General features: G+C 47.9%; 44 protein-coding genes and 1 pseudogene (1 of these 45 running past the window's edge). 23 read left to right on the top strand and 22 right to left on the bottom strand.

Features of this window, described 5'->3' with window-relative positions:
- The 4 genes from ACR6Z4_RS15095 to ACR6Z4_RS15080 form a co-directional block, all read right to left on the bottom strand.
- Positions 1-2,873, bottom strand: partial view of a diguanylate cyclase domain-containing protein gene (locus ACR6Z4_RS15095; RefSeq protein WP_479718118.1) — the 5' portion only. 574 nt of this gene lie to the left of the window's left edge; 2,873 of the gene's 3,447 nt are visible here — the first part of the coding sequence; the start codon lies at positions 2,871-2,873; its stop codon lies beyond the left edge, outside the window.
- Positions 2,874-3,424: 551 nt separating this feature from the next.
- A complete protein-coding gene (locus tag ACR6Z4_RS15090; RefSeq protein WP_479718117.1) occupies positions 3,425-4,096 on the bottom strand; it encodes a hypothetical protein in 672 nt (223 codons plus the stop codon).
- 107 nt (positions 4,097-4,203) lie between these two features.
- Positions 4,204-7,086, bottom strand: a complete 2,883-nt coding sequence (locus tag ACR6Z4_RS15085) for a 2Fe-2S iron-sulfur cluster-binding protein (RefSeq protein WP_479718116.1) — start codon at positions 7,084-7,086, stop codon at positions 4,204-4,206.
- A 3-nt stretch (positions 7,087-7,089) separates the two neighbouring features.
- Entirely contained in the window at positions 7,090-7,368 is a 279-nt protein-coding gene (locus ACR6Z4_RS15080) for a sarcosine oxidase subunit delta (RefSeq protein ID WP_479718115.1), read from the bottom strand.
- A 337-nt stretch (positions 7,369-7,705) separates the two neighbouring features.
- Between ACR6Z4_RS15080 and glnT the strand changes: the two genes are divergently transcribed.
- Positions 7,706-9,025: a type III glutamate--ammonia ligase gene (gene glnT / locus ACR6Z4_RS15075; protein WP_479718114.1), complete on the top strand. Its 1,320-nt coding sequence runs from the start codon at positions 7,706-7,708 to the stop codon at positions 9,023-9,025.
- Positions 9,026-9,190: 165 nt separating this feature from the next.
- On the opposite strand, the gene ACR6Z4_RS15070 is transcribed toward glnT, so the two are convergent.
- From ACR6Z4_RS15070 to ACR6Z4_RS15060, 3 genes are all read right to left on the bottom strand, one after another.
- Positions 9,191-10,798 (bottom strand): NAD(P)H-quinone oxidoreductase subunit 4, encoded by a 1,608-nt coding sequence (locus ACR6Z4_RS15070; protein ID WP_479718113.1) that lies wholly within the window; start codon positions 10,796-10,798, stop codon positions 9,191-9,193.
- Positions 10,799-11,641: 843 nt separating this feature from the next.
- Positions 11,642-12,532, bottom strand: a complete 891-nt coding sequence (locus ACR6Z4_RS15065) for an SDR family oxidoreductase (RefSeq protein ID WP_479718112.1) — start codon at positions 12,530-12,532, stop codon at positions 11,642-11,644.
- Between the two features lie 223 nt (positions 12,533-12,755).
- Positions 12,756-13,361: a Uma2 family endonuclease gene (locus ACR6Z4_RS15060; protein WP_479718172.1), complete on the bottom strand. Its 606-nt coding sequence runs from the start codon at positions 13,359-13,361 to the stop codon at positions 12,756-12,758.
- A gap of 397 nt (positions 13,362-13,758) precedes the next feature.
- Here ACR6Z4_RS15060 and ACR6Z4_RS15055 point away from each other — a divergent pair, with 397 nt between their 5' ends.
- From ACR6Z4_RS15055 to ACR6Z4_RS15025, 7 genes are all read left to right on the top strand, one after another.
- Entirely contained in the window at positions 13,759-14,454 is a 696-nt protein-coding gene (locus ACR6Z4_RS15055) for a bifunctional sterol desaturase/short chain dehydrogenase (RefSeq protein WP_479718111.1), read from the top strand.
- A gap of 267 nt (positions 14,455-14,721) precedes the next feature.
- Positions 14,722-16,395: a transglutaminase domain-containing protein gene (locus ACR6Z4_RS15050; RefSeq protein ID WP_479718171.1), complete on the top strand. Its 1,674-nt coding sequence runs from the start codon at positions 14,722-14,724 to the stop codon at positions 16,393-16,395.
- Between the two features lie 137 nt (positions 16,396-16,532).
- The gene (locus ACR6Z4_RS15045) at positions 16,533-16,745 is read left to right on the top strand and encodes a DUF2997 domain-containing protein (RefSeq protein WP_479718110.1); all 213 of its coding nucleotides are present in this window, start codon (positions 16,533-16,535) and stop codon (positions 16,743-16,745) included.
- Positions 16,746-16,859: 114 nt separating this feature from the next.
- Positions 16,860-17,492 (top strand): nucleotide exchange factor GrpE, encoded by a 633-nt coding sequence (locus tag ACR6Z4_RS15040; RefSeq protein ID WP_479718109.1) that lies wholly within the window; start codon positions 16,860-16,862, stop codon positions 17,490-17,492.
- 56 nt (positions 17,493-17,548) lie between these two features.
- Positions 17,549-18,052 (top strand): single-stranded DNA-binding protein, encoded by a 504-nt coding sequence (locus ACR6Z4_RS15035; RefSeq protein WP_479718108.1) that lies wholly within the window; start codon positions 17,549-17,551, stop codon positions 18,050-18,052.
- A 297-nt stretch (positions 18,053-18,349) separates the two neighbouring features.
- On the top strand, positions 18,350-19,072 hold the full coding sequence (tsaB, locus tag ACR6Z4_RS15030; protein WP_479718107.1) for a tRNA (adenosine(37)-N6)-threonylcarbamoyltransferase complex dimerization subunit type 1 TsaB: 723 nt from the start codon (positions 18,350-18,352) through the stop codon (positions 19,070-19,072).
- A gap of 827 nt (positions 19,073-19,899) precedes the next feature.
- Positions 19,900-24,087: a GAF domain-containing protein gene (locus tag ACR6Z4_RS15025; RefSeq protein WP_479718106.1), complete on the top strand. Its 4,188-nt coding sequence runs from the start codon at positions 19,900-19,902 to the stop codon at positions 24,085-24,087.
- Between the two features lie 187 nt (positions 24,088-24,274).
- On the opposite strand, the gene ACR6Z4_RS15020 is transcribed toward ACR6Z4_RS15025, so the two are convergent.
- From ACR6Z4_RS15020 to ACR6Z4_RS15005, 4 genes are all read right to left on the bottom strand, one after another.
- Entirely contained in the window at positions 24,275-24,937 is a 663-nt protein-coding gene (locus ACR6Z4_RS15020) for a hypothetical protein (RefSeq protein ID WP_479718105.1), read from the bottom strand.
- A 434-nt stretch (positions 24,938-25,371) separates the two neighbouring features.
- Positions 25,372-29,358, bottom strand: a complete 3,987-nt coding sequence (locus tag ACR6Z4_RS15015; protein ID WP_479718104.1) for a magnesium chelatase subunit H — start codon at positions 29,356-29,358, stop codon at positions 25,372-25,374.
- Positions 29,359-29,843: 485 nt separating this feature from the next.
- The gene (locus ACR6Z4_RS15010; RefSeq protein ID WP_479718103.1) at positions 29,844-30,500 is read right to left on the bottom strand and encodes a ribosomal protein L7/L12; all 657 of its coding nucleotides are present in this window, start codon (positions 30,498-30,500) and stop codon (positions 29,844-29,846) included.
- Positions 30,497-30,946, bottom strand: a complete 450-nt coding sequence (locus tag ACR6Z4_RS15005; protein WP_479718102.1) for an SRPBCC domain-containing protein — start codon at positions 30,944-30,946, stop codon at positions 30,497-30,499. The genes ACR6Z4_RS15010 and ACR6Z4_RS15005 overlap by 4 nt, the downstream gene beginning before the upstream one ends.
- Before the next feature lie 306 nt (positions 30,947-31,252).
- Here ACR6Z4_RS15005 and ACR6Z4_RS15000 point away from each other — a divergent pair, with 306 nt between their 5' ends.
- Positions 31,253-32,803 (top strand): TolB-like translocation protein, encoded by a 1,551-nt coding sequence (locus ACR6Z4_RS15000; protein WP_479718101.1) that lies wholly within the window; start codon positions 31,253-31,255, stop codon positions 32,801-32,803.
- A 215-nt stretch (positions 32,804-33,018) separates the two neighbouring features.
- On the opposite strand, the gene ACR6Z4_RS14995 is transcribed toward ACR6Z4_RS15000, so the two are convergent.
- Positions 33,019-34,002, bottom strand: coding sequence for a pyruvate dehydrogenase complex E1 component subunit beta (locus tag ACR6Z4_RS14995; RefSeq protein ID WP_479718100.1), 984 nt, complete (start codon positions 34,000-34,002; stop codon positions 33,019-33,021).
- A gap of 325 nt (positions 34,003-34,327) precedes the next feature.
- Here ACR6Z4_RS14995 and ACR6Z4_RS14990 point away from each other — a divergent pair, with 325 nt between their 5' ends.
- From ACR6Z4_RS14990 to ACR6Z4_RS14980, 3 genes are all read left to right on the top strand, one after another.
- Entirely contained in the window at positions 34,328-35,164 is an 837-nt protein-coding gene (locus ACR6Z4_RS14990) for a peptidoglycan recognition protein family protein (protein ID WP_479718099.1), read from the top strand.
- A gap of 361 nt (positions 35,165-35,525) precedes the next feature.
- Positions 35,526-36,188: a hypothetical protein gene (locus ACR6Z4_RS14985; RefSeq protein ID WP_479718098.1), complete on the top strand. Its 663-nt coding sequence runs from the start codon at positions 35,526-35,528 to the stop codon at positions 36,186-36,188.
- Positions 36,189-36,481: 293 nt separating this feature from the next.
- Positions 36,482-36,871, top strand: a complete 390-nt coding sequence (locus ACR6Z4_RS14980) for a hypothetical protein (protein WP_479718097.1) — start codon at positions 36,482-36,484, stop codon at positions 36,869-36,871.
- 167 nt (positions 36,872-37,038) lie between these two features.
- Here ACR6Z4_RS14980 and ACR6Z4_RS14975 read toward each other — a convergent pair whose 3' ends face one another.
- The 7 genes from ACR6Z4_RS14975 to ACR6Z4_RS14945 form a co-directional block, all read right to left on the bottom strand.
- Positions 37,039-37,230 (bottom strand): DUF2949 domain-containing protein, encoded by a 192-nt coding sequence (locus ACR6Z4_RS14975; protein ID WP_479718096.1) that lies wholly within the window; start codon positions 37,228-37,230, stop codon positions 37,039-37,041.
- 811 nt (positions 37,231-38,041) lie between these two features.
- Positions 38,042-38,644: a DUF192 domain-containing protein gene (locus tag ACR6Z4_RS14970; RefSeq protein ID WP_479718095.1), complete on the bottom strand. Its 603-nt coding sequence runs from the start codon at positions 38,642-38,644 to the stop codon at positions 38,042-38,044.
- Positions 38,645-38,681: 37 nt separating this feature from the next.
- A complete protein-coding gene (locus ACR6Z4_RS14965) occupies positions 38,682-38,858 on the bottom strand; it encodes a hypothetical protein (RefSeq protein ID WP_479718094.1) in 177 nt (58 codons plus the stop codon).
- 706 nt (positions 38,859-39,564) lie between these two features.
- Positions 39,565-39,693 carry a hypothetical protein gene (locus tag ACR6Z4_RS14960; protein WP_479718093.1) on the bottom strand — a complete coding sequence of 43 codons (129 nt, stop codon included), beginning with the start codon at positions 39,691-39,693 and terminating at the stop codon, positions 39,565-39,567.
- 448 nt (positions 39,694-40,141) lie between these two features.
- Positions 40,142-40,516 (bottom strand): rhodanese-like domain-containing protein, encoded by a 375-nt coding sequence (locus ACR6Z4_RS14955; RefSeq protein WP_479718092.1) that lies wholly within the window; start codon positions 40,514-40,516, stop codon positions 40,142-40,144.
- 116 nt (positions 40,517-40,632) lie between these two features.
- Entirely contained in the window at positions 40,633-41,418 is a 786-nt protein-coding gene (locus tag ACR6Z4_RS14950) for a PD-(D/E)XK nuclease family protein (RefSeq protein ID WP_479718091.1), read from the bottom strand.
- Positions 41,419-41,424: 6 nt separating this feature from the next.
- Positions 41,425-42,009 (bottom strand): PAP/fibrillin family protein, encoded by a 585-nt coding sequence (locus ACR6Z4_RS14945; RefSeq protein ID WP_479718090.1) that lies wholly within the window; start codon positions 42,007-42,009, stop codon positions 41,425-41,427.
- A gap of 453 nt (positions 42,010-42,462) precedes the next feature.
- Here ACR6Z4_RS14945 and ACR6Z4_RS14940 point away from each other — a divergent pair, with 453 nt between their 5' ends.
- From ACR6Z4_RS14940 to ACR6Z4_RS14930, 3 genes are all read left to right on the top strand, one after another.
- Positions 42,463-42,699, top strand: a complete 237-nt coding sequence (locus ACR6Z4_RS14940; protein WP_479718089.1) for a DUF3134 domain-containing protein — start codon at positions 42,463-42,465, stop codon at positions 42,697-42,699.
- A 149-nt stretch (positions 42,700-42,848) separates the two neighbouring features.
- The gene (gene mraY / locus ACR6Z4_RS14935) at positions 42,849-43,946 is read left to right on the top strand and encodes a phospho-N-acetylmuramoyl-pentapeptide-transferase (RefSeq protein WP_479718088.1); all 1,098 of its coding nucleotides are present in this window, start codon (positions 42,849-42,851) and stop codon (positions 43,944-43,946) included.
- A 29-nt stretch (positions 43,947-43,975) separates the two neighbouring features.
- The gene (locus ACR6Z4_RS14930; RefSeq protein ID WP_479718087.1) at positions 43,976-44,200 is read left to right on the top strand and encodes a hypothetical protein; all 225 of its coding nucleotides are present in this window, start codon (positions 43,976-43,978) and stop codon (positions 44,198-44,200) included.
- A 161-nt stretch (positions 44,201-44,361) separates the two neighbouring features.
- Here ACR6Z4_RS14930 and ACR6Z4_RS14925 read toward each other — a convergent pair whose 3' ends face one another.
- The 3 genes from ACR6Z4_RS14925 to ACR6Z4_RS14915 all read right to left on the bottom strand — a co-directional run bounded on the left by ACR6Z4_RS14925 (position 44,362) and on the right by ACR6Z4_RS14915 (position 46,372).
- The gene (locus tag ACR6Z4_RS14925) at positions 44,362-44,727 is read right to left on the bottom strand and encodes a carbon dioxide-concentrating mechanism protein CcmK (protein WP_479718086.1); all 366 of its coding nucleotides are present in this window, start codon (positions 44,725-44,727) and stop codon (positions 44,362-44,364) included.
- A 294-nt stretch (positions 44,728-45,021) separates the two neighbouring features.
- A complete protein-coding gene (locus ACR6Z4_RS14920) occupies positions 45,022-45,327 on the bottom strand; it encodes a carbon dioxide-concentrating mechanism protein CcmK (protein ID WP_479718085.1) in 306 nt (101 codons plus the stop codon).
- A gap of 151 nt (positions 45,328-45,478) precedes the next feature.
- On the bottom strand, positions 45,479-46,372 hold the full coding sequence (locus ACR6Z4_RS14915; RefSeq protein WP_479718084.1) for an alpha/beta fold hydrolase: 894 nt from the start codon (positions 46,370-46,372) through the stop codon (positions 45,479-45,481).
- 398 nt (positions 46,373-46,770) lie between these two features.
- Between ACR6Z4_RS14915 and ACR6Z4_RS14910 the strand changes: the two genes are divergently transcribed.
- The 8 genes and pseudogenes from ACR6Z4_RS14910 (at position 46,771) to ACR6Z4_RS14875 (ending at position 57,505) form a co-directional block, all read left to right on the top strand.
- Positions 46,771-48,273, top strand: coding sequence for a M16 family metallopeptidase (locus ACR6Z4_RS14910; RefSeq protein ID WP_479718083.1), 1,503 nt, complete (start codon positions 46,771-46,773; stop codon positions 48,271-48,273).
- Between the two features lie 132 nt (positions 48,274-48,405).
- Complete coding sequence (locus ACR6Z4_RS14905) at positions 48,406-48,672, top strand: hypothetical protein (RefSeq protein WP_479718082.1); 267 nt, start codon at positions 48,406-48,408, stop codon at positions 48,670-48,672.
- 516 nt (positions 48,673-49,188) lie between these two features.
- Positions 49,189-49,512, top strand: a complete 324-nt coding sequence (locus ACR6Z4_RS14900) for a PEP-CTERM sorting domain-containing protein (RefSeq protein ID WP_479718081.1) — start codon at positions 49,189-49,191, stop codon at positions 49,510-49,512.
- Positions 49,513-49,846: 334 nt separating this feature from the next.
- Entirely contained in the window at positions 49,847-53,818 is a 3,972-nt protein-coding gene (gene bchH / locus ACR6Z4_RS14895) for a magnesium chelatase subunit H (RefSeq protein ID WP_479718080.1), read from the top strand.
- Between the two features lie 50 nt (positions 53,819-53,868).
- Positions 53,869-54,060: pseudogene (locus ACR6Z4_RS14890) on the top strand (hypothetical protein); the annotation flags it as partial.
- A gap of 714 nt (positions 54,061-54,774) precedes the next feature.
- Positions 54,775-55,620 carry a ricin-type beta-trefoil lectin domain protein gene (locus tag ACR6Z4_RS14885; protein ID WP_479718079.1) on the top strand — a complete coding sequence of 282 codons (846 nt, stop codon included), beginning with the start codon at positions 54,775-54,777 and terminating at the stop codon, positions 55,618-55,620.
- A 467-nt stretch (positions 55,621-56,087) separates the two neighbouring features.
- Positions 56,088-56,678, top strand: a complete 591-nt coding sequence (locus ACR6Z4_RS14880; RefSeq protein ID WP_479718078.1) for a GNAT family N-acetyltransferase — start codon at positions 56,088-56,090, stop codon at positions 56,676-56,678.
- A gap of 284 nt (positions 56,679-56,962) precedes the next feature.
- Positions 56,963-57,505: a hypothetical protein gene (locus tag ACR6Z4_RS14875; RefSeq protein ID WP_479718077.1), complete on the top strand. Its 543-nt coding sequence runs from the start codon at positions 56,963-56,965 to the stop codon at positions 57,503-57,505.
- The last annotated feature ends 166 nt before the right edge of the window (positions 57,506-57,671 follow it).

The raw sequence follows: 57,671 nt of genomic DNA, 5'->3' as shown, positions 1-57,671 counted from the left end.
ATTGACACACCGATAATGCCCTGAACGTCTCCTTCGGCATTGGTAAATAGGCTAATGATGGTTTGATACCAGCGGGTTTTGCCATACTTGTCGGTGATTTTTTGTGGATCGCAAGTCTTGGTCTGACGAGTTGCCATCGTTTCTTGATTTTCAGCTAAAAATTGCTGAGCTTGTTCCTGATCTCGATTGAAGTCTTGATCGGCTTTGCCAATCAGATCTTCGACAGTGACTCCATAAATACGAGCAGTAGCTTGATTGGCAACCATAAATTTGCCGTCCCGATCTTTGACAAAGATGGCATTGGGACAGACATCCAGAACATTTCGTAAAAATTGACGTTGTGCTTCAATATTGGCTTCAGCTTGCTTGCGCGCCGTGATATCTCGGACAATCACTAATACTTCATCAGCTTTGGTTTTAACAATCCGGGCTTCCTCATCCAGCCATTCTCCATTAACTTCTAGCTGATATTCATAAATTTGCCGTTCTCCGGTTTGTAACGCTCGCTGGATATAGTCCATTCGCTGAGCAGCTAGATGATAGGGCAACAGTGTATAGATGTTATGTCCGGTAGCTTTATGCGTACCCTGTAATAGCTTAATTTCGCCGCCACTGAGAAAGTCCAGATAAAGACCATCGCCTCTAACCCGAATCAACAGATCAGGAATGGCACTAATAATGGCACGGTTAGTTGCTTCACTTTGTTGTAAAGCGGCAGTGCGCTCGGCAACTTGGGCTTCCAGGGTGCGATTGTAATCGGCTAAAAGCTGTTCTGCTTCTTTTCGCGTCGTAATATCGGTTATGACGCTGGTGATATGCCAGTAATCATGACGGTCATCTTTTTTAGAAATCAGCGTTTGTGACAGCCACCGTAATGAACCATCTTTATGTTGAAAGCGATGCTCTACTTCAAAAATACCTTCGACAAATATTTTTTTAAAGGTGGTTCTTAAGACTGCTTGATCGGCTTGAGGAATACGAGAGAGCCAAAGATTGGGGCTGTCTGATAATTCTTCAGGGGTGAAGCCAACAATCGCAACTGCATGGGGAGAAATGTATTCATAATTCCAGGTGCGATCGCGATAAAGCTGCACACTAAAAATTAGAGCAGCCGAATTTTCTAAAACGGCTTTAAGTCGTGCTTCATTTGCTCGTAAGCTGGCTTCTGCACGAATGCGATCGCTAATATCTTGCAAAACGGCGATCGCATATTCTACGGTTCCACTGGCATCAAAAATGGGGGTGGTGTGAATTTCTAGCGGTATAGGCTGTTCATGTTGATGAACTTCTAAATCATCTGCCCAGGCTGGTTCACCCGCTAGTGATCGAAATAAAGGGAGATCTTGGGTGGGATATAAACGCCCTGTTTTCGCTCGATAAATGCCGTAAACAGCAGACAAATCTGATGCATCTGTTGCGACCGGGGTTTGCATTTGAAGCAATTGTCGAGATACTTGATTGACATAGACAATTTGTCCCGTGCGATCGTGAACCGAGATACCCACTGGAATGGCTTCTAAAAACTGTTTCCACCGTTGTTCACTGGCAGATAGCGCTTGATTTAATGCCTGCATTTCAGCCAACGACGTTTGCAGTTGTGTTGCCATCTGGTTAAAGGAGGTTGCCAATTCTCCGACTTCATTGGCTCGTTCTACCCTAACGGGTTTATCCCATTTACCCTGAGCAATTTCTCTGGCAGCTACATTTAATCGCAAGATGGGTTCTATCACCCAACGGGTCGTCAAAATGGCGATCGCTGTGGCAATCAGTAAAGCAAAGAAGCAGGTTGCAATAGTGGTTTGAGCATTGGTAGTGATTTGTTGAGCAAAATCTGACGTAGGAATCACCGTAACAATCAGCCAATTCAGCCCAAACGCATCTCTCCAGGGTGTAATCTGAACAAATTGGGATTCTCCCTGGAGAGTAAAGGTAAAAACTTGGGTTTGACGAATTTTGCCCAGGTTAGCGAATTGATGGGCGATTTGTTGAGCTGTGATCCGAATTAACGGATCGTCGCTGGCAGAGGCTAACAATCGATTGAATTGCCCACGTTCAGTGGCATAAATGGGCTGGCGACTCGAACTGGCAACTAATAAACCACTGGGCTCCAGGATAAAGACTTGCCCGGAGTGGTTAATGCTTAAACGAGCTAACGCAATACTGATGTCATCCAATGAGAGGTTGGCAGTGATCACTCCGGTAAGTTGCCCGGTCAAATCATAAATGGGCTTGGCGGCACTAATGGTGAATTTAGCATTTGAGCTTTCGATATTGGTGTAGATCTTGCTCCAGGTGGGTTTTCCTGCTTTGTTGGCAGCTACATACCAGGGACGCTGACGGGGATCATATCCAAACGTATTGCTGAGTTGCAGTGAGCGATCGCCATTCTCATGCATGCTATAGATGGCTAAATTTTGCCTTGATCCACTGGCACGGGTCGCGAGGCGATACGACAAATGTTTGCTGCGCTGTAACAAGCTGACGTTGGCAAATCTGCCCTGTTCATCGGCGATGCCAATCGAACTAATGGAGCTAAACGTTTGCAACCGTTGCAGTAAATAGCGATCTAATGCCTGTGGATTTGTGGCATTAAGGCTGATGCTGCCCGATGCTAAATCATCGGCAATCAACTGAACAATTTTTTGCGGCAGATCGGTATAAAACTCAAGCTGTGCCTGCGTGCGATCGCTGATATCACGCATGGATTGGTAGGCTAAATTTTCAACCGTTTTCTGTCCGTTTTGAAAAGAGAGATAGCCGATGACACTAACGGTTCCCACAATTTGTAAGACAAACGGAACGACCAGAATCGTTCTGAGTGGAATTCTGCCAAATACTCTAGGAAGAAAACGTTGGGGTATTTGAGCAGGCATGAATGCACCTTTCATCTACAGTAGAATGCGCCCAGAGTACCTAAAAATGGGGTAGCGACATTCATTCATCTCATGATTATTTGACTATGGGTTGCCCGATTATCACCCGCGTCATCAAAACTCATTCCGTTTCAGGACTACCAAGAATGGTAGACGAGGGCATCTACAGGGCTTCACGCTTAGATCGTTATAGGTATTGTGTGAGAGCCTCGCGGAACGAGGCTCTCACACAATACCTTGTATGTCATGCCCTTGAGAATCGCTATAAATATCCATTTAGGTTGCCATTTAGGTCGCATATACAGGGGCAGGAGACACGGCTCTACACCCTTTACTATCGTAATTGTCAGAACATTACCACCTATTTCAGAATGCCCCAAGCCCGAAAGAAATAATCATTTTCATGTATAAAAATAAACCTGACGGTTTATTTTTATAGCGGTGTACACGTTCGTCCAGTACAGAAACGGTGTTGTGGGGCGCTCCTCGCCCCACAACACCGTACTGCATCAACCCACACAGCACTATAGATGTAAAAATATGCGGCATATTCAAAATAGATTGGACTGCACGGGCAAAATAGCCAGCCCTGTCGGCACTAACCCCAAGCCGATGCCGACATCCAGAAGGGCGTCGAACAAGGACTCTGATAGACTGCGAGGATGCAGGAGAATCTCCAGGTCATGGGTGCGATAGAGCGTACAACGGATGGTGTGAACGGTAGTCTGAAGCACAGACCCCGGATGAATGCGATCGCGACGCAAATTTAGTGCCGTCGATCGCTCTAATACTGCATCTCGTCGGGCACCCCCTAAGGCAAAACAACCCATTGCCCCGGTTTGGTTGATCAAGGTAACAGCCGTGCCGTTTAATTGCATCATCAGGGTGGCTTCTTCCCCAGATGGACAGAGGAGAAGGTAATCATTGGGGGTGAGGCGTAGCAGGGCTAAATTGGGGGTCTGGTAGCTGGTTAAAGGGGCGATCGCTCCGGCTCCAGGGCAGAAGGTTTCAACCTCTTCAGCAGCAGTTTTTCCAGAAATCGATAGTTTCCCCACATGCGACCAATCGGCTAATACACAGCCGCTTTGCAGCTGTTGGCGTTCTAACTCTGGATTGCCAAAGTGCTCTGCCATCTGCCATCCAGCAATATCTCTAAGTTGCACCGGGTAGTTGCGGTAGACCCCTGAAAGGGGGCTAGTTTTCACAAGAGCGCTAGATGTCATAGCTACTGTTCCATTAAGCCTGTAATCGATGATGTTCTAGATGTGTTGTGAATGGTTTGTCAAGGCTCGTTCCGTGCGCTTTGACAAATCACAACGCCTTTGAAACACTACCCCTTTAATCGGATGCCATCGGGGTCGTAAGCGGCGTGGGCGAGTACCGTGGCAACGATGTCTTGCCCATTGGCACATCGAATTATAAAGGCATGACCCGGTGCAGAACAATCTAGCGTCACCCAGGCAAGCCCAATACCTCGCTTTAGCATGGGACTGTGACGAACGCTGGTAACTCGCCCAATCAACTGCCCCTTGTAGAATGCTGCCACACCATCGGTGGGCAACGGTGCATCTGGCTCTAGCTGAAATGGAACCAGTTTTTGATCTAACCCCCTGGTTTTGAACTGGTCTAGAAAGGCTTTACCGACAAAATCGGGTTTGTCAGCTTTGATGGCAAACCCAACACCCGCTTCATAGGGATGAGTCAGGGCATCGGTATCGACACCCGGAATCAAGTGTCCTTTTTCCAGGCGCAAAATTCGCTGGGTTTCTACGCCAAAGGGTTTTAAGTCAAAGGCTTGACCTTTTTCTAACAGATAATTCCACAGCGCTTCACCGTACTCTGCCGGAAAGTGAAGTTCGTAACCCAGTTCGCCAGTAAAACCAATGCGAAAGAGTAAAACAGGAATATCTGTGATCGCACCTGTCCGACATCCCATATACGGAAAAGCAGCATTCGATAGATCCGTATCTACAAGCGGTTGCAGAAACGATCGAGCCGTTTGCCCTGTGACGTTGATAGCAGCGTAAACCGCACTCAAATTTTTGAATTGGATAGTATAGGGTGCGATCGTTAGCCACCACTGAAACAGGGCGTTAATAGCATCCTGGTTACCCGTCGTCGTCGTGATGTAATAGTGACCTGGGGCGATGTGAGAAATAGTACCATCTTCAAACAAAATGCCATCGTCCCCCACCATAATGGAATAGCGGGTTTTACCAACCGCCAGCGTGTCATACCGTCCCGGCAAGATGAAGTGAAGAAACTCTAAGGCATCTGCACCGCTGATCTCGATTTTACCCAGGGTGCTGATGTCAATCATGCCCAGGTGGTGGCGTACGTGCAAAGATTCTTGTTGCGGATCCCGGTAAGAATGAGGTCGGTGCCATTGCCCCGCATCCAGAAATGTTGCTCCCTCATCTACATGACAGAGATGCATGGGGGTACGACGAATCGGCTGGAGATGGGGCGATCGCCCTGCCAGAACCCCAAAGGATACGGGTGAGAAGGGTGGACGCATGGTCGTTGGCAGTGCCGCACTGGCGGGCAGTCCGGTATCCTGGGCAACGAGACGGGCGATCGCTTCGTGACATAACTTTCCCTGACAGGGACCCATGCCCATACTGGTATAGCGTTTCAGCGTTTCTACTGCATCAAATCCTTCCCCAATCGAGGCACAGACCTCCCGGCGAGTCACATCCATACACTTACAAATGAAATGATTTCGTCCTCCCGCTTCAATGTCCGCAGGCAATGCCTCGATATAATCCGTCGGGTCGCGCCGTGATGGGGGCTGGGGTTGACCCAAAACAGCAGCTCTACCTGCGGCATAACCCTCGGCATAGAGACGCGCAAACGTGGCACTGCCGTTCACTTCCCCGGCAGCATACAGACCAGGGGGCAGGGTGGAAACTCGGAGAATTTGCCGCTGACTATCCCACATCGGACAGAGACGCCCCATGGATAAGAGCTGGAGTTGGGGTTTGAAGCCCACCGCCATGACCACCAGATCACAGCTAAAACTCCGCAGGGTCGTGCCTCCCGTCACATCACCAATTTCGATCCAGGAGAGGGTTTTGTCACCGTGGGCGGCGTGGATGGTTTGACCGTAGTAAATGGGAATGCCCAGGTTTCGCGCCTGGTATTCAAACGCTCCGGGCGTTCCTTCAGGTCGAGCATCCACGATCGCTTGAACGTAGGTGCCTGCCCCCTGCAACATCACAGCCGTGTGATAGCCGCCGTCATGACAGGTAATAACAACGGCATTCTCTCCGGGGGCGATCGTATGGCAGGCAATCAATCGTTCGACCCCACGAGCCGTCAAAATTCCCGGTTTATCGTTGTTTTCGAATACCAAATGGCGATCGCTGGCTCCGGGTGCGAGAACCACCGATTCCGCCCGAATTTTAAATAAATCATTGCCCTGTTGAGCGGCAATCAAGTTATCTTCGTAAACACCAGATACACTGGTTTGGGTGAGAATTTCCAGATTGGCATGGGAGGTAAGGGAGTCGATCAACTGTGCGATCGCTTCATAAGCCGCTAAGCCATTTAAACTTGCCTCCTGGCAGTCGCTCACCCGTTCTATGGAATGCACTGCATGACCACCCAGTTGCGCTTGATCGTCGATTAATAGCACCTGTTTATGGTCGGCTAAAGCGGCTTTAGCCGCCGCCAGTCCAGCAATGCCGCCACCGACAATACAGACATCTGGAAACCGATACCGTTTTTCATAACGTTGCTCGTTTGTCTCGCCCTTGCGATCGATCTGCCCTAAACCAGCCGCTCGGCGAATCCATGGTTCAACAATGCGCCACAGACCTTTTGGTTTGTGAAACATCTTGTAGTAAAAGATATTGGGCAAGAGCGGAATAATTACGTCATTAATCGCGAAGACATCCCATTCGGGTGAAGGAAATGCATTTTGGCTTTCAACACGCATTCCGGCTCGAATTAAGGTGCGATCGCCTAAGACATTGGGTTCGCCATCCACCGTGAATAGAGTTTCGGGGCCTTGTCCGTGAGCATCGTAGACACTTCGAGGACGATGAAACTTAAAACTGCGCGAAAAAATGGATACCCCGGCTACCATTAGTGCAGTAGTAATCGTATCTCCTGTTTGCGCTGTAATGGGCTGACCGTTGTAGGTAAATTTGACGACTTCTCCAGGTTCAGGCAAACGTAAATAATTATGGTGAGTAATGCGCTTAACCATCGCTTATTCTTCTGCCAGGTATGCGTTCAGATCTGGGAACCTAAAACTGGTATGGTCGGTGTTATGGGTTGTGTCGCGTTCTACTAAAAACCAACTCTGGCAACCGCTACGGTGATACCACCATTCCACCTGTTTGCCTTTGCGATTGTGGCGCAGATAAACATAGGCTGCCCAGTCAGCAAAGTCAGCCGTTGCAACCGGACGGGGCAGATATTCACTCTTAAAGGCAAACTCATTGACAGGTCGCTTACCGCAATTGGGACAGGTTAGTTGAAAACTCATGGGTTCTGAAATTCCCTGGTTCAAGGGGAGAGGATGTTCACTAGTCGATCGGATTTAATACCACAATCCTCAGGGGATCTGAAAGATTTTGATACCATTTGATGCCAATAACAGGACGTTCCCAACATCCTCTTAGGATCACAAATTAAATATCCTGTAATTCTTTTTGAGAGAGCGACGGCTCCGCCGTCGCTCTCTCAAAAAGAATTGGGTTTTATTCAATTCACGATCCTTAGACGGAACTTAACAAAGTCTATTTCTGATAAGCGTATCTCCCGATACAAACTCGTCAGAACAAGGCTGATGTATTTATAGGTGAATGTCGTGAGGGCTTGACATGGTGACGACGATGTCGCAAGAGCGATCGCTAGTTGAACTCGCTGATGAGCTAAATTTAGAGTTTTTTTTGGTGTCCTATACCGATTTGTTAGGGGGAACCCGTGCCAAATTAGTCCCTGCGTCTCAGATTGCACCCGTAGAAAAAAGTGGGGCTTGTTTTGCGCCGTTTGCATCCAATTTAGGGCTGGGACCCGATGCCCACGATATTGCGGCGATTCCTGATCCAAATTCGTTGATTGTTTTGCCCTGGCAACCTAATGTGGGGTGGCTTGCCAGCGATGCTTATCTGGATGGTGAACCCTATGCCGCCGCCCCCAGAGTCATCTTCAAAAAGATTTTGAATCAGTGCGAAAGCCTGGGCTACAGCTATAAGACCGGGGTGGAAGCCGAATTTTTCTTGTTGAAACAAACAGCCACGGGGTATGAAATTGCCGATGCCAAAGATACCGCCTCTCGCCCCTGTTATGACCAATTGAATCTGATGCGGCAGTTTGACTTTATTTCAACGGTCGTGAGTTACCTTGAAGGGTTGGGCTGGGGACCCTATCAATGCGATCACGAAGATGCCAACGGTCAGTTTGAGATTAATTGGACGTATAGTGACGCCCTGACCACTGCCGATCGCCATGTTTTCTTCAAATACATGATCAAAACCCTGGCAGAACAACGCGGCTTGACGGCTACGTTTATGCCCAAACCTTTTTCCCATCTCACGGGAAATGGGGCACACATCCACATGAGTCTGTGGAATAACGGGGACAATGCGTTTGCCGATGAGAAAGATGAAATGGGGTTATCGGCGATCGCCTATGAATTTTTAGCCGGAGTGCTGAGCCACGCACGCGGCTTATCTGCCCTATGTAGCCCCACCGTGACGTCTTACAAACGGCTCTCAGCAGCAAATAGTGTTTCGGGAAGTTGTTGGGCACCTCACTATGTTTCCTATGGAGGCAACAACCGCACCCATATGATTCGGATTCCTGAAGGGGGACGGTTTGAATGTCGTCTCGTCGATGGTGCTGCCAATCTCTATCTGGCGCAAGCAGCCCTGCTGGCATCGGGTTTAGAGGGCTTGAATCAACACCTGAAACCAGGCGATCGCCTGGATGAAAATATGTTTGTCCGAGGCGCAGAATTTGACCTGCCAACGCTACCAGCCAATTTATTAGAGGGATTGCAATGTCTGGAACAAGATGCTTTGATGATGTCGATCTTGGGCGAGGTTGCCCCTTTGTTTTTAGACTTTAAGTACAAAGAATGGAATGCTTACAACGCGGCAATTACACCGTGGGAAGTAGAGCACTATATCGGTTGTTAAAGCGCTCAACCTGATGAAACACAAAAAGGGATTGCCACCACCCTCTGGGTGGTGGCAATCCCTTTTCAGGACAGCATTGCTGATTTAGTCTATGAAATATAGTAGGAGTGCCGCACTCCATGCGGCACTCCTACTATATTTCATAGCTGGATTAAGCAGTGTCGTTTATTCCACAAAACCAACTAACTCTTTCGCCTCTATTCCTAAAATCGTAGGGGCGATAAAGGGTGGATTGAAGTTGTGCAAGGGTTGCTCAGCAATCACAGGCAACACCTGACGAATTTGAGCTGCCACCTCTACCGTTTTGACATCATAGGTTTGGGTTGCCAATTTGGGATAAAGTCCAATCCCAATAATCGGCACCAACAAGCAGACTGCAATAAAAGCTTCACGCGGCTTGGCATCAGACAGATGGAACTGTGCCGCTAAATCAACATTCTCTTTGCCGTAAAATACTTCGCGCAGCATCGATAGCAAGTAGATGGGCGACAAAATCACACCAAACGCCGCTAGCAAAACAATCACCACTTTGAAACTGGTGCTGTAAACATCACTGCTGCTAAAGCCCAGGAAAATCGAAAGTTCGCCAATAAATCCACTCATCCCCGGTAGCGCCAGCGATGCCATTGACCCTGCGGTAAACAGGGCAAAAGTAGTTGGCATTTGCTTACCCAAACCGCCCATCTCATCCATCGTCAGGGTATGCGTCCGTTCATAGGCAACACCTGTTAAGAAGAAAAGTGCGGCTGCAATCAAGCCATGGGACACCATTTGCAACAGTGCGCCACTGATTCCTAAGGTGGTGTAAGAAGCGATGCCAATTAAGACAAACCCCATGTGGGCGATCGACGAGTAAGCCAGCCGACGCTTGAGATTGCGTTGTCCAAAGGCTGTCAGAGAGGCATAGATAATATTGACCACACCCAACACTGCCAGGACGGGAGCGAAGTAAACATGGGCATTGGGCAACATTTCCAGGTTGAAGCGGATCAACGCATAGCCCGCCATTTTCAGCAGCACCCCTGCCAAAATCATCGACACTGGAGCAGGTGCTTCACTGTGGGCATCGGGCAACCAGGTATGAAACGGAAAAATGGGCAACTTCACCCCAAAAGCAAGCAGCAACGCTGCATACATCGACAATTCAAACGGCAAGGAATAGTGCTTTAGCCCCAGCTCATGCATATCCAGGGTAAATGTATCGCCATAGAATGCCATTGCCAGCGTTGCTACCAGGATGAAAATCGAAGCGGCAGCTGTGTAGAGAATAAACTTGGTGGCCGCGTACTGACGTTTTGTTCCTCCCCAGGTGGCAATGAGCAAATAGACTGGAACCAGTTCCAATTCCCACATCAGGAAAAATAGCAGCATATCCTGAGCCACGAATACGCCAATCTGAGCGCTGTACATCACCAGCATCAGGACGTAAAACAAGCGGGATTTATGCTCAATTTTCCAGGCGGCAAAAATGGCTAATGTCGTGATCAGCCCGGTTAAAATCACCAGAGGCATCGATAGTCCATCGACCGCTAACGACCAATTCAAGCCAATTTGGGGAATCCAGGAATAGCGTTCAACCAGTTGAAACCCAGAATTTTGAAAATCGTAATCTTTCCAGAAGGCGTAGAGGATGAGCGTAAACTCTGACAGCGCTGCACCCAGGGTATACCATCTGACCGTCTTACCGTACTTATCGGGCAGGAATGGAATGGGCAGAGCTGCCAGAATCGGAAACAAAATAATAGCGGTTAACCAGGGAAAATCAGTACTCATCGTGAGAGCCTACCCAGAATTTTTCAGGATAAATGGGACGAAGGTTGCACAGTTGATGGGTAAATTTGCAACCTGCGCTCAGTCTGCAAAGAAGCGCGACGAATCCAAATGGGGAGGCGAGAAGATGACAGAGGCTCTTGATGTCGGGCTAGATGATGGATGTGAGTCAGGTAGAGCACAACGTTGAAAATCAGTCTGATGACCAAGAGACTGTGACCTTGGGGACTCCCAGAAAATTTTTCTCGACAGACTAAGCAAACGCTTAAGCAGAGATTTGGCGAGGATTTTTACCTACGTATCCAGCGTACCCCAATCGTTAAGTTAGGTAAACTTTGATGTCCTATAAAAATCAAAACTTTAACAATTGTTTCTTTTGATAAAGGCAAGATGATTATCGCTTCGCTTGGGAACTTGATTTTGCAGGACTGTGAGCTGTTGAAAGAGCGATCGCAATCCCTCACTAAAATCTTAACATTACTTTACACAATCCTACTCGTTCCCAATCGGACGGGCAACGGGTTGAACCACTATGCTCCGTGACGGGTTCCAATCCATCACCCGTCCCAATGCGATCGCGTCAGGCGATCGCTTAATCGCCACATAAATCACCGCATAAAAAAGCAGACGGTTAGACTCAATCCACCCGTCTGCGTTCGTTCTATTCCGTTTTCTCCCTTGGGGGATGGAGGTTTTGCCGTCAGCAAGGCTTCCACCGACCCAAAAGCTGGGGTTAATGCAAACCTTGGGATCGTGGATTTAATAAACCCGGACGTTTATATTTGGCAGCGCGGCTCCGCCGCGCTGCCAAATATAAACGTCCGGGTTTTCATTAATCTGTGATCCTTAGATATTGCCCATATACCGCTTGATAAAGCTTTCCAGCGACTCCATTTGGATGTCGAAGCAAGTTTCCAGCGTCTCTATTTCACTACGAGAGCAATAAAATTCATTAGCTAACAAGGTTCGAAACGTGCCCAGTGCTTTTCCTGCCGGTGGGTTTAACAGGGCGATCGCCGCTCGAATGCCATCGACTGCCAGCAACGGAGGATTGATCACCATCGGTTCGCGGTTAAACACACGCCCAAAGATTTCAGGGATTTCTCTGCGCTCTAAAATTTCGGGACCACCTACCGGGAAGATGCGATCGCGGGCAGATTCCTGACTAACCGATTGCACGGCAATTTTGGCAAGATCATCTGTACTCACAATCGAAGACCTGATTTTGGCATCGCCAACTAAAAGATAGATGCCCGTCTGCCGGAACCGCTCAGCCAACGGTAACAGATTCGATGCAAACCCAGACGGTCGCAGAATCGTATACGTTAGACCACTGGCAGCTAAATATTTTTCGACCGCTCGTTTTGCCTTAAAGATGGGTGCATCTTCATAACCGCGATCGGCACCTAGCACTGAAATAAAGACAAAATGCTGTACTCCCGCTGCCTTTGCCGCATCAATCAGGTCAATATTGGCGCGGTAGTCTAGCGTTTGGGCATCGCCGCCATTACCGTCATTGGATCCATGCGCACTGATGACATATTGAACGCCCTGACAGGCTTTTTCGATATCTCGCTGTTGCAACAGATCGCCAATGAAGATGTCAGCCCCCCGGTTTTCTAACTCTGCATACCGCGAGGTCAGCCGGACAAACGCTCTGACACTCTGGTTTTGCTCACAGATCAGTCGAACAATGCGACGACCCAACCCTCCAGTGGCTCCGGTGACTAGGAACATGACGGTTTTTCCTCAAGATCGTTTGAAATCTACACATCACGTTACACGATCGATCGGGTGACCGACACCCTCCGGAGAGGGGTTCTTAGACAGGGAATGGCGATCGCATCCTCCACTCCCTTATGTCTCTGAGAATCTCAGATACCTATCCTGTCACTCGTTTTGAGCGCGATCGCGAAGCCGTCGCGCTCAAAGCAAATCGGGTTGATTAAATTCACGATCCTTAAGGTGTTGCAAATTCAATATTTTCGTAGAGATCTGCAATTTTGATGTGAAATTCAAAGGTATCAAACGAGAGTGTGATGTTGGGATCATCGTATTCAGACAGCAGCCATTGATGGGCAGATGTTTTGACGTAGTGTTCCACATGAATTTGGTATTGATCGATGAGGAGATAGTCTTTCAAGCTCTCGATAGTTCGATAAGCAACAAACTTTTCACCCCGGTCATAATCTTGAGTGGATTTGGATAACACTTCGGCAATAAAGCAAGGATTAATCACCGTATCCGTGCGCCCAGGCTGAAGTTGCAGCGGCTTTTCTAAAACCATGACATCAGGATAGGTATAGAAATTGCGATTAGTTTGCAGATCCGCTGTGGCAAGTGGAATCCAAAGGCGCTGATCGGCAATGAACACTCGGTAGGGTTTACCTTTTAAGGCGGGTTTAAGGGCAACGACAAGATTGCTGGCAATGTCGTTATGATCGGGAGTCCCTCCTGTCATCGGAATAATGGCTCCATCGCGGTATTCATTGCGCGTTTCAGACGCAATCTCAAGTTCAAGATATTCTTCGGTTGTATAGTTTCTCTTCTCAAGCTGAATAATCATCTGGAAGAACAAAAGATGAAGGATGATGACGAACTTGTATAAGCCGATTTCTGAAAAAGATGTGACTTCTGTAAGGACGAAGCATTCGGTAGATAGTCTTTGGTCAATGGCGAAAATCATCGTCCGAATGCTTCGCCCCTAAGATTTGCTGGGATGACCTTTTCTAGAAATCGCCATACGTCCTATTCTGGTCTAGAAATGGGCTGAGCGATCGCATTTTTGGTGCTGCCGAAAATCTGGTTGGGTTTTACTACTAGATAATGGTCTTTATTAAGACAAAGGTTGTGTGAGAACCCGCGCGAAGCGCGGGTTCTCACACAACCCATTTGAGATGGCTGTACATTTGTTGACGATGGGTTCAAATCCATCATCATTTCACTGAGAACACAATCGGCTGATGGGGGGCAACGATCGCATGCTCAAAGGTAAAGTGGTGGCAGTGACGGGCGCTTCCGGAGCCATGGGGCGATCGCTGATCACAGAATTGCTCAAGCAAGGGGCAACGGTGGTGGCGTTAACCACATCGGCAGCTACGTTTGAGTCATCGGTGGAGGTGGTGCCCTGGCGGATGGGTGCAGAAGCAGACTTAAGCGATCGCTTGAAAACGGTTGATATTTTGATTTTGAATCATGGGGTCAATGTGTATGGCGATCGCACGCCGGAGGCAATTCTCAAATCCTACGAAGTCAATGCCTTTTCCAGTTGGCGCTGGGCAGAATTATTTTTTGACACGATAACGGCAGCGGGGCAGCCCACGTCTAAGGAACTGTGGGTCAATACGTCAGAAGCAGAAGTGAGTCCTGCCTTCAGTCCGCTCTATGAGTTATCCAAGCGGACGATCGGTGATCTGATAACCCTGCGGCGATTGGATGCCCCCTGTGTCATTCGTAAACTGATTTTGGGTCCCTTTAAAAGTAAGCTAAATCCGTTTGGTGTCCTGTCGTCGGATTGGGTTGCCTGGGCAGTGATTGAGCTGGCGAAACTGGGGGTAACCGATATTATCGTGACGGTTAACCCATTAACTTACCTTGCATTTCCGATGAAAGAGATAGGGCGATCGCTTTATTTTCGTTTATTTTCTCGGAAACCATAACCACCCACGCAGAGGTAGGGTGGCTGCGGAACGTTAGACCTCCGAGGTTTTAAAACCTCGGAGGTCTCAGAAACATAGGTAGAGACTGGCGATCCTAAACTTTAACGCTGACCAAGGGGTGAGGATCTTTACGCGAGAATCTATCAAGAAGTTGAACCAGCAGATCCCCACGATACATTAGACAAATCACCGTTTTGCCTATGATGATCGGCAAAGACGATTTTGCATCAACCCCATCTCCTGTCGCTTATGTTGCTCGAATCCAGTATGTCAACGCTACCCACGATCGATTCAGCGGTTTCTCAGCCCAATTTGCGGCAACGCACCCTTCGACCCATCGGCGTTTATGCCTTATATGGGTTGATTTCGACTGGAGATCAGTTAATCGCCATTGACACGATTCGGGGATATTTGGTGCAGATTGATCCGGCGACAGACAATACGACCGTGCTGAATCCTTACCATGCGCCCGATTTTGTTGATGTTACGGGAATCGCATTGGCAGGCGATCGCCTCTGGTTCACCAAAGGGCAGGGGGTCTACTGGTGTACGTTACAAGATTTCCAGCCGCATCAGTTTGCTAACTTACCCTATGCTGCTGATGGCATTGCAGTATGGCAATCGACGGTTTATATTTCTTGCCAAAAGTCAGGCTATATTCATATTTTTGATGCGGTTACAGCTCGACCGATCACGCGATTTCCGGCACCTGGGGTTGGCATTGAAAATCTCACCGTTCGGGAAGAGGAATTGTGGGTTTGCGACCAGATGGAACAGACGGTCTATTGTTTAGATCGCGCCACGGGAGAGGTGTTATTTAACATCCTGACGCCGTTTTCTACACCCACGGGTCTGACATTTCATCCCGATCCCTCAGGTCAAGATTTGCTCTACATTGCCTATGCCGAAGAAGAGGCATATATCCGCGATAACCCCAATGCAGACCCATCCTATGAGCTAACCTATCGCGATCGCACGTTTATTCAACCGCTGCACTTTCACTATGATGCTAAGGCACACTGCACCTTATCCAACGGCTATTACGTTGAGATGTCCTATGTAGAAGAAATTTCGCCCCTGGAAGCCTTAGAAATTCCCCAGTTGGAATGGCGAATTGCCTTGCCTGCGGAAACGGTTCGACAACAGGTGCTAAAGGTAGAAGCGGTGGGAATGCCGTTTGTCGAAGAAATCAAGGATGGACAGCGGGTTGCGCTGTTTAAGTTTGACAAGCTAACCCCCCACGAAGGTCGCATTTTTGGCTGGAAAGCGTTGTTAGCGATGCGGGGAATGAAATATAACCTCACATTCCAGAATGTCGAGAAATTGTCGCCCTTATCCGTTGAGTTTCAGAATCGTTATCTGGTTGATGATGATGATCTGGCGATGGAAACACCGATGATTCGGCAGGCAGCGCGAGAGGCGATCGGTACGGAAACCAATTTGCTGCGAAAAGTGTTGAAAATTCGCAACTATGTTTACGATCGCCTGTCCTATGGCATCAAGCCTCATATCGATCCCCCCGATGTAGCACTCGACCGGGGAACGGGGTCTTGCGGCGAATATGTGGGTATTTTGTTGGCACTGATGCGGCTCAATGGCATCGCTTGCCGCACCGTTGGACGCTATAAATGCCCCGCCTTTGGCGATCGCCAGGGTGTTCCGCTGGAACCCGACTTTAACCACGTCTGGATTGAATTTTATATTCCCGATTTTGGTTGGGTGCCAATGGAATCGAATGTGGATGATGTCATCGAAGGCGGTCCTTATCCCACCCGCTTTTTTATGGGGTTACCCTGGTGGCACGCCGAAATGGGTAAAGATGTGAGGTTTGAAGGCATCAATACCGCAGACGAATCGCTGGATGTATCCATTGGCGATCTAGCCATTAACCATGTCCGGTTTAAGATTTTGGGTGAATTGCCCCCGTTTGAAAAATCATAGAACTGGCACTCTAAAAACGTTCCAGGGTCGAGGTGGCATGCCACCTCGACCCTGGAACGTTTTGTATACCGATTTACATCGCTGCAAAATCGGCTTTAGCGATTAGGATAGAAGCACGGCTAACCCAGACACTTTTTATGGCAGAGTATCAAACGATCGAATATCGCATTGGCAAAGACGGCAAGATCATCGAAACCGTTCTCAATGCGTCAGGTTCCAGTTGCCTCTCAACAACGGCAGGGATTGAACAGGCGTTGGGTGCGATCGCGTCACGAGAGCTTTTGCCCGACCATGATCAGACTAACGGTGACGTGTGGGTAAACGATATTCAGTCTTTAACTCAAGCCTAAGGATCGTGGATTAAATAAGATCGAATATTGAATCGTTTGGAGGGGCGAACGGCCGTTCGCCCGTACAACAAATCACGGAGTTATTTAATTCCCATTCTTAAGTGAGATTGCAGCATGGTGGATGATCCAGATCTGTTTTGGTTTGGTGTGGTGTTGATGGCGGGTAGTATTGGGCTGATTGTCACTCAAGTTGGGGCTGGCAAGCGATCGCCTGTCTCGATACCACCTCAAGGAACCACTCCAGCACCCCTATCCCCGCACGCTTCAGACCCACCACCACCGCCAGATCCAGCTCCCATGCAGCAAACTGCCGCCAAAGAATTGTGGACAGAATTGGCAGACCTGCGGCAACAGTGCGATCGCCTGCGCCAGGAATTGCAACAGCAGCGATCGCATCTCAACCAGGACTTTCGGGATACCACCTTTGCCCAGTTACAAACCTTGCTGACTAGCTACCCAACCGCTCGCAAGATGGCAGAATTTCAACCCGACTTGCCTGCCAAACAGCTCAATGCCCTCTTTACCCCGCTAGAAAATTGGCTGCAAAGCTGGCAGATCGAACCCATTGGCTCTGCATGGGATGCCGTTCCCTATGACCCCCAACTGCATCAACCCGATGGTGCCGATCTGCAACCTGGTGAATTGGTCTACATCCGGTTTATTGGCTATCGCCAGGGCAGCCAGATCCTTTGTCCAGCCAGGGTTAGCCGCACGCTGCCGCATAAAACTATTAGCACTGCTCCATAGGTCTGCACAAGCGTTACAATGAAGTGTCCTCAGGGAAACTCAACTTTTTAACGGTTATGAATAGTTGCATCTTAATGGCAGAGGTTGTCCAAGATCCTCAACTTCGTTATACGTCCGAAAGTCAACTCGCCGTGGCAGAAATGTGGGTCGAGTTTGAGGGCATCCGCGACGAAGACCCACGCGAGCGGCTGAAAGTCGTAGGGTGGGGCAATTTAGCACAGGAAATTCAAGAAACCTATAAAATAGGCGATCGCATTATTATCGAAGGGCGGTTGGGCATGAATACCATCGATCGTCCGGAAGGGTTCAAAGAGAAACGGGCAGAAATGACGGCACAGCGCATCTATCGCCTGGGTGCAGAGGGCGGAGCCGTGTTGACTGCTTCAACGGCGAGTGGTTCATCCTCCAGCAGCAGCGCACCGGCTAAACCTGAAAGCCAACCCGCAAAGGCAAAACCTGCCAGAACAAGCCGTCCCAATGTTTCTGAGGCACCCCCTGCCCCCGCTTATCCGGCAACACCTAGCCCAGAACCACCCGATTACGATGATATCCCCTTCTAAATAATCGCGTTGCAACGTAAGGATCGTGGAATTTAATAAAACCCGATTCTTTTTGAGAAAGTGGCAGCGGAGCCGCCACTTTCTCAAAAAGAATTACAGGTTAATTCATCTGTGATCCAAGGATGGACGGCGCTCAGCGCCGTCCATCCTTACGTTTTTAGGCATTGCTGATTTAGGGTGTGAATGTTCAGGCGAACCCGTTGGATTCCCCTGAACATTCACACCTGGTTTTAGCCCTGCCCTGTCCGAAGCTGGACGGCTAACGCTATATTTGGAACAACCTCTAAGGCGATCGCCATGCAAGCTAAAAATTATGCGCTGGCAATTCATACGACTAGTCCTGATCTGGGTCTAGCCATCAGCAACTTCAAAGGCGATTCGCGTTGCCAAAATTGGCCGTTGGGGCGAGACGTTTCAAATTATCTGCATACGCATCTACAAGCCTTTATTCAACCGCAACACTGGCACGATCTTGCCTTTATCGCCGTGGCAAAGGGACCCGGTGGGTTTACCGGCACTCGCATTGGGGTGGTCACAGCTCGAACCTTGGCGCAGCAACTCGATTTACCCCTGTTTGCCATCTCCTCCCTGGCAGCCATTGCCTGGGCAGAGCGATCGCGACTGCTGGCGACCAAGACCGCGTATGATGCAGACCTGGATATTGCCGTGCAAATGCGTGCCCAACGGGGTGATCTATTTACTGCCATTTACGGGATTCGAACCACATCCGCCTTAGAAACGTCAGGAACAAATCTGCTACCCCTGCCCGCCAACGTCGAGAAAAATGCAGAAGAGTTAATGGTGCTTTTGCCCGATACCGTGATGTCGGCGACACTATGGCAACAGATTTTAGATACCTGGCAAAATCCCTATCATCTGGTTGATGCCCAAGATAGTTTGGGTGCAACCGTTGCTGATGTGTTGGAGTTAGCCTATTTAGATTGGAAACAGGGCGTAAAACCCCATTGGTCTAACGCTCTACCGTTTTATGGACAACACTGTGTTGTTGAAACAAAATAAACCCCGCCTAGTTAACCTGGTTCTAACTCAGTTTGTGTTGCCCTAGCGTAGGGGCATAGCATTAGGTCAAAGCTCCTTGAGTCACCTCGAAAATCCCTGACCAAATGCCACGCCCTTACAGGATTGGATGACTCCGACACAAAATCCGTCAGAATCAGTCATTAACCAGTCAACGGTAATATCGTGCGAGCTGTTTATAGCGCGATCGCCAGGTCTTTCAAAACGGGGCATACAGGCTTCAGGCTATACCTTGAGAAATTGGTATTCTTTCCGGAAGCTCGAAAAATGACGGTTAAAATTAAGACATTCTATGATGAATAGTCCTTAAGTGTTTAAGCAATGAGCCTATTTCGATTTTGACATTGCGGATTTGAGTGATGAACGTTGGTATGGGTGCCGCACGAGGCGCAGCATCTACACCAACGTTTATAGCTGGCTGAAGCAATGCCCGAAGTTTATCGAGAGGGGTGTTTAAATGGATTTGCTTGAGTAATGTCTGAGTTACGTCGAACTATTGAAGTTTATTAAAATGTCTCCGCTTACCTCAATGCACAAGACTGCGGTATGAGCTGGAGCCAATAATGCCCATTCCACAAAAAATATAGGGGATTATGGTTCTACGCAATTCAGTGAGGACATCAAGGGGGTGGGGGCACCGCCCCCACGCAGGGGTGAAACCCCTGCACCCCGTCCTGACCCTAATGCGTACCGCTATAAATCAACACTTTTTAATCCAAATTCTTAGTAGTGGCAGCAGTGCCTCCACCTTGTCCTAAACCAAATCTGTCATGTGATAGGTATTTGTTTCAGCCAAGTTTTATTCGCAAATGGTTGCAGAGAAGTTGTTAATTCCAGTTATTGCACCTGAAGATCTTCTGGAGATATGGGCAGCGATCGCTTCCCATACCCAGCAGTCTGCGGATCTGGACACAATTTTACAGTGCGCCGTAGAAAAAATCAGAACGCTATTACAGACGGATCGGGTTGGAATTTATCAACGGCTCAGCCATCAAGAACTGATCGTATCCATCGAGAACGTTGGTGCTGAGTGGATACCTATCCTCGGACAAAAAATAGCCGATCCCTGCTTGATTTTGGACGATGCAGAGATTGATAGCCAGAAACACATCATCCAAATTGATGATGTCACAACGGCTGTGCTTAAACCTTGCTGTACAGATGTCTTGAACCGTTTTCAAGTGCAGGCAAATTTGGGTATGCCTATCATCGTGCAGGGCAAGCAATGGGGATGGTTGATCGTCCATTACTGTCGCAGTTCCCGACCCTGGAAACCCCTGGAAACACAGCTATTGCAACAGGTTGCAGTACAGTTGAGCATTGCCATTCAACATGCTGAGATGCAGCAGCACATTGCTCAACTCACTCAAGCGTTAGAGCGATCGTCAAGACCCTCGTCTAATCAAACGTCCAGTCAAGCGTTCAAGACACCATTAGCGTTATCGCAACCGTTTTATCAAACGACCGACCCTCTCTTTACAACCGAATCACCATCACCACCGCATGAATGGGTACGGCGAGCCTCTAAAACCGGACTTCTTACCATTCTCAACCGTGCGATCGCGGCAATTGCTAGTTTTCGGTTGTTTACCCATCGCTCCTGGGAGCGCGATTTGACCGCACTCAAGCAAGCAGAAGTCGCCTTACAAAAGAACGAACAATTACTCAGCGCGATCGCTGCCAATATTCCGGGGGGTATCTACCGGGCTGTTTATCGTTCAGACAATCAACTCTCTAGCATCTTTCTGAGTGAAAGCTATCGCGATTGGTTGGGATATGAGTTAGAGACCTTGATCAATCATCCGAACCAGCTGTTGGAAATTATCTATCCTGACGATCGGCAATATGTCATAGACGCGCTACAAAACGCCAGGGAAACCCTGCAACCCGATTCTCTGGAATATCGGTTTATTACGGCGTCTGGAAAATTGTTGTGGGTGAGAGACCACGCTCGATTTTCGAAAACCGAGAACGATGAATTAATTGTCGATGGTGTCACGCTTGATATTAGCGATCGCAAACAATCAGAAGAAGCATTACGTCGCTATGAACGGATTGTCTCTGCAACCCCGGATTGTGTCTCGTTACTCGATCGCAATTACACCTACCAGATCATCAATCAAACCTATCAAATCTGGAATGTCAAACGTCCCGACGAAATTGTTGGTCATACAGTGGGTGACTTACTGGGAGAAGAGTTTTTTCAAACATTCAGCAAGCCGTTGCTCGATCGTTGCCTTGCCGGGGAAACGGAGAATGTGGTTGAGTCTTGGCAACTCTATCGAGATAGTCAGCGGCGATTTGTTCGGGCAACCTATACGCCTTACATAGATGCGGATGGCACAATTTCAGGGGTCGTCGTCAATGTGCATGATCTGACCGATCTCAAGCACATCGAAGAAGCATTGCAAAAGAGTGAAGAACAATTGCAACTTGCTTTAGAAGCATCGGGCGAGGGTTTGTGGGATTGGAATATAGCTACGGATGAGATTTATCATAGTCCGAGATGTTTACAGCTTTTGGGCTACGCGGCAGATGAATCTATAGAGGCGATCGCTACTTGGAAAAACTGGCAAGATCTGATTCATCCAGCAGATTTCTCGAATATGCTAGAGCGGTTGACCGCTCACATGGACAATAACTCCATTCCCTACTTTTATGATTACCGAGTTAGAACTCGATCGGGCGACTGGCTATGGATTGCAGATTATGGCAAGGTTGTGGCACGAGATGCAAACAATCAGCCCTTACGGATGATTGGAACCCTTAAAGAAATTAGCGATCGCAAGCAAGTAGAAGCAACCTTGAGAGAGAGCGAGGAACGCTATCGCTCGGTAATTGCAGCCATGTCAGAAGGTATTATCCTCCAGCAAGCAGATGGGCAAATCACAGCTTGCAACGAAAGCGCTGAGCGCATTTTGGGTTTAGCGGCAGATCAGGTGATTGGGCAAACCTCGATTGACTTAGACTGGCGCACGATTCAGGAAGATGGTTCGATCTTTCCGGGTGAAATGCACCCGGCTATGATTACGTTACAAAACGGGCAACCGCAATCGAATGTGATTATGGGGATTTATCAAGCGGACGGTAGCATCACCTGGGTTACGATTAACTCCCAACCGTTATTTCATCCTGATGCTACTTTACCCTATGCGGTAGTCACGTCATTTGCCGATATCACAGATCTGAAACAAGCCGAGTTCGCTTTACGCCAGCGATCTGAACGAGAACAGCTACTCAGTGCGATCGCCCAGCACATTCGTCAAACCCTTGATTTAGAAAAAATTCTAAACACCAGTGCAACTGAAGTTCGACACTTTTTACAAACCGATCGCGTCATCATCTATCGCTTTGAACCAGACTGGAGCGGCATTATTATTGCCGAATCGGTAGCAGACGGCTGGTTGTCGCTATTGGGAATGCATATCACCGATACCTACTTTGTTGAAACTCAAGGGCTACCCTATCAGCAAGGTAGAATCAAGGCGACCGACAATATCATGACGGCAAATTTTGATCCATGCCACGTTGATTTATTGATTCAACTTCAGGTTCGCGCTAAGCTCGTGGTTCCGATTTTGCAAGGCGAACAGTTATGGGGATTATTGGTTGCCCATCATTGTCAATCGTTCCATTCCTGGCAGTCTTTGGAAATTGAACTCCTCCAACAACTGGCTACACAAATTGCGATCGCCATTCAGCAATCTCAGCTTTATCAACAAGTGCAAGCCTTGAATGAAACGCTAGAAATTCAAGTTCAAGAACGCACGACTCAACTTCAGCAAGCATTAGAGTTTGAATCTTTAATCAAACGAATTACCGATAAAGTACGAGATAGCTTAGATGAAGATAATATCTTGCAAACAGCAGTGCAGGAACTTGGGTTGGGGTTGAAGGTGAGTTACTGCAATACCACAACCTATAATGCTGAAAATCAAGTTGTTTCACTGAGACATGTATATAGCAAAACGGATTTCTCTGATCTGGAGATGATCTTGCCAGCGCATCAGTTTTCTGATATTTACGAACAGCTTTTAAAGATTGAATACTGCCAGTTTTGCATCACATTACCCACTATTGTTCAGTCTTGTGATCAGACTTGGGTTTCTGTGCTGCTGTGTTCAATTTTTGATGATCAGGGCACCTTGGGCGATCTGTTACTTTTGCGTCCCAAAGAGTTGAACTTTGATGAATCAGAGATTCGGTTGGTGCAGCAGGTTGCCAATCAGTGTGCGATCGCTTTACGCCAATCTCGGCTATATCAAGCGGCTCAGGCTCAAGTCCAGGAATTAGAACGCTTAAATCAGCTCAAAGATGATTTTCTCAATACGGTTTCCCATGAATTGCGCACCCCCATGTCTAACATCAAAATGGCAATTCAAATGCTAGAAATGATTCTAGAACCATTGGGAATCTTCGCCGATGAATCAAACGTGATCAATCGGTATTTCAAAATTTTGCAAGAAGAAGGTCAACGTGAAATAACGTTGATCAATGATTTACTGGATATGGCACGCCTGGATGCTGGAATTGATCCGCTTCATCCCATTACCATTGGCTTGCAATTCATCATCCCCCATATTGCCGAACCCTTTATTGAACGTGCCCGTCAGCAACAACAGCACTTGCGGATCAATATTCCAGACACGTTGCCACCCCTCACGACTGACTTGGCTTACCTGGAGCGAATTTTGACTGAGCTGTTGCACAATGCTTGCAAATATACTCCCACCCAGGAAAGCATTACTGTCTCTGCCCAGGCAACCTCTACCGGGCTAGAGATTAGTGTTACCAATACGGGGATAGAAATTCCAGTTGAAGAGTGCGATCGCATTTTTGACAAGTTCTACCGCATTCCCAATAATGATCCCTGGAAACATGGCGGTACGGGGCTGGGCTTAGCGTTGGTGAAAAAACTCACCGAGCAGTTGGGTGCCAGGATTCGTGCCACCAGCAGCAATGGGCAAACGAGCTTCATTTTAGAGTTTAGTGAGTAACGCGATGAGACTTTTGTCTGCCTAATGTTATGCTCACAAATCGAATGAAACCAAAAGCTTATTTTTGTTAGTACAACAGATTTTTGAATCTGCGTGATAGCGGAGAGCGCGGTTTCAATAGGCGATCGCTTAGTTTCTCAAAAATGGCAGAACTTAACTTACGGTGTCAGGAAAATTATCTCAATATCTAAATTTGTTCCAAAATTATCTCAATAAACAATTTTCCAAGATAGTTTCTTTTATATGGACTGCCAAAATATCCTATTTTCATAGAAATTAAGCCTGCATTAGCAAGAGAAAATATTTTATCCTGATCATGCGGTATAAGAGTTTCTGTAATACTTGGATCACTTTTATAATAAGTGATAAGAGTTGGAAGATCATTAAGATTGAGCCTATCAATAGCTCTACTCAAACCGTATAGATCCTCTTTTGAAATTTTTCCTTCCAGGAAAGATCTATATCCAATTCCAAGCATATTTGCCTTTTTCATATCATCAAGTCTTTCAAGTAGCAGAATTAAATTCTCACCAGTTTTTCTGCGCTCATTTCCATCATGCTCAAGTTCATAAACAAAACTCTGCCTTTTATCTTTTGGTATATCTTTGATATTTTCTAAAAAATAGATGAGCTTCTTAACAAAAAGATAGTTTTGGATATTGTCAACGGATTTGATTGCCCGAAAAACAGTTCCTATAACTGGAATATCTTGAAGCAATCCTTCAGGCAACATTTGATCAATACCAAGTTCTAATAAGTCTGATGTAATCTCTTGGAGATCATCACTTTTTAGTATTTCTAGAACTGCTTTTTCAGGAGAGATATATTTTTCTAGATTTCCTACTTCCATATTTCCTAATTTTTATATCTTAAATAAGCTTTGTCTAAAGTAGCGATCACACAAAGTTGATCTTAAACTACAGCTGTTCTTGGTCTGGTCAACTAGGCAGTTTCATGTCATAGATACTCTCCATCCTAACCACCCGTCAACTGCTATAGCTACTTAAAATAAAGTAGGCAGACGTATTTCCTTTTTCAAGCAGAGTTAAACAATATATAAACTTGAACAGAAAATTATGAAAGGGGTCAGGATGTTGCCTCTGCCCAACAACAGGAAATTCTAGATTTTGTTGAATTTTTGAAGATGAAGAAGAAACTAAAGTAAGTGAAGAAATTTTGTGACGCGAAGCAGAGGGGCAAGAAATTAGGTAGAAGAATATCTTCAACAGAGGAGGGAGGGCGATCGCCCTCCCTCCTCTGTTAAGGATATGAATTGAGAATCTATTACTCGACGCCTTCGATCCGATCTTCAACTTCCTGGTAGAGTTCGCGTAGCAATTCTAGATTGCTATCGCTGGTTTCCCAGTAGCCGCGACCGTTGACTTCCAGCAACGTGCCCACCATCTTACGGAACGAGTGGGGGTTGAGGTTGAGCAATCGTTGCCGCATGGCTTCATCTTGAATGAAGGTGGCATTGGTATCTTCGTAGATCCAGTTATCGACAGCTCCGGCAGTGGCAGACCAACCCATGGTGTTGACCAGTCGCTTCGAGAGTTCCCGAACTCCCTCATACCCATGCGAGAGCATCCCTTCGTACCACTTTGGATTGAGCATTTTAGTGCGGGCATCCAGGCGAACGGTTTCCGATAGGGTGCGAACCTGCGCATTGGCAGTGGTTGTATCGGCAATGTAAGCGGCTGGAGTTTTGCCATCTCCGCGCAGTTTGCCGACCAACTTGGTGGGGTCAGAGTCAAAGTAATGGGAAACATCGGTCAGCGAAATTTCCGATGAATCCAGATTTTGGAACGTGACATCCACCGTTTTTAAAGATGATTCAAAAATCTGGCGAGATTCTTCCATCATGCCGGGGTTGTCGGAGTTAAACGCAAAGGATTTACGCGCCAGATACATATCCTGTAGCTCTGACTCATTTTCCCAGGTGCTATTTTCAACCGCCAGGTTCACGTTCGATGAATAGGAACCCGAAGCATTAGAGAAGACGCGGGTTGCTGCCTGACGCAGGTTGATGCCCATATCTTCGGCTTGCTTCAAGGCATGTTTGCGGACATAATTCATTTCCAACGGTTCGTTGGCTTCGGCTGCCATTTTGATGGCGCGATCGAGTAAGTTCATCTGGTTAATGAACAGATCGCGGAACACGCCCGAACAGTTGACGACGACATCAATCCGGGGGCGTCCCAGTTCTTCCAGCGACATCATCTCTAATTTATTCACCCGACCGAGCGAATCGGAGACAGGGCGAACGCCAACCAGCATCATCACCTGCGCCAGCGATTCACCATAGGTTTTGATGTTATCGGTGCCCCACAGCACAAAGGAAATGGTTTCGGGATATTGCCCACCATTTTCTGCTTTTTGCCGAGTTAGCAAGCGTTCGACCACAATTTGAGCAGACTGAACAGCTGCGGTGGTTGGGATGGACTGGGGATCGAGAGCATGGATATTTTTGCCTGTGGGCAACACATCTGGGTTGCGGATGGGGTCGCCACCGGGACCGGGTAGGATGTACTCCCCAGCTAACGCCTTTAACAAGGCACCCAGTTCGTTATCGGCACAGACTTGCTTGAGGCAAAATTCCAAATACTCAAACAACGGCTTGAGTGCTTCTGGATCTACCTTGGTATATCCAGCGTCGTGCAAGGCTTCAATCCAGGGTTCTTTGCGACCCATGTTAAGGAAATTGAGCTTAGAAACGATGGAGACTCGACCATCGGCATCAATTTGCTCTTGCACCATAGCGGTAACGGCTAGGCGGGTTGCCTGGTTGATGTCGTACAGCAATTGCACATCGTCGAGTAAGCCGCGATCGCTATTTTTATAGATCTGATCGATATCCCGACCGAGGCTACTGGCAATAATCCGAGGCAGGCTGAGCACCTCTTCTTCCATCCGATCGAGACTGGCAATATTCACCAACGTGGCGATCGCCTCTTCTGCGGTAGGAGGTTTGCCAACGACATGCAACCCACAAGGCAGCAAGCGAGACTCGATTTCCATCAAGCGAATGTAGACCTTGCCGACTAAAGTGTCGCGTTCATCAGCCGACAATTCACCGGCGTCCTGTTCAGGGAGAGCAATATCCTTATCGAGATTCACCAGACGGCACTTGTCGATAATGGCATTGACAATGGGAATCGAACGACCCGTATCTTTCAGGGTTTGATAAGAGCTGATCAGTTCGCTCAGTTCCTTTAACCCCTTATACAAGCCTGCATTCTCCGCCGGAGGCGTGAGATAGCTAATGGTCTCAGCATAGCTACGACGTTTGGCGATCGTCGCTTCAGAGGGGTTGTTAGCGGCGTAGTAATAGAGGTTAGGAATGTTGCCAATCAGGTTATCGGGATAACAGTCACCCGACATCCCCATCTGCTTACCGGGCATGAATTCTAACGACCCATGGGTGCCAAAGTGCAGCACCGCATCCGCTTGCCAAATATGCTCCAGGTAGGTGTAGTACGCTGCAAACCCATGGTGGGGGCTGGCAGACCGGGAGAACAACAGACGCATCGGATCGCCTTCATAGCCAAAGGTAGGTTGAACCCCAACAAAGACATGCCCAAACTGTTTACCGTAGATCAGCATGTTCTGACCATCGGTGTTGAGGTGCCCTGGTGCCGCACCCCAGTTTTCTTCTAAACGTTGATAGTAAGGCGTTAGCGATTCATACTCGGGCACCGACATGCGGTAGGCAATATTCAGCTCTGGGCTGCTGTATTGCGCCTGGGCATCGTGAATCACCGCCTGCATCAGCTCGTCTACAGAATTGGGCAAATCCTGTACGTCATAGCCGTTGTTCTTCAAGGCTTTCATGACTTCGTAGATAGAGCCAAACACATCCAAATAGGCAGCCGTGCCGACATTCCCTTTATCGGGCGGGAAACTGAAGATGGTAATGGCAATCCGCTTATCAATTTTGGGTTTACACCGTAGATTTGCCCACTTCAACGCCCGTTGAGCAACGGCTTCGACCCGATCTTGTAAGGCGATCGCCTTTCCGGTGGCACCATCTCGTCCCGATACAATAATCGGTTCAATAGCGCCATCCAGCTCAGGAATCGCAATTTGCAGGGCAACTTGAATGGGATGTAAGCCCAGGTCGCTGTCCTGCCATTCTTCGGTGGTTTGGAATACCAGCGGCAGCGTCACCATATAGGGACGGTTGAGCCGTTTTAGCGACTCGATCGCCTTGGGATGATCTTGTCGGGCGGGTCCACCCACCAATGCAAACCCCGTCAACGAGATGACAACGTCAATGATCGATGATTTGGTCAGCGGATCGTAGAAATAGATATCGATCGGCTTGGAAAAGTCTAGCCCCCCAGAAAACACAGGAATAACCCGTGCGCCCATGCTTTCTAGCTCTTGCACCATTGCCACATAATGGGCATCGTCGCCAGTAATCAGGTGCGTCCGCTGCAAGACAACCCCAATGGTCGGAGCCAGCGGATCTTTCAAATCATCTGGGATATCTCGCCGAGAATTGTACCAGTTGAGATATTCCTTCAAGTCCTCAAACATCTGAGGAGCCAGAGGGTGCCAGATACCGACATCGGGATAGGTGACGGGATCACGATATTGCAGAGGCAGCGCTTCTCCCTTGGCGGCATTGGGGTAGACGTATTTGTCTGCCAGCATCAGCAGGAAGTTTTCCAGGTTTTCGGCAGAGCCACCTAACCAATACTGAAAGCTGAGCATGAAGTTGCGGGCGTCTTGTGCCTTGTCGATAGGCAGGTACTTCAGCACCTTGGGCAAGGTTTGCAGCAATTTCAACATGCCATCTTGGAACGATGCGCCAGATTTTTCCTTGCGCTTGCGCATGAACTGAGCGATCGCCCCTTTTGATTGACCCAATTGCGCCATCGAGAAGCTACCCATTTTGTTGAGGCGCATCACCTGGGGCATGGAAGGAAAGACAACGGCAACATCCAAGCGATCGCGATAAGGCTCTACAGCCGCAACAACTTTATCTGCCAATTCTTCGATAAAAATCAGAGAGGCAATAAAAATATTTGCCTGGGATACATCATTTTTCAGGGCTTCGTAGTTTTCAGGGCTGCGGAGTTCTTCAAGCAGGTAGCCACTGATCTCGATCGCCAGATTGGGACTGTTTTGGTTGATAGAACGGACTGCCGACGAGAGGGCGCTCTGATACTGCGGCTCTAGCACGACATAGACCACCTTAATCAGCGATCGCCCCTGGAGATTTTCAGGCGCGATATGTCTGACTGTGGGCTTGACGTGAGTGAACATGCGGTTTAGCTCCTTCCAAAAAGCTTTCAGTTATTTTTCGTCAGTAGTTTCAGCAGCAAGACAGATTGACAGATTGATCTGCAAGGGAAAATTCAATCTTCAATCCTTAAAAAGCCAAGAGCCAACCTCTGACCGCCAAAAACTGTTACATCAGTCTTTTTACCAGAAAACCCTTACCAAATGGACAATGTAGCGCCTATCTGACACAAATTGATAAAAAAAGCGAGATATTTTTTTACTTTTGTTTACAGTCATGAGAGTAACTAACCAACAAAATTTTAATTTTTGTTAAGCGTCCAACGCCTTTGTCAGAGCGCATCACAGAGTCCAGGGAAAGGCTCAATACCCTGACGTTTTGGCTGATTAGACAGGTGATGTGTGGAAATGCTTCGCTCCGCGAAGCATTTCCACACATCACCCTGTAATCGCGAACTGGGTGGCGCAGGTGCGGCAGTCCTGACCGATCAAAATTTTAGTTCAGCGATTTAGTTCAGCGATACGGTGACTGTCGCCCCGACCGCTTCGAGCTGAGTTCTAAATCTTTCTGCTGTTTCTTGATTGACCTTACGACTGACAACGGTTGGGAGCTTACGCACCATGGCTTTGACTTCTTGCCATTCTTTCCCGGTCAGGTTGTTTAAGATGCGAATCACGTCCCGATTATTCTCCGGCATGGTTTCTAGAATGATATCGTAGGTGGCTTCGTCGCCTGCTGCCAAGATCTTCAGGGTCGCATCACCTAAAACAAAGTGATAAAACACTCCGCCATCATCGCTGACATCAAACGTGGCATTAAATTCCCTGGCGCGTTCATCAAGATAAAGTTTTGCCGTTTCTCCCGAGATTTCAGTGCGCAGAGCAAAATCGAGAACCGAGACTCTGCCCTGTCCAGCTTTGATCAGTTGAAAGAAGGTGTGATAAAGGCGATCGCGTTTTTCGCGTTGATCTTGCTGGTGTACATTCCAAATTAAATAACTGCCGCTTGCCATCGGTAAGGTGCCAAACAACACCAGTGCTAAAAAGGCTTCATAGCGATCGTAAGGCGGCGTGTCGTCGTCATATAGCTTGGCGACCGACAGGGCAAAAATAGGCAAACCCAAACCCAGCAATAATGCAGCTGTCGTCTTTTTGACCCATCTCATCGATGCCTCACCCCATAGCTCTCAACATATTGTCGCAATTCCCATGCCATTCGCTTCAAGCCTTGTTGCTCATCTTGGCGAATAAACGGGAGAAACATACGAGTCAATATTCCCGATAAATTTTCTCGATGAACATATTTGGTGCGGTTCAGCCCAATATCTTGCAACTCAAACACATGCTCACTTTTAAATCCAGGAGCTGTATAGACCCATCGCAAACAGATGTTCGGCTGCATCAACACAATCCGAGGCTTAATTTCGGTTTCTTCTTCCCCCGGTACCCGCCGGATCGATAACAAAACCTGCTGCCCTGGCTCCAAGGGTACATCGGGGTCAAGGTCATACAAAAAAGTATTCCATTTGAACCAAAACTGCTTTTGTACCAGCGTTTGCCAAATAGCAGAACGAGGCGCGTTGATCTCAATTTCTGCGTAGAGACTCGGCATAGGGGGTGGAGGGGTGGAGGGGTAGGGGGATGGGTGAGAGGAGGGGGAGGGGGGTAAAGGGGTGGAGGGGTGAAGGGGTAGAGAGATGGGGGGTGAAGGGGTAAAGGGGTGTGAGCTGAGGGATTTGTTAAGCAAATAATATCTCTATCAGCTGATAGCTAACAGCCAACAGCTCATAGCTAACAGCCAACAGCTCATAGCTAACAGCTGACAAGCTAACAGCTAATAGCTAACAGCCAACAGCTAATAGCTATGAGCCAATGGGCTAAACTGTAAACTTGCCCTTAGCCAATTGCCCATCGCTTTATGCAAGGTTCTGAACGTCGTGCCAGTCGCTTCAAAGGATTATCTCAGCCGATCGATCGGGTGGCGATCGCCACAATGCTGGTTTTGAGTATTGTGATTGGCATTTTGGTGCTGGGTGGGGATCACACTTCTCCCAAAGTGCGCTCGTTCACCTGGCAAGATCAACAAATTGGCGCGGAAGATACCGCTTTTATCCTATCCTTCAATCGCCCGATGGATCAGAGTAGCGTTGAACAGAATCTGCGTCTGGTGCCGCCGCTTCCCGGTAAATTTAGCTGGGCAGGGCGACGTATGGCATATACGCTGGAGATGCCTGCTCCCTATGGCACAGCGTTTGAGGTCGATCTCAAGGGTGCCCGCGATCGCTTTGCTAAGCCAGAAGACGATCGGACGATTCAACCGTTTGTCGGACGGTTTCGCACCCGCGATCGCGCCTTTCTGTATTTAGGGGCTGAAGGTGAAGAAGAAGGTCGGCTGATTTTAGAAAATCTGACGCGACAAGAGCATCGGGTGCTGACCCCTGCGAATTTAGTTGTGATGGATTTTCAGCCTTATCCTGAAGGCGATCGCATTTTGTTCTCGGCATCCGATCGAACGGCGATGCAACAGGGGACGCTCGACCAAAAACTCTACACGGTGACCACAGGCATTCAACCCCAGGCGGCAACAGGGTCTGCTCTGTCGTTTCAGACGAATGAAGCGCTCCGACCCAATACTACCCCTCAGTCAGCGGGGGTGATTACACAAGTGTTGGATAGTCAGGATTATCAAAATCTAAAATTTGATTTATCGCCTGACGGTCAGAAAATTATTGTCCAACGGGTCAATCGCAAAAATCCTGGAGACTTTGGCATCTGGTTGCTCCAGGGAGATGAGCCAGCTAAACCGCTCGAAACAGAACCGGGTGGCGATTTTCTTATTGCCCCCGATAGCAACTCGCTGGCGATGAGTCAGGGGCAGGGGTTGGCAATTTTGCCGCTAGAGTCGGGGGCAGAACCGCTGGACTTTTTAGCCAAATTTGGCATGATTTTAAGCTTTTCCAACGATGGTACGACAGCGGCAACCGTGTCGTTTAATGCGGTGCCGTTGAACCCAACGAAGTCGCTGTATGTGGTCGATAACCAGGGCAAGGAGAAGGAGCTGGTCAAAACCGATGGGTCAATTCTCAGCGCCCAATTTGACCCGATGAAGAAAAATCTGTATGCCCTGATTACGACCCGTCTGCCTAACGACGAGGTGTTTTTAGAACAGCCTTATTTAGTCAGTATCAATCTCAAAACGGGGCAGCGGACGGAGTTGCTAAAATTGCCGCTGCAACGGGAGATTCAGATGAGCCTGGCTCCGGATGGTTTGGGCATTTTGCTCGATCAGGTCGTGGCAGCGAATCCTGACCAGGCATCGGAGGAACTCTTGCAAAGTGATGATGGCATAGCGATCGCCACCAGTCGGTTGTGGTTTTTACCGATCGAACTCGATAAAGATGGCAATTCGGTACCCGTCCAGCCGCAACAATTGCCCCTGACAGGTCTCAGCCCCCAGTGGTTGCCTTAAAGATTACATCAGGCTATTACCGGGATTCAGGAATGCCAACGAAAATGGGATGAATTTGAACGTGAAACCTTTGGTTTCACGTTCAAATTCATCCCGCTATTACAACCATTTTCAATTAATTAAGCCACAGATTTTTTGTTGTGTGCCGCGCGGAGCGCGGCACACAACAAAAAATCTAAACATATTCAAGCGCGAAGCGCTGTAAGCCATGGCGTTTAAACTTTCAATGCCACCATTTTGTGAACCGCTTCAACAATTTGAGCCGGTTGGACAATGGTGAGATTTTCCAGGGTGCCATTGTAGGGCGTCGGAATATCTTGAGAAGCCATCCGCAGAACTGGCGCATCCAATTCATCAAACAGGCGATCGTTAATTGATGCCGTTAGTTCTGCACCAATGCCACCCGTTCTCATACATTCTTCAACAATAATCACCCGATGGGTTTTGCGGATGGATTCGCCAATCGTATCGAAGTCTAACGGCTTCAGCGAAATCAGGTCGATGACTTCGGGATCAAAGCCTTCTTTGGTCAGCGTTTTAACAGCCTGCACGACATGATGGCGCATCCGAGAGTAGGTCAGAATGGTGACATCCGAACCCTTACGGACAACCTCTGCTTTATCAATCGGCACTACATATTCACCGTCGGGCAGGTCTTCTTTGAGGTTGTAGAGCAAGACATGCTCGAAAAACAGGACTGGATTGTCGTCGCGAATTGCAGCTTTGAGTAACCCTTTGGCATTGTAGGGGGTAGAGCACGCTACCATCTTTAGCCCTGGTACACCCTGAAAATAGGCTTCCAAGCGCTGAGAGTGTTCTGCACCCAATTGCCGACCCACCCCACCAGGACCCCGAATAACCATCGGAATTTTGAAGTTGCCACCAGAGGTATAGCGCAGCATTCCAGCATTATTGGCAATCTGGTTGAATGCCAGTAGCAAAAACCCCATGTTCATCCCTTCGATGATGGGACGCAACCCTGTCATGGCGGCTCCAACTGCCATGCCTGTAAAGCTGTTTTCTGCAATAGGAGTGTCTAAAACGCGCAACTCTCCATATTTTTCGTACAAGTCTCTCGTGACTTTGTAAGAGCCACCGTATTGACCCACGTCTTCACCTAATACGAAGACGCTTGAGTCTCTTGCCATCTCTTCATCAATTGCATCACGCAAGGCATTGTATAGGAGAGTTTCTGCCATCTGAATGTTGAATTTTGGTTTAAGGATATCAACCTAGAATTCTACCGTCTTGGGGAATACTTTAGAGATTTCATCCTGGGGATCATGAATCGACTCAACCCTAATTCACAGCGCTTCGTGCCTGGATAGATTACGGTTCCTGCGTGAGAACGCAGCCCTCACCCCCATGTCGCACAATTTAGCGTTGGCAACACCGGGTTCATTGCTCGATAATCCTTAAGATTTTCTTAAGATTTGCCATTGGGCTGGATTTAGTTCTCGCTGCTATGGAAATCGCCAGAATATGCTTATGGTGGTTAAGCATTTAGCTAAATTTTCTTGCGCTATGAGATTTAGAGGTTGGTCTGTTAGGCGATCGCTACTGATCGCGAGTCTGAGTTTGCTGATCAGTTTATTTCCCAGTGTGGTCAGAGCGATCGCACCAAATTCTGGGTTGTTTGCCCAAATTCCAGGATTGCTCGATGTGATTGATTGGGTTCAACCTCCCATCTGGAATGGCGGATTAGATCCAGAAACCTATCTCCCCGGCAGTAACGTTTCCCACTTACCCCAACCAATTAATGTCCCGACGGCAAGCACGTCTCCCCAATTTATCCCCCGACAACAAATTGTAGCGGTCAACTTTACTAACTACGAACCGCGCATGGAGCGAGACCTCTATGGCAACCTGTTGACCAACGAATTGATTGCCGTACTCCACGAAACAGTCGGGTCTGCCAGCAGTGCGATCAACACATTTCAAAATAACCATCCCAATGATGACGATCAGGCGAGCTATCATGCATTGATTGCCCGAGATGGCACGGTGATATACCTTGTACCGCCCGAAATGCGAGCATTTGGAGCCGGAAACTCAGTATTTGATGGACCGAACGGATCAGAAACCGTTCGCCTCGACCCAATTTTGCCCCCTTCAGTCAATAATTTTGCCTACCATGCCTCGCTAGAATCACCCTCCGATGGACGTGGCAATGGTGCGACCCACAGCGGCTATACCTCTGCCCAATATCAATCACTGGCCTGGTTAATTGCTCAGACCAACATCCCCGACGATCGCATTACTACCCACCAGGCTGTCGATCGCTCCGGTAATCGTCGTGATCCTCGCAGTTTTGACTTCGCCCGGTTTTTTGATCTGCTACACCATTTCCGTGAAACATAAAATTTGACGTCGCTGATTTTAGTGCTGAAGTTGGGGCTGACTATGAACGTGAACCCGAAGGGTTCACGTTCATAGTCAGCCCACCAGTAAGGATCGTGAAGTAAATAAGATCGAATATTGGATCGTTTGGAGGGGCGAACGGCCGTTCGCCCGTACAACAAATCATCGGAGTTATTTAATTCCCATTCCTAAGCCATGTCTTTTCGACAGACTGTTAGACTCAAATCAAATCGACGAGCAAGCTTCAGTATGGCTCTACGCGATCCAGTTAAGACATCGGGGTGCAGGGGTGAAACCCCTTCACCCCGTCCTAACCCTAATGCGTACCGCTATATTACCCAAAGCAATTATAAGGAACGGCATGAAAGAACTGTGGAAAACGTATCGACCCATTGTTTTAGCCAACGGTTTTACGTTAGGTCTCTTTTTCGCGTTTACCCTGTATGTTAAGTTTGCCGTTTGGGATAAAGATTATTGGTATCGGGCTTGGGTCATCAAACGTTTGTTTTCAGAACCCTATTTCGAGCCGATTTATACCAGCCTTCTTACAGACCTCTCTGAAATGCTGTGGTGTGTGTCTTGCACCGTTTGTCTGTTTAGCTTTGGGTTCTTGCGAACGGTGGGTAGCCAGTCTAAAATGCGGTTGTTTTTTCTGGCGTCTGCCCTGATTCTAGGAATGCTGTTAGCGGATGATGTCCTGAGAGTAACCATTTTCTTGTATAGCTACGCCCATATCCCTAAACTTGCTATGTATTGTTTTTATGGTGGGGCGATCGCACTGTATGGAATGTCGTTTAGAAAAGTGATTGCATCGACTCCTTATATCTTTTTAAGCATAGGTGCAGGTCTATTCGTGCTTTCAGGGCTGGCAGACTTACTCAAATTGAACGGAGAAGTCACCCCCATAATTCTTGAAGATGGTACTAAATTATTGGGTTTGGTCAATATCACACTGTATTTTTGGTATGTCTGTCGGCAAGCAATTTTGGCGATCGCACCCCCTCCTCTGGAACAACGGTATTAAAAGACCTGCTCACATACCGCCGACTAATATAGCAGTGGCTATTTTGCTTGAGCGTTGCGGCAGATGGCAATTCATGCAGAACAGGTTTAGTGCTGTATCTTACGCAATTGAATTAAAACAGGTGGTAGGTTGAAGGGCAGCGCTCTATACGGCTCTTCAACCTACCACTTGTCTGTTTCTCAACGAGTAGCGCTATATCAAGCCCCATCAAGTTGATCTCTGTTCCTTAACCCTGAGCTACAACAGAGCTAAAAAGACCTTGATGTAATACCTGGAAACCCTACTGCTGACGTATGAAAGGACTGATTCAATATCTCTCTGACATCAAATCAGATAAAGCAATTCTTTGGTGTTACTTCATTTGGTATGGTGTAGCCGTTTATTTTCACTTTGATCCGACCTGGAAGATTTGGATCAATTCCATCGGCATCAGTGCGGTCATTGGTACCGGCTTATTGCTGAGTGTTTCTTCTACTAAGATGAGTGAACCCGACCCCTGGCAAACCGTTCGGCTATATCTCATGCCATTCTGTGTTTCAAGCTTCTCTGCGTTAATCAAAGAGCAGGGATTCTTTGTCGTTGTGTCACCCAACTTCGACGAAACACTAGTCTCAATATCCTGTTGTATTCTGTTTTTGATGATTATTTTAGTGGTCAAGTCCATCAACAAAAGAACGGCTTGACTGCTTGCTGCTCACCGTCTCTGCAAGCCTGAAATGAATGAATGAGTCTGGCTTTAAGCAAATAGGCGCTTGAGCCTATCGAACCTGGAAAACATCGAATCAGTGTGTACGCCTTATGAATCCTCTTCAGCCCAACTGTATCGCAGTCCAAGTCTGTCGATAGGTGCTCAAGCCGTTTCTAGCCAATCGTAAATGCGATCGAGTTGTTCTAACGTCACCAGTCCGTATTTCAACAAAATCATGGGTAAAGGTCCTGGATCTTGTTCGCGCTGACGTAAAGCGATCGCAATCGAAGACGCAGAAATTGCCATATCTTCTTGTAAAAATTTAAGAAATTGCGAGTATTTAGTGGATGTCATTTTGAATTTTCACCTCCTGAAGGTAATCACTATTGGTAACAGTTTGCTAAACGGGTTTGTTAATTGACTAGACACTCTATCATGCGTCACAGGCGGCCGTCTTAATCTATTAAGAGAATTTAAGAGGTGCACAGTGTTAGCCGTAAGGCTATCCGGCATTGCTCTACGCTTCAATCTACTCAATAGGTAAATTGTGCGATCGCTAGCCTGTCCTAAGTGGTGTTTTCTGTGCCACCTTTCGGCTGAGTTAAAGGCTCAGCGGCTAGAAGAGTGAGTGTCAAAATTGATTAAATCTTGAATCCTTTTATTTACCGTCCGAGAGAGTACTCTACTTTTCAGATCAGATTCTGAACCGTACCCGTACAATCCAGTAAAGCTAAGCGCTCCACACAGCGTTAGCACCGTTACATCCCAGGACTGCTTAAGATAACAAATCTCAAGTCGCCTGTATAGTCTTTTTTTCCCTGATTTTTTAAAAATGGCTTAAAAAACTTTGAAGATCGGGAAATTGGTCACTTTGAACCACGAAATTAAGTGGTATTGCGGCACGCATTGGGGTTAGGACGGGGTGCAGGGGTGAAACCCCTGCGTAGAGGCGGTGCCCCCACCCCTCTAATGTCCTAACTGGATTGCCCTAACTGGATTGCGTAGAACCATAGATCAGGCTAAAAGCATTGATTTTTCGCAAGATCAGCAGACAAAAAATAAACTTAACAAACAACCCTCAACTGCATCAGCCATTTGGAATTGTTCGTTAAGTTTTAAGGTAACTCAATCCCTAACTGGAATCGTCTATCTCAGGTTCAGCAATTTAGGGCTCTAAAACTTCAATATTGACGCGATCGCCTACCTCAAGACTGAGTTCTTCAGCTCGACCTGCCCGCAATTCGATGACCTGATTGACAGGGGTACTGGGACCATAAACCGGACAGATAGGAGTGGTACAGGGTGGAACGTTACTGGCGATCGCCTTGACCTCACCATCGAGTAAAAACACCATATCCAGAGATACAGGCACATTTCTCATCCAAAACTGAACGGAGCGAGCCACATTAAATGGAAATAACATGCCCCGATCGTCCGGTAAGGCTGGGCGATACATCAACCCCATGGCTTGCTGTTGGATAGTCTGAGCCACCTCAAGTTGAATAATTTGCCCTCCAATATCTGCCTGGGCTGTGATCGGCAAAAACTGCCCTGGTTCAGATGACGATGGGGTTGGGGAGGCTGGCTGTTCGACTTGGGGTTGGGTACTTGTAGTGTTTGGGGAAGAAGAACTGGAGGGGGATGCAGCACACCCTAAAATAGCAATACTCAACCCAATCCCCAGCAATTTTAAGTAATGGTGATGATTCATAACCGTAAATTTATTTTGTAACCCATCGAGGGTACTGATAGCTAAACGTTCAGCCATGCTTTTCATAAGAAGCGATCGCCCCTGCCTTAAACCTTTACGACCGACCCGACACAGGCGTTGCAGATTTTAGGGTTGAATTTGACCCTAAACCCTTCGGCTTTACAGTCAAATCCATCTCGACATCAAGCCATACCCTATGCATCGACGACAGGAAGGGAATTTCGGTTTCGCGGCTGCATAACTCTTCCAGCCAGAGCTTGAGGATGGGCACACGATGACCTACCCAAGATCTACCCAACGCTGTTTATGCTCGCCTGAGTGAATGATGCTGCCCTGCCAATATATCTAACTCCAACCTGCTTCATCAACTTTCAGCAACTCTCAACAACTTTTTAAATCTGTCCAACTTCAATCTATCCAATATTGGGTCAGACCTTCGCTTTGAGTGAAGGCAAGTCTCAATAGCGTAATCTACAAGGTGTTGTGAGAGAGCCGCGCTCTGCGCGGCTCTCTCACAACACCCGTAATCTACCCAGTCGCAAAGCTCTGAAGGTCAGGGTGCAAACAGTGCCCCAATAAAAATCAGCAGCTTGCCAATGCTCTTTTTACGATATCGGTCTATGGGGCAGTCCCAGGGCAGGTGTAAGAAGGGGAAGAGGCGTTGCTGCCTTATAGGAAGGAAGTCCTCCATCCCGTTAGGGGTTCTTACACGTGATTTGGGCTTGCCATAGCACTCGATATCTCTCAAAAAGCAGAAGACATAAACTGCTGAAGCAATCTAATGTTAGATAGAAAAGTAGGCTGACAGAGGGCATCGTCCAAAGGTTTTTGGGGCGGGGCAGAGACTGCCCTCTACGTGAAAACGAAACTGCCACGTTCCCGACCTGATTTGCCATTGACCAGCGCAGTCTAAGCTAACGTCGGCTGAGATGGCACCCTCCCTACAGAGAAATGCCATCCATCGCTGAAGCGTTAACTTAGGTGGAAGGAGACTCAGCAGGTGTAGGAGACTCTCCAGCCGGGGGAGCTTCACCACCACCACCGCAAGCACCGAGGATTGCGGTCAAACCCAGAACCAGAAACATGGCAATTACTTTCTTATTCATATGTTCCTTTAAGCCAAACAAGGTAGTTGATCTTGGTCGTAAGCAGTTCACAGGCGGGATTCGAATCTAACTAGACCTAACTCATCTGAAGTTATTTCTAAGGAATCGAAGATTCCAGCCTATGAGACTCAGCTAAATTCTCCCTTCTAAGGTTAAGCCAAAGCTTGATAAACCTATGAGTTTTTTTGAGAATCTTGCCTAATCGTCAATTATTTAGCAAATCTCTCAGAATGTTAAGTATTTGCTGCTAAATTTTTGCACGCGCAATTATTTCACTCAATCTGTCGAGGGATAGATTCCAGTCTGAATCCCTTATTTGAAGACGCTTTATTGTCGATGGAGTTAGAAAAAGTCGGGGTTTATTTCATCTGCGCTCTCAAGAGCCTGACAAGATTCCCATACCTCTTGTGGGAGAGTGCAGTTCCGCCACACTCTCCCCCAAATTACCCTAAGCGGCAGCGGTTCCTCCTTCGATGGGGTAGCTGACGGCTTTCCAAGCCGCTAAGCCGCCACGCAACTCAGACACATTGAGATATCCCGCCTCGCGCAAATAGGTAGCCGCGATCGCCGTTTCATCATCCGTCTCACCGTATACATAGATATCGCGGGCGACTTCTAAGGTCAATAATGCTCGCTCAACCAGTTCGTCTAGTGGCATCGATACAGCTCCCCGAATATGACTGGTACGAAAAGAGGCGCGATCGCGTGTGTCGATGATCGTCAACCCCGGTTCGCCCCAATCCAATCGGATTTGTAGATCATGGACACGAGACTGGGCTTGCATCGGCGGCGGAACAGGAATGATGCCAAATAGATAAGTCATGAGGAGCTACCGAGAGTGGAGGATACTCCTGCAATGTAACAACTTATCTTAAGGATTGCAAACTTTTATGGATGAGAGATTTACTAAAATGCTTTGATATGCATTGGTCAACGCTTTTACAACATCACTTCTTGAATCTCTGCTAGAGTCAGGGGTTGGCTTGGTAGAGCAGTCGTAGCGTCAGAACGGCGCTGACAACGCACCGCAAAATAACACGTGTCACATTCTCCCGCTTCAGGATTCACCTGGGGAAAGGGTTCGCCAGCCTGATACTGTTCCAGCCACCGATCCAATTGTTGCAACCGCTGCTGCAAATCTCGTCGGGTTTGCTCATGCAACTGCGTAGTGTGACGAAATTCAAGCTTTTGGGGTTGAGCTAAGGGTTGGCGATCGCCCCCCTGCACAAACCAATAGGTCATCGAGATGTGTTCCGGTTCATAGCTACTGGTTTCTGCCAGGACAAAGGGATACAGACGCGTTTGCCAATCTTGCGCCAGCCATTGGGGGTGTTGCGGACGAGGATACGTTTTCCAGTCGATAATGTCAGCTGATTGCTCATCCAGCACCAGCAAGTCATACACCACCGTCAATAAATACCCCTGAAACTCCAACGTGCGGCGATGTTCACTCTGGCGACGAACCCCCGATTTTTGTTCAAATAATGCAGGCACCGTTTGCAAAAACGCCTCGACGCACTGTCCCAACTGCGTATCGACGGTCGTAAAAGCGGTAATCGGCAAGCCCAGATTCATCTGCTGCATCAGCAGGTGAAACCGACTGCCCCAACTCAACCGCTCCTGTTGATCTGGCGTTGGCGTTGAACCGAGCTGATCTATATAAATATGTTGAAACTTACGCGGGCAAGTTTCCAATAAATTGAGTTGCGATTGGGAAAGACGCACAGGCTTCTAACTCCTGGTTAACACAAAGACACTGCCCTCATTGCCTCTGCCAATGCGTAAATCGGCATCAAGGTAGGTAATATCTAGCCAACCCTGGCGATCCTGGTCTTGGGTGCTGAAGTCGATCGCAAGTAATTTGGGCTGGGTTTCAATTTGTTGAATCAAGTAATCGGGCGATTGGTACCCAATCAATCGTTGTAAGCCAAAGATAAAGCGTTCAAACGTAACCAGAACTCGTTTTTCTGAAACAGGTTCGAGCCGAGCCGCCACACTGACTAAACCTTCGAGGTACGGAATCCCCGACACTTCAGCAATATTGTAGACTTTGCCTGCCTTGATGCGGATGCATTGATAGATTTGCCCCAGCCGTAGCAGGGGAAAGCGATCGATCCCCAATAACTCTTGGCTGGTGGTATACAGCAAGCGCCAGTTGCCATCCAATAGCTCACTGGCTTCTAAGGGTCGGGGGGTGGGGTTGCAGTCTTCTAACTGGGCGATCGCCGCTAAGATGGCTTGCCGATCTAAGTCCGATGCTAAGATCCCCCGATTTTTTCCAGCGATCGCTTCTAATAACGCAGTCTTACCAATCATTGTGCCAACGTCTCCTGCTCAGCCCGACCTCATTCCTCCTATATATAGCGCTTTGCACTCAATTAAAGCCAGATTATTTTCTGCAAGCCTCTCTGGGAAAGGATTTCACAAAATAACAAGCACTGGATGGAGATAAGCTGCACCGTATTGAGCATCACAAATTAGAGCGCTCGGCGTTGTGAGCAAACAAACGTATTACTGAAGCGCCGCACGGTGCTTCAGTAATACGCAATAGATGTAGATATATAGATAAGTAAAGCAAAACACGCAATTGGAATTTTTCGTTTAGAATTTCTTGACAGTTGGCTTGACTTCAGCTGAATTTCCGCCATAGCTATTCACCCTTCGCAATAAAGCGTTATTCTTTAAATCTGTTGCGATCGCTCCCTTCTGAGGGTTTGATTGCTTAACCCTGATCGATAAATCTTTCATCGTCCAAGCAAAGGAACGGTAATGCAAAAAAATCCTGCTCTTCGTGCCCAACCTCGTGAACAACCCGCTGCGGTGATTCCGCTGCAACGGGACGCGTCTATTCTGGATTGGCTGGAAAATACCGGACGGATGTTAGCCCGTGACACTAGTGAGACGGACTATCTTGAAACCGAAGAAGAGATCAGCGAACTCATGGGTGCAGACGACAATAGCTTTGATCTGGATGACGATGATGATGTCTTAGAACTAGACGATTAGGTCTACCCCGACTCAATCCAATCCAAAATCTAGATAGATTCCTGATACAGGTTTCCTTCTCCAGAAAAACGATGTAAAGTTTTAACAAGTTTTCCAAAGGCTCAGCAAGTGCCTTTGAAGTGTGTGGTGTGGAGTGAGATTAATCAATAGTGGATGCTAAGTTATTCCCTGGAGGGGAACTTGACCTCTCCGGAAAGAATCTTTTAATGACCCTGGGTGCGGCTCTGACGGGCGGCGCTGTTTTCCTAGACCTCTTATCAGGTCGGTTGCCTGGGTTAGGGTGGGGTTTGACCCTGCCCTTCGTATTATCTGCATTGCTGGTGACAGGGCTAGGCTACCGCATTGTGCCGTTGCTGCGTCGGTTAAAAGCAGGGCAGGTGATTCGGGAAGATGGACCGCAGGCGCACCTGAAAAAAGCGGGTACTCCGACGATGGGCGGTATTTTCGTCGTTCCGGTTGGGGTGGCGATCGCTTTAGTCTGGACTGGGTTTGCCCCCACGGTCATTGCAGCATCGCTTCTGACGCTGTCTTATGCTGCCATCGGCTGGTTAGATGATTGGCAGATCCTGCGGCTCAAATCGAACAAGGGCATTTCACCCCGCATGAAATTGGCACTCCAGGTTGGTCTGGGGGGTCTATTTTGTTTTTGGCTGGTTGCAACGCAGTCGGTGAGCTTTACAAGCCTGGTATTTCCATTGGGAATCACCCTGCCGCTAGGAATTCTGTTTTTTCCGTTGGCATGGTTTGTTCTGGTTGCAGAAAGCAATGCAACGAATTTGACCGATGGTCTGGATGGTCTGGCAGCCGGGACGGGGGCGATCGCCCTATTGGCATTGGGTGCCCTGGCAGCTCCAAATCATCCTGACATGATGATCTTCTGTGCCTGTATGAGTGGTAGCTATCTGGGCTTCCTGGCACATAACCGCAACCCTGCCCGTGTGTTTATGGGAGATACGGGTTCTCTGGCAATGGGGGGTGCATTGGCAGCGGCTGCCATCTTGAGTCAATCGCTCGTGGCACTGTTGGTTCTCAGTGGCGTCTTTCTGGCAGAAACTCTATCAGTCATTGCCCAGGTAAGTTATTACAAAGCGACTAAAAACGAACAAGGCATCGGTAAGCGCCTGTTTAAGATGGCTCCAATTCACCACCATTTTGAGCTGGTTGGCTGGTCTGAAATCCAGGTTGTTGCTCGGTTTTATCTAGCGGGTGGAGTCCTGGCGCTTGCAGGTATTCTGCTGTATCTATAGGAATGGCTATTTAGACAAGCAATGGCGTCATGGAAAATCGAATTGGCATTTTTAGTGCATTGCTAATTGCGATCGCCAGTGGGTTGGTCGTCAAAGTCGTAGGCGACCCTATCGTAGAAGTGACCGCTCCCAAAATCGACAACTTTTTTGACGATATCGAAGATTGGGTGGACGATATCGGCGATGCCTGGAAGAAAAATATGCGCGAAGAACGTAGACAGGAGAATCAGCCGAGTTCAACCCTTTTCAACTAAATCACAGATAACGCGATCGGGGGTGGGAACTGAGTTCCCACCCCCGATTGCATTGTTTAGAGAATGACTTCTTTTAGACTCTACATTCTGTACGACTGCTAAAAAATCGACAGTAGAGCCATGACATGCTCAACACGAACGACGGATTAATAATCTGTGATCTAAGCAGATGGAGGCGTTGAAGACGAGCCCATAGCTAATCTGGGAGGACCTTCTAAGGAATCTCGGAACCCTTCGACTTCTCGGGTGTAGGCGATCGGCAAAACACATTCCACATTTTCGTGCGGACGAGGAATAATAACCCAGGTTTCCAACGTTCCTCCAGGGGTATTTTGGGCGGCTTCGATCCCGGCATCCATCGCCGCTTTGACTTCGGATACATCGCCCCGAATCATCACTGTAAATCGGGCACTGCCGGCGCGAATATAGCCAACCAACGTTACTCGCCCCGCCTTCACCATGGCATCCGCCGCTGCGAGAACCGCAGGAAAACCTTTTGTCTCAAGTGCACCAACCGCAACAGGCATTGCTCTCTCCTAGAGGTGAATTCATCTGATTTATTGTATGAGCATACGCTCTCGAATTTTGCTGGACTTAGAGACTATCCCAGAAGTTACGATGCCGCACCCTTCAGGGACAAACTATCCATTCTGCTAATGACAGGTTGAATAGAGTCTGGGAATCTTAACTTCAATAAAACCCAGAAGTTCGTTTAAAAGCACAGACCGCCCGGCTTTCTCCAGAAATCTTCGATTTTATTAATTCCTGATCCCCAATCAGTCGTCCAGTTGTAAGAAACTGATGGAAGCGACGGACGAATGTTACATAAACTGCTCAACCTCAGGGGTGTACTGGATGGGTAGAACGGCTTCCAGATTTTCGGGTGGGTTAGGAATGATGTAGTAGGAAATTTCCTGACAACCATAGGTTTTTTCTGCCGCTTCGACACCCGCCGCGATCGCAGGTTTGACCTCCGATGTGCCACCCCGAATTGCGACCAAAAACTCTCCCCGTTCTGCCAGCCCGTAGTAGACCAGGGTGACTCGTCCGGCTTTGACCATTGCATCTGCCGCAGCGAGAATGCCTGGAAACCCAAGCGTTTGAATAACACCGACAGCCGCTGGCATGATTGCATTCCTCACTTCAAGAACTTAGAAGTTACTTTAAACCCTGGAGCCAAGTCAATTCTTTCATCCTCACGGCAACCAGAACCAACCGGCTCAAACAGGTTCTCATTGTATAAATTTAAGCCACTCTTGCACGATTTTATCGTCATGTTCAAATGCTATGTTTTGCAAACCATTGTTGCAAAATGGGGTTAACCAATTCAGGCGCTTCATCTTGAGGGCAATGACCCACCCCCGCTAAGGGAATAAATTCTTCCACAGCAGCAAATTTTGCCAGATCCTGTCCCAAGGCGATCGGTTCCCAGGGATCGTCGGTGCCCCAGAGGATCAGTGCCGGACAGGTAATCTGAGGCAGTAGATCTTCTGCCAGAGGCCCTTGAGAGTAAGCGGTGAACGCTAAGAAGACATCGGCTGCCCCCAGATCATGCGCTGGAGCCAGTAGTAACGCCACCAGTTCATCCGTCACGGCATCCTTGCGGGCATAGGCTTTCAGCAAAATGTTGCGGATCACGTCAGGGCGTGCCAAGCGGGAAAAGAAATAATACCCAATCGCCCGATTACTCAACACCCCTTGCAACATGGGGGCAGAGAGGCGGCGATACCAGGGCAACGTCATGCGTTTGCGATCGTGCAGCAAGCGCAGAGAACAATTCAGCAGAACGACGCCTCGCACCCAGTCAGGTTGCATCACAGCGGCTTGCAGGGCAACGACACAGCCAATGGAATTGCCCACGATAAAGGCGGGTTCGCCCACAACCTCGCGGCAAAACTGCATCAATTGGCTCGCCCAGGTTTCAAACGTATAGGCGATCGCCTCACCAGGGCGGGGTTTAGCAGACTGTCCAAAGCCAATCAGATCAATGGCATACGTCCGATGCTGACTGGCTAAAACAGGAAGATTTTTGCGCCAGTGGTCGCTGGATGCCCCAAAGCCATGCACGAAAATCACGGGGGTGCCTTCGCTACCCGACATCTGATAGCGAATTGAAAACCCTTGCCAGTTCCAAAACTGAGTCTGCACGGGGTGAGAAGAAATCGAGATCATGGCTCAACTTAATGTTTCTTAAACAATTGTACTCTGAGCCTTCCCAGTACTGTGTGTTTGAGAGAATGACGTCTTCCAACTCATCACCCTTCTGCGTCTGAGCGCGTAGCGCTATATGACCTGATTCAGCTCTCGTGTTCACGTTGCTGCTATTGTCGATCAGTGGGCTTTGCTGGGATCGTCGATTTCATACCCCTGAAATTTGTTGTTGCCAAAAACAAACCGGATGGGATTTATTGAAATGGTGATCTTGACTGAGATCTTAAATGTGAGGGTAGTTCTAAAAAAGTAATGATTTTTTGTGGCGCGGGCGACGCCCGCGCCACAAAAAATCATCACATGACTACCAATTTCAGCACTCAAGCCTCTTAATGCTTAACCGGGAGTAGTCATCAATCATGCAGTGGTCTGGATTTCGGCTTGGCGATCGCCATCACAAACTCATTCGATACAGTAGCTTAGCGATCGTCATGATCGCCTTAGTTATTGGCTTTTATAGCTTGCCTGCTCAGGCAGTCACCCCACGCCACTATACAGACCTCGACTTTGGACCACCCCCTGAGGTAACGCTGCCCGACTATACCCGCTTTAGTCTCAACAATGGCATGGTGGTGTATCTGGTGGAAGACCATGAGTTACCCTTAGTCAGCGGTTCAGCCGTATTTCGTACGGGCGATCGCCTGGAAGCACCTGAGCAAGTTGGGATCGCGGCTATCGTCGGTGAAGTCATGCGCAGCGGCGGCACTGCCACCCACCCAGCCGATGAACTCAATCAATTTTTAGAACAACGGGCAGCATCGGTGGAAACCGGCATTAATACCACGGCTGGAAGTGCCAGCTTTAGTGCCCTGAGCGAAGATTTAGAAGAGGTCTTCGATGTATTTGCCGATGTCATTCAAAACCCTGCTTTTCCTCAAGAAAAAATTGACCTTTCAAAAACTCAGTTAAGTGGCTCGATCGCTCGTCGTAACGATGATCCCGATGATATCGTCGGACGCGAGTTTCAAAAATTGATTTACGGCAATGACAGCCCCTATGCCCGCACAATTGAATACGCCACACTAGACAATATTTCACGCCCCGATATCGTCAATTTCTATCAGCAATATTTCAAGCCGCAGGGCATGTTGCTAGGCTTAGTCGGCGATTTTGATAGTCAGGTTATGCGATCGCTAATCGAATCTAAGTTTGCCAACTGGCAAACCCCCGCTGCCGCCAGCGATCCCCCGTCCCTTCCCTCCGTCTCACAGGCGCATCAGGGTGGCGTATTTCTGATTGACCAACCGCAGCTAACCCAGAGCTATATTCAGATTGGGCATTTGAGTGGAGAGTTAAAAGATGCTGATTACCCCGCTCTTTCTGTGCTGAACGAAGTGATGAATGGCTTTGGCGGACGGTTAATGAACCAGGTGCGATCGCGTCAGGGGCTAGCCTATGTCGTCTATGCCTATTGGGGTGCGCAATACGACTACCCCGGCGTTTTCGTGGGGGGCGGACAAACCCGATCGGAAGCAACCGTTCCTTTTATTCAGAGTGTTTTGGATGAGATTGAACGAGTTCGCACCAGCCCTATCACGGATGAAGAACTCACCCGAGCCAAAGATTCAGTCCTCAACTCCTTTATCTTTAGCTTCGAAACCCCCGGTCAAACCATTTCTCGGTTAATGCGCTACGAATATTACGGCTACCCACCAGACTTTATCTTCCAATATCAGCACGCCGTCAGCACCACCACCGCAGATGATATTCAAAAAGCTGCTCAGACCCACCTCAAGCCCGACCAGATTGTGACCCTGGTTGTCGGCAATGCGGCTGCCATTGACCCACCCCTGAGCAGCCTCACCCCCACAAGTGACGTCATACCAATCGATATCACTATCCCCGCTCCCACACCCTCCTGAGACAGCATGTGGCTATGCAGCCGCGCAGAAACTTGATTTCCGCTTACCCAGATGAGACGCAAACAGTCGCGGTAGGTTTAGCATGAAAGATGAACTCCCTTGACTGGTTTTTATCGAATTTTCATCGAAGTTATGTCACTTGAACAGTGCCCTAAATGCGATCGCCAACTCAATCCGCCATTGCAATCGTCCGGTCGTCAGGTCTGCATGAAATGTGGTTGGTCAGATCAACCGCGTCAGGCGGCGACCCATCAGAAAACAGCGCCAACCGATTTAAACCTGAACGATATTAAGCAATTGCTCAACCAGGCGACAGCAGAATCTCTGGAAAATATGAATCCTAAAAATCGTAAGGCGCAGGCGATGCTAAATCGACTCAAAAACAACCCTTCCAACTAATGGATCTGCGGGTTAATCAAATCCCAGTTTTGTGGTGAAGCGGCAGAGCCGCATCCCAACAAAACTGGGATTTTGTGCGATTTAGGGTTCTTACAGACCCCACATTAATCGACTTGTAATTCTTGGTATAGCGCTACGCACTTAGGTTAGGACAGGGTGCAGGGGTACTGCGTAGGCACCGCCCACACCCCAGCGTCCTAACGTGACTACGTCAAGCGATAAGAGAGCGACAGTAAAGCTGTCACTCTCTCATCTCAACGGGGATCACGGCTCGTACGAGCTGCAAGCCTAAGTAATTTTACGTATTTTTTGATAAAAACACCCCTTTTTAGTGTATCTAAACTTTATAAGACCACTCCGAATATTAAAGTTCTAGCAAAGGTCGTACCCTGATAGAGCTTCTCAATCGAGGTTCAGATAAATTAGGTAGAAGTAAGTCCTTATACATAGTCTTATTCCAGGGAATAAGGGCTGTCACCCCATCATCCTTCAATTAGTTTCACCAAGGAAATTTCAATGGTCAGATCTTCCTCCAAGATAGTTTTAGGGCTATCGATTTTATCTGCTGCTGGAATGTACTCGCTAATTGCGGCATCTTCTGCCTTAGCAGCACCCAGAAGCAATGTTGTTCAGAGTGGGTTTGAACAATGGGCGATCGAATGTGCCGAGGTTCCAGGACCTGCACCCAGACCCAGACCCACCCCACCACCCCGCCCCAACCCAAATCCACACCCCTATCCAACCCCCAGCGATCCGCCAACTCAAGTCCCTGAGCCAGCTACAACTGCGGCGCTGGTGTTAAGTGCAGCTGCTATGTTGGGATTACGTAAGAAAAAGTGATGGTTTAACTGAGTCGGGATTTTTCAGGGTGACGCCTCAACTATCAATCATATTTAATCCATGCCCTTTTTTATGGGGCTTACCAAACCAGGCATTCTGAATCTAAATGGTTCAGGGTGTCTATTTTTTATGGCAGTTTTATAAATTTGGAGATTATTGCAGAAATCGGTATCCAGCCAGTAAGTGTGCGTAAGATCAAGGTGGAAATATATAGCAGATGAAGAGTTGGTCAGGACAGGGGCGCGGGGGCACAGCCCCCCGACAGGGGTGCCACCCCTGCACCTCATCCTTATTAACCATTCACTTGCTGTAAATAAACGTTGCGAGCTGGATTGTGAAACGGATCGTTCTAATAGCTGGGTTTGAGACGTTTAATGCCGACCTCTATCGGCAAGCTGCCCGCATAGTTCAGCAGCGGTGCCCTGCGTTAGAGATTCAAGTCTTTAGCGATCGCGATCTCATCACTCAGCCAACGGCTGTTGAGATGGCATTAACGGAAGCCGATGTTTTTTTCGGTAGCCTGTTATTTGACTATGACCAGGTGATCTGGTTGCGCGATCGCCTCTCAGATATCCCCATTCGCCTGGTGTTTGAATCGGCGTTAGAACTGATGAGCCTGACCTGCCTGGGCAAATTTGCGATCGGTGATAAACCCAAAGGCATGCCCAAACCGATTCAATTCATTCTCAGCAAATTTGGCGGCAATCAACGGGAAGAAGACAAGCTAGCTGGATATCTGAGTTTCCTTAAAGTCGGTCCCAAACTCCTCAAATTCATCCCCGTCGGCAAAGTCCAGGATCTACGCAACTGGCTGATTATCTACGGCTACTGGAATGCCGGTGGCTCCGATAACGTCGCCTCTATGTGCTGGTTCCTTGCTGCCCAATACCTGGGTCTGACCGTTGGCGAAATTCCACCGCCGATTGAAACCCCCAACATGGGACTACTTCATCCCGACTATCCCGGCTACTTTGAATCACCCAAGCCCTATTTGGAATGGTATTTGAATAGAGATCAAGACTCAAGAACTAGAACCCAGACCAAACTCCCCCCTCAACCCTCACAACACTCCTCATCTCCCCTATCCTCTCTATCCTCCCCATCTCCCCTATCTTCCCCACCTCCCCTATCCTCCCCATCCTCCCCATCTCCCCTACCTTCTTCATCTCCCCCATCCTCCCCACCTCCCATCGTCGCCCTCCTGCTATACCGCAAGCACGTCATCACCAAACAACCCTATATCCCGCAATTAATTCGCTATTTTGAAGCCGCAGGACTGATTCCTCTGCCGATTTTCATCAATGGGGTGGAAGGGCATGTGGCAGTTCGGGATTGGCTGACCAGTGCCGATGAACAAGCCCAGCGGCAACGGGGCATTGTAGAGACGCCATCGCTATCTAATGAAGCTGTATCGGTGGATGCGATCGCCTCAACCATCGGCTTTCCATTAGTCGGGGGTCCTGCTGGATCAATGGAAGCGGGGCGTCAGGTAGAAGTAGCCAAGCGAATTCTCGGTGCTAAAAATATTCCCTATTTTGTGTCTGCGCCACTGTTAATTCAAGACATTCATTCCTGGACACGACAGGGGGTTGGGGGGCTACAAAGTGTCGTGTTGTATGCATTGCCCGAATTAGATGGGGCGATCGATGCAGTACCTTTAGGTGGGTTAGTAGGGGATCAGATCTATCTGGTGCCAGAACGGGTCAAGCGTTTGACTGGACGGATCAAACAGTGGATTGAGTTGCGTCGCAAACCTGTGTCAGAGCGTAAAATTGCCATCATTCTCTATGGTTTCCCACCGGGCTATGGGGCAACAGGTACGGCAGCACTATTGAATGTTCCCAAGTCTTTAATCAAGCTGTTGCAAGCATTAAAAACACAAGGCTATGACGTAGGTGAATTGCCAGAAGATGGTGAAGTATTGATTCAACAGGTGCAAGCTGCCGATCAAGCTTATATAGGGCAGGTTCCAGAAGCAATCACGTTCGAAGATGCCGCGATCGCCACAGTCACCGCCCGTAAGTTAGAGAAATGGTTAGGCTACTTGCTGACTCGACGAATTGAGACGCAATGGAAATCACTAACAGAGAGTGGCATTCGCACTCTGGTCGCCACCGAACAACCCGAAGAATCACGCTATCTTTTGGGTGGGGTGCAATTAGGGAATGTTTGGATTGGAGTGCAGCCACCATTAGGCTTGCAGGGTGATCCAATGCGATTGATGTTTGAACGAGATCTGACACCCCATCCACAATATGCCGCTTTCTATAAATGGGTGCAAAATGACCTGCAAGCCGATGCCGTGATTCATTTTGGTATGCATGGCACGGTGGAATGGTTGCCCGGTTCACCCTTGGGGAACACAGGCTATTCCTGGTCAGATATTTTGCTGGGCAATCTGCCCAACCTGTATATCTATGCGGCGAACAATCCATCCGAATCCATCCTGGCAAAACGACGGGGCTATGGTGTATTGATTTCCCACAATGTTCCTCCCTACGGACGAGCCGGACTGTATAAAGAATTAGTTGCACTGCGCGATTTGATTGCAGAGTATCGGGAAGACCCTGACAAAAACTATGCACTGAAGGAAGCGATCTGCAAAAAGATTCTTGATACAGGGTTAGAAGCTGATTGTCCCTTTCATGAAGCCAGACGATTGGGGATTGAATTCACGCCTGAGAATGCTCGCCTATTCAGTCCGCAAGCCTTTGATCACTACTTGCTGGAGCTTTATGAATACTTGCAAGTATTAGAAAGTCGCTTGTTTTCTTCAGGTTTGCATGTCTTGGGTGAACCGCCAACCGCAGAAGAATTAGCCAGTTATTTAGAAGCTTACTTTGGGGATGAATTAGGCAGCGATCGCCATCTCCCTGATGCTGTCCTACAAGTCCTTGTAGTAGGGGGCGATCGCAATCAAGTCCACAATGCCTACTTGCAAGCCTTACACCCTCCAACCAATGGTGTGATTCATCCGTCTGTGGAATTGTGCGATCGCATCATCCAGATCCGTGACCTGCTGTATCAAACCACCGACGAACTCACTAACCTGTTGCGCGGACTCAACGGCGAATATATTCCTCCTGCGCCGGGTGGCGACCTGCTGCGGGATGGGGCGGGTGTCTTGCCGACGGGACGAAACATCCACGCCCTCGACCCCTACCGGATGCCCTCACCTGCGGCTTACGAACGAGGACGAGAAATTGCCCAAAAAATCATTGCCCAACACCATCAAGAACACACTACGTATCCTGAAACCGTTGCCGTTATGCTGTGGGGTTTGGATGCCATCAAAACCAAGGGTGAATCACTCGGTATCTTATTGGAATTGGTTGGAGCCGAACCGATCAAAGAAGGAACCGGACGCATTGTGCGCTATGAATTAAAACCGTTATCCGATTTGAATCATCCCCGCATTGATGTGCTGGCAAACCTTTCCGGCATCTTCCGTGATAGCTTCGTTAATATTATTGAATTATTGGATGATTTGTTTCATCGAGCGGCGATCGCCGACGAACCTGAAGACCAAAACTTCATTCGCAAACATGCCCAAGCGCTGAAAGCACAAGGAGTAGACAATCCCTCTGCCCGACTCTTCTCCAACCCATCCGGCGACTTTGGCTCTCTGGTTAACGATCGCATTACTGATTCTAATTGGGAATCCGGTGATGAACTCGGTGATACCTGGCAAGGGCGCAACACCTTCAGCTATGGGCGACACGACAAAGGACAAGCCCGTCCTGAGATTCTGACGACCCTACTTCAAACCACCGATCGCGTGGTTCAGCAAATTGATTCCGTTGAATACGGCTTGACCGATATTCAGGAATATTATGCCAACACAGGCGGATTGAAAAAAGCAGCCGAACTGAAACGGGGCAAAAAAGTCACCGCCAGCTTCGTCGAAAGCTTCTCCAAAGACACCAACCCCGTCAGTTTGGAAGACTTACTGCGCATGGAATATCGAACCAAATTACTCAACCCCAAATGGGCAGACGCCATGTCAAACCAGGGTTCTGGCGGTGCCTACGAAATCTCCCAACGCATGACTGCCCTGATGGGATGGGCGGGTACCGCCGACTTCAAAGAAAACTGGGTCTACGACCAAGCAGCCGACACCTATGCCCTGGATCCCGACATGGCAGCTAAACTGCGACAAGCCAACCCAGAAGCGTTTCGCAATATCGTCGGCAGAATGCTTGAAGCCAACGGTCGCGGCTTCTGGCATCCCGACCAGGAGAAATTGGAAAAATTGCGCCAACTCTACGAACTCACCGATGAAGACCTAGAAGGCATCAGTGTTTAATTGTAGGGTGCGTTGCTGAATAGCAAACGCACCACTTGGGCATAGTTTGAGAGAATTTAATTCGAGATGAAACAGATTCTGCTCAGCACTGCGATTACATTCACAACAATCCAGTCCGTCATCACCTTTGTCAGGTTCCTACAGATTGGCACTTTTCAAGTGTTCATCGATTCATTGCTCAAGGAATCTATCCATCGAATTGGGGTGCTCTCGAAATTAACTCGTCAATGGTCGAAGATTAACATGCTTTCGGTGGTGCGTTTGCTTGACAGCAACGCACCCTACAAACTACTGAAGATTGGCATAATTTTGGCGGTGCGTTTGCTATTCAGCAACGCACCCTTGTATCTACAAATTGAAAATTCCTAACGTAAGTTCCTAACGCTTGTTAGGTGACGCAGACAAAGAGATTGCGTTCAATTGGAGTTAGTAATAGACCTTAGTTGAGATAGTACATCAGGGTTATCTGTGGGTATATCGGACTTCTTCCTAACTTTCCACTACTGGCCCAGTAAAGATATGGGAATTAGGGTATGAGTAAAAAAAGGTTTTAGGGACATCTTCTAAATCTTACAAATCCGTCAATCTTTACTTTTCTAGGTAGTGCCCCAAAGGTAAGGATGGCTGAGACTCTCTACTAGCATGAATTTCATCGATTTATTGCCATATAGAGAGGCAAGTATCTGCCCATGAGATAGCCCAGAGTGCCAATTATTTCGTTAATTTTTTGGCTTTATAGCTGAAAATGCGTGAAAAAAGCCAGGATACTTCAGGTCTAAAAGGTTGATTCCAAGCTTTGAAAGCTTTACATATTAACCCGGCAATGAAAGTTACGAATGTAGCTCCTACATTTTCGAGGGTTCTGACCTCAGAAACGTAGGTTCAATGATTGCCAGGTTAATATGTCCATCCTTTACTAAAAAGGACTACCCTTTTCTACTATTCATAGAGAACATATGAAGCATTTCTACGTATCATTCTCTGCACTATCTTTTCTGGGTGCAGTTATAGGTTCTTTGCCATTTTTCAACAATTCACTCGCTTTGGCTCAAACTTCTGGGTGTGGAAGTGGCTCAAGTTGGTATTTGACTCGATTAGCAACACCTGTGTCTGCTCAACAGTTCGGAGTAGCTTGTAACGAGCATGATGCTTGCTATGACACATTCGGTCGTTCAAAAGATGAGTGTGATAGAGCATTTCACAACAGAATGCTTGAAATATGTTCAAGCGATCATAACACTTGGCTCGAAAGACCTTTAAGAGCTACATGTAATAGTAGAGCAGACGCTTTTTATACTGCCGTCAGAGATCATGGACAAAGCGCATACGACGATGCACAAGCATCGTCAAGACCAACAGTAAGAACCGAAACGTTACCTACAACAGTTATTGAAGTCATCAGTAATGGTGGCAATGTGTCAGGGGGGGAGCTACGTAATCAATGGAGCGGCAAATGTCTACAGACGATGGGGCAAGAGAATGCGAATGGTAGTGCCGTCAATATTTGGGACTGTACTAATACCTCAAATCAGTTTTGGACTTTGACATCTAGAGGTGAACTTCGCAATCAATGGAGTGGTAAGTGTCTACAGACAATGGGACAAGAGAATGTGAATGGTAGCATCGTCAATATTTGGGACTGTACTAATACCTCAAATCAATTCTGGGAGCGAACCAGCAACGGAGAGTTTCGCAATCAATGGAGTGGTAAGTGTCTACAGACAATAGGGCAAGAGAATACAAATGGTAGTGCTGTCAATATTTGGGATTGTACTAACACCTCAAATCAATTTTGGCGCTAATAGATCCTCTCGATTAGTACAATCTAACCATGCTGCACTGGAACGCTCCTAAAATGGTTGATAGTTGCCAAAGATATCTGCGTCCTGAGTGCCGATCGTTAGTTCGCTTCCTGCTTGCGATCGCTTTTTGTTGTAGGAAAGATGAATCATCTCAATGTGATCGCATTTGACTCTATAAATCCCGAAATGCGATTGCACTTGACTCTATAAAACCCAAAATATGATCGCGCATTCATTTTCAAAGAACGGAGGAGAGAAAGGCGATCGCTATCCCTAATTTGCAGATGATCAAGTGCGATCGCTTAGCAATCAAGTAAGCGATAATACATTTAAGCCGCTTTCCAAGAGTTCAGCAGCAATGACCGAATGACTTGAACATGCGATCGCCCAAGTAAACGTCATACCTTCTAGTAAACAGGTGAAAAGTTGCTGATTCAGTTGTAAGTTTTTTTGAGAGGAGAAGGAATATGTCTCCTGTTCGCAACGTAGTTTTCGAGACAGAACGACTCATTGTCAGAATGGCTATGGTCGAGGATGTTGATTTATTCTATGCCTTGTGGAATAACCCTCGGGTGATGAAGCATGTGGGGTTTCCGCAAGGATTGAATATTACACAAAGTAAACTTAAAGAAAGACTCTCTAAACAAGGAGAGTCCGAGTTCGAACAATTGCTGGTTGTAGAGTTGAAGGTCAGCGGTCAAGCCATTGGAGAGTGCAAACTATCTAAGCCTGATCAGGAAGGTTTAGCGCAACCAGACGTTAAGCTGCTTCCAGAGTTCTGGGGACACAAATATGGGGTCGAGACTTGGCAAGGGCTGATAAACTACCAGTTTGCTCATACAGATTGTAAGGCTGTTCAGGGAACACCTAACGTAGAAAACATCGCCTCAATCAAAATGCAAGAGGCGATCGGTGCGGTACGCATGGGTGAAGATGTATACCAATTTCCCGAGTCGATGCGCAACTACACGACACCAGTGCATTTCTATATCTACCGGGTATATAGAGCTGATTGGGAACGGAATGAACTGATAGATGGAAAGATCGGGCAAGTATAGTTGCAGGTATTGCTGCACAACCCCAATACACTCGATCGTCGCAAGGTTATTTGTTTGCATCTGAAGTTACTTACGTCAAGTGATTGCAAGCGTTATGCCCCCTAAGTAAGTCCTATAAGAATCAAATGTCTCACGCAGGTTTTACACTTCAACATCGTGCAATCGGACGAGTCGCCGCTTGGATTGTATTCTTGCTTGAGGTGGTATACGCTATCACAACAGTTCTCGGATTTCTTTCCCTCAAATCGCCCCAAGATCCAATTGGTGATCCCTTCTTTTTCATTATGGAACTACTCATCATTCTGATGGCACCATTGATGGTTGTGGTTATGGTTGCAGTTCACGCTTACGCTACTTCTGAGAGCAAAGTATATAGTTTTACGGCACTTATTTTGATGATTCTTCTGGCAGGTATTACGTCCAGCAATCACTTTGTTGTTTTGACGGTGAGTCGCCAGATTGACGCGATCGGGTTGGACTGGTTTCCTGTGCTCTTTTCTTTCAAGTGGCCCTCTGTGACATATGCGTTAGATATCCTTGCATGGGATTGGTTCTTTGCCCTGGCGATGCTCTGTGCTGCACCTGTGTTCAGGTTTGGCAGGTTGGAGATGACAGTGCGGAATCTCATGATATTTAGTAGTGTCCTGAGTCTCGCAGGGTTGATCGGTGTGCCTCTGGGTAATATGCAAGTCCGGAATATCGGAATTATTGGGTATGGTATTGTGGCTCCTATTGTGTTTTTGTTGTTGGGCATAGTTTTCGGGCGCATCCAGTTGATACCAGAAAACATTGAACAACGTCGTGATTCTCAATCGGGGGTAAATTAAACCTTTGAAATCATAGTAGCTTCTCAACTCAAGGATATGTTGTAAACCAACAAATAGTAGAGTAGGTATAGATTCGGTAAATCTTATTTTTTGGTCATAGCATCAAAAATGCGATCGCTCATTTATTTGCAAAGAATAGAAAAATGAAAGGGCGATCGCTATTTTT

The sequence above is a fragment of the Calyptranema fuscum S582 genome (assembly GCF_055793305.1).
This window is presented reverse-complemented; position numbering and strand designations above follow the sequence as displayed.

What these genes read in the sequence shown, in the direction of transcription:
- ACR6Z4_RS15090 (WP_479718117.1), bottom strand. Translation starts at nt 4,096, where the DNA reads ATGACATCTAGCGCTCTTGTGAAAACTAGCCCCCTTTCAGGGGTCTAC.
- ACR6Z4_RS15085 (WP_479718116.1), bottom strand. Translation starts at nt 7,086, where the DNA reads ATGGTTAAGCGCATTACTCACCATAATTATTTACGTTTGCCTGAACCT.
- ACR6Z4_RS15080 (WP_479718115.1), bottom strand. Translation starts at nt 7,368, where the DNA reads ATGAGTTTTCAACTAACCTGTCCCAATTGCGGTAAGCGACCTGTCAAT.
- glnT (WP_479718114.1), top strand. Translation starts at nt 7,706, where the DNA reads ATGGTGACGACGATGTCGCAAGAGCGATCGCTAGTTGAACTCGCTGAT.
- ACR6Z4_RS15070 (WP_479718113.1), bottom strand. Translation starts at nt 10,798, where the DNA reads ATGAGTACTGATTTTCCCTGGTTAACCGCTATTATTTTGTTTCCGATT.
- ACR6Z4_RS15065 (WP_479718112.1), bottom strand. Translation starts at nt 12,532, where the DNA reads ATGTTCCTAGTCACCGGAGCCACTGGAGGGTTGGGTCGTCGCATTGTT.
- ACR6Z4_RS15060 (WP_479718172.1), bottom strand. Translation starts at nt 13,361, where the DNA reads ATGATTATTCAGCTTGAGAAGAGAAACTATACAACCGAAGAATATCTT.
- ACR6Z4_RS15055 (WP_479718111.1), top strand. Translation starts at nt 13,759, where the DNA reads ATGGGGGGCAACGATCGCATGCTCAAAGGTAAAGTGGTGGCAGTGACG.
- ACR6Z4_RS15050 (WP_479718171.1), top strand. Translation starts at nt 14,722, where the DNA reads ATGTCAACGCTACCCACGATCGATTCAGCGGTTTCTCAGCCCAATTTG.
- ACR6Z4_RS15045 (WP_479718110.1), top strand. Translation starts at nt 16,533, where the DNA reads ATGGCAGAGTATCAAACGATCGAATATCGCATTGGCAAAGACGGCAAG.
- ACR6Z4_RS15040 (WP_479718109.1), top strand. Translation starts at nt 16,860, where the DNA reads ATGGTGGATGATCCAGATCTGTTTTGGTTTGGTGTGGTGTTGATGGCG.
- ACR6Z4_RS15035 (WP_479718108.1), top strand. Translation starts at nt 17,549, where the DNA reads ATGAATAGTTGCATCTTAATGGCAGAGGTTGTCCAAGATCCTCAACTT.
- tsaB (WP_479718107.1), top strand. Translation starts at nt 18,350, where the DNA reads ATGCAAGCTAAAAATTATGCGCTGGCAATTCATACGACTAGTCCTGAT.
- ACR6Z4_RS15025 (WP_479718106.1), top strand. Translation starts at nt 19,900, where the DNA reads ATGGTTGCAGAGAAGTTGTTAATTCCAGTTATTGCACCTGAAGATCTT.
- ACR6Z4_RS15020 (WP_479718105.1), bottom strand. Translation starts at nt 24,937, where the DNA reads ATGGAAGTAGGAAATCTAGAAAAATATATCTCTCCTGAAAAAGCAGTT.
- ACR6Z4_RS15015 (WP_479718104.1), bottom strand. Translation starts at nt 29,358, where the DNA reads ATGTTCACTCACGTCAAGCCCACAGTCAGACATATCGCGCCTGAAAAT.
- ACR6Z4_RS15010 (WP_479718103.1), bottom strand. Translation starts at nt 30,500, where the DNA reads ATGAGATGGGTCAAAAAGACGACAGCTGCATTATTGCTGGGTTTGGGT.
- ACR6Z4_RS15005 (WP_479718102.1), bottom strand. Translation starts at nt 30,946, where the DNA reads ATGCCGAGTCTCTACGCAGAAATTGAGATCAACGCGCCTCGTTCTGCT.
- ACR6Z4_RS15000 (WP_479718101.1), top strand. Translation starts at nt 31,253, where the DNA reads ATGCAAGGTTCTGAACGTCGTGCCAGTCGCTTCAAAGGATTATCTCAG.
- ACR6Z4_RS14995 (WP_479718100.1), bottom strand. Translation starts at nt 34,002, where the DNA reads ATGGCAGAAACTCTCCTATACAATGCCTTGCGTGATGCAATTGATGAA.
- ACR6Z4_RS14990 (WP_479718099.1), top strand. Translation starts at nt 34,328, where the DNA reads ATGAGATTTAGAGGTTGGTCTGTTAGGCGATCGCTACTGATCGCGAGT.
- ACR6Z4_RS14985 (WP_479718098.1), top strand. Translation starts at nt 35,526, where the DNA reads ATGAAAGAACTGTGGAAAACGTATCGACCCATTGTTTTAGCCAACGGT.
- ACR6Z4_RS14980 (WP_479718097.1), top strand. Translation starts at nt 36,482, where the DNA reads ATGAAAGGACTGATTCAATATCTCTCTGACATCAAATCAGATAAAGCA.
- ACR6Z4_RS14975 (WP_479718096.1), bottom strand. Translation starts at nt 37,230, where the DNA reads ATGACATCCACTAAATACTCGCAATTTCTTAAATTTTTACAAGAAGAT.
- ACR6Z4_RS14970 (WP_479718095.1), bottom strand. Translation starts at nt 38,644, where the DNA reads ATGGCTGAACGTTTAGCTATCAGTACCCTCGATGGGTTACAAAATAAA.
- ACR6Z4_RS14960 (WP_479718093.1), bottom strand. Translation starts at nt 39,693, where the DNA reads ATGAATAAGAAAGTAATTGCCATGTTTCTGGTTCTGGGTTTGACCGCA.
- ACR6Z4_RS14955 (WP_479718092.1), bottom strand. Translation starts at nt 40,516, where the DNA reads ATGACTTATCTATTTGGCATCATTCCTGTTCCGCCGCCGATGCAAGCC.
- ACR6Z4_RS14945 (WP_479718090.1), bottom strand. Translation starts at nt 42,009, where the DNA reads ATGATTGGTAAGACTGCGTTATTAGAAGCGATCGCTGGAAAAAATCGG.
- ACR6Z4_RS14940 (WP_479718089.1), top strand. Translation starts at nt 42,463, where the DNA reads ATGCAAAAAAATCCTGCTCTTCGTGCCCAACCTCGTGAACAACCCGCT.
- ACR6Z4_RS14930 (WP_479718087.1), top strand. Translation starts at nt 43,976, where the DNA reads ATGGAAAATCGAATTGGCATTTTTAGTGCATTGCTAATTGCGATCGCC.
- ACR6Z4_RS14925 (WP_479718086.1), bottom strand. Translation starts at nt 44,727, where the DNA reads ATGCCTGTTGCGGTTGGTGCACTTGAGACAAAAGGTTTTCCTGCGGTT.
- ACR6Z4_RS14920 (WP_479718085.1), bottom strand. Translation starts at nt 45,327, where the DNA reads ATGCCAGCGGCTGTCGGTGTTATTCAAACGCTTGGGTTTCCAGGCATT.
- ACR6Z4_RS14915 (WP_479718084.1), bottom strand. Translation starts at nt 46,372, where the DNA reads ATGATCTCGATTTCTTCTCACCCCGTGCAGACTCAGTTTTGGAACTGG.
- ACR6Z4_RS14910 (WP_479718083.1), top strand. Translation starts at nt 46,771, where the DNA reads ATGCAGTGGTCTGGATTTCGGCTTGGCGATCGCCATCACAAACTCATT.
- ACR6Z4_RS14905 (WP_479718082.1), top strand. Translation starts at nt 48,406, where the DNA reads ATGTCACTTGAACAGTGCCCTAAATGCGATCGCCAACTCAATCCGCCA.
- ACR6Z4_RS14900 (WP_479718081.1), top strand. Translation starts at nt 49,189, where the DNA reads ATGGTCAGATCTTCCTCCAAGATAGTTTTAGGGCTATCGATTTTATCT.
- ACR6Z4_RS14885 (WP_479718079.1), top strand. Translation starts at nt 54,775, where the DNA reads ATGAAGCATTTCTACGTATCATTCTCTGCACTATCTTTTCTGGGTGCA.
- ACR6Z4_RS14880 (WP_479718078.1), top strand. Translation starts at nt 56,088, where the DNA reads ATGTCTCCTGTTCGCAACGTAGTTTTCGAGACAGAACGACTCATTGTC.
- ACR6Z4_RS14875 (WP_479718077.1), top strand. Translation starts at nt 56,963, where the DNA reads ATGGAACTACTCATCATTCTGATGGCACCATTGATGGTTGTGGTTATG.